We start from the raw sequence: 50490 nt of genomic DNA, 5'->3' as shown, positions 1-50490 counted from the left end.
GCTAACAGTTCCTACTGCCAAGCCTGTAGCGGACTTTCACCGCCAAGTTATCGCCCATGCCGGGCGCACCCAAAAAAGCCGATGTCTGTTCTTTGACAGTCATCGGCTTTATGGGGAGCTGGATACCACTTTTGTTCCATTACCCATTCTAATTTCCATGTTAAGCGTGAACCATTCGCAACCATTTCGTTGTTTCGTCTTCCCCTGCCAGTTCATGATCCTGTGGTATTTCTTCCTGCTCGTTCCAGCAAGCCAGGCATTGTTCTTCCGTTTCACATAAACAAGCATCATCGCAATGGTAGCACAAGCGGAGAAAGTTAATAGTCGTTTGATCTGTAAACATGATTATCGTCCCCTTCCAGAACCTTTTGGAATTGTCTTTGATTACATCTTTATAGTAGCATATATAAACGATAAAGTTTGTGATTTATTTCACAAAATTGTGTCTAAAAAGACTTTATCGATCCTAATAACCTCAATCGATAAAGTCCTTGCAGAAATCATCTCCACATTATGCAGCCAATCGGTGCACTTCTTTAAATACCCTGCCAGGTTCTTCCACCATCACTGCTCTTCATAAGACGTGATCGTTTCTTGTCTGTTGTTTCAATTAGCATCCAACCGACCTTCGGAGATGTAAATTGCAGTTTTACCACATTTGGATATTTCGCTAGGTTATTGGTCAACAGCTTGCTCTTAGGGAAGGGTGTCCAAGTTTTCCCCATATCCTTGGAATGATAGACAATGCCATTCACCATTCTAAATCCGTCATGGATCCGGTAAAAAACAGGCTGTATCGTCCCCTTTTCAGGATTACCTGTCATAGGAAAGGATACCAGATTCCATGACTTCCCTGTATCCGTCGTAAAGTACCCCATAAAGCTCGCCTGATCATCTCTTATGCAGCTAACAGGGATATAGACTTCTTTACCGTTACTGCCATTTCCGAGGAACTTAGGGGCTCCGGCGAATACCGATCCACATTGGTCTAACCGTTTACTTTTAAATACTTGTCCAGAAGACTTCCACTTCTGACCACCGTCACGAGTAATATATAATTTGGAATATTGCATTTCTCGAATCGTCGCAAAACCGACGAGCGGGTCCGTAAAGGTTAAACCAATGATTGAACCTGTTCGTGGGATTACGCTGCCTGGAATTCGAGAAGGCGGATATTCGGTATTCTGCATGATCTCGTCCCAAATTTCTCCATTGTTGCTGGTATGAAATAGCGTTTTCTCTTCTGCGCCAGGTGATAAATCTCCCTTCGCCATAATCCAGCCTTGTTGGGATGATACAAAAGACATCGCTGAGATAATACCTGTTTTGGGCAACGAAGACAGCTTCCAGGTATCTCCACCATTCGTCGTATTGAGCAATATCGTCTCGGCAGATCTCTGTTTGTTGCGAATGATCCAGCCATGATTTTTATCCGTAAACACGATATCTTTTCCATACTCGAGCTTATCAACAAACTGAACGTTGGAAGAAGGCGAAATATCAACCCACGTCTCCCCGTAGTCCTCGGTTATATATAGACGCAGTGCGGTATCCGTTATCCCCCATGCAATTCCTGTCGATTCGCTTAAGAGATGGAAATCCGTCAACCGTGTATGTATCTGATACTTACTTTTTTCTTCAGGTGCTTTCATGGCTGTTTCGGGCGTTACAATTGTTATTGTCTGACCTTCTTCTACATCTTCAACCGTTTCGGGAGGGGCTTCTGCTGGAGCCGTCTGCTGTTGTTTTATCGGTTCTGAAGTACAGGCAGCTAATATCAGTGTCAGCATCATTAGCATACCGAGCCAGAATATAAAACGACTTGATCTCAAGAATTCTTCCTCCTCATCATCATTTCAACATCAGCTGTACAATTACTATTTCGACATTATACCACATTCCATCTAACTGATTTGTAAAGAACCGACTTGTAGAATTTACAATAATGTATCTTTTTTGCTGGTTTTATTTATTTATGCATAAGGAGGATACCATCATGGAAACCTTTGAGATGTGAATGATTAGCTAGTTATTAAAAATGTTGGAGGTGAAATTACGTGGCTAAACCCGATAATCGCAAAGACAATGTAGAGCATTTGCAACAAGCTGTTCATAACACCATTGAAAACTACCGCGAAGCCGAGGATTATCTCGAAGAGTTCGGAGATGAGATTCCTGCAAGTGAGAAGGAAGAAATTCAAGATCGCAACGCTCGTCGCGAACACAGTATTTCCGGCTTCCGGGAAGAAATCAAAGACGAGGCAGCTCATCAGCAAGGAGAGTAATTCACGGATGACAAAATAACAGGGAGGAGCTTATGAAGCTCCTCCCTGTTATTTTGTCATATGAGAGCAGTGCCCCCATTATGGACTCTGTCTGACTATGACGCCTACATAATCCTTTAATTCCTGGGGCGCATCCGTAATAAAGTGCCTGATTGCCTTTACCCTTGATTCCAATTCCATCGTATCGTTCGAGCCTAGCTGCACAACCGATGAAGATGCCGTCGCTGTAACATCCAGGCATTCCACATGAATCGTTTTATATTCATTTATAATGTCTAATTCTACTTCTGATGGCAGTTGCCATCCAGGTATGAATCTTGAAAATATCGAGTAGTCCTCATAATTACCTTCGTCTTCAAAAAAAACCGGAACTTGACGTTGAACCGCCAATGCTCGCGTATAGGCATCGATATGTCCCGATTCACCACAAATGCATGCCGAACTATTTGAGATATTGATGATATATACATTATCAACGAGTACATGGCGTTTCATGATGCGGTACCCGGAGATAATGGAACGAGCGGAGTAGTCAGAAGAGATTCAGCAGGAGTGTCATAGATGGAGCTACTATTAATGACCCGGGTATCTCCGATCAACAGCACGGATGAGCTTGAGATTGCGGTGATACGGATTGATCCCACCCGGAGCTCTTTATTAATGACCGTCATTTTCATTAGTAATCCTCTTTTCTTGTTGCAATTGATATAGGTGCTGTTCAACTGCCTTTTCGATTTCTCTTTTCATTTGATTGGCGATCGTTTGCTCAACTTCTACGGGATTCATTGCTGAACTGTTATTGTGGTATTGCTGTAAGTAAACGTTGATGCGATCTCCTAGTTGTTTTCGGATATCTTCGATCATCACAGCAGCATACGGATCTCCAAGTACATGATTGGACTGGGGGATCATTCGCTCGATCTGCGCCGGTACTGCATGTTCCAGGTGGCGAGAGACCTGCTGATGTATATTCGAGTACAACTCTCTTTCTGCGGTTTCAGTCTGGAGTTGTTCTACCGACTGGCCATTGACGGTGATATTCTCCAACGGCTTGCCATCCGAAGGTGTCAGTCCGATGTTTAAGGTCCCTTCCAATTTTTCAATTTTCAATAAATCAAAATTATATTCGACGTGATCCGTCGTCTTTTGATTGCCTTGCTGTAATTGATTTATTTCATTACGCATTTCTTTTAGCATTTGTTCCATTCTGGTAAGCTGCTCTGATTGGGATTGAAGGCAACAAAACAATTGCTGGATATGATGCTGATACATAGAATCCCCCCTCGCTCCCTAATGATTGTATGCGTATGATATGAACCTCATTCTGGTTGATATAGACCTTCAATGGGCGCGGGTAGCGGCACCAGAGGTGCCGTATTATTCGGGGGTTCAAATTCTGGAGCAGGGCCCGTAAAACCACCTGTGTTATATATATTGGATAAAGCGCGGATCTCGCCTGCGGTCCCAATCTGAAGTACCGATGAGTTGGTCACCGCGTTAATCCTAAGCTGCTGTATATTAATGCATTGATGTACCGTAAGATTCAATGTGACTCACAACCTTAATTAAGCATTAGGCGAATCAATAAGATCCGGATCCAAAGTATTCGTACTGCTGGCTTGGTTGTTTGTTATATTCGTACCAATACTGTCTCCGGTGGTGAACGAGTTGGCGCCAGAATAAGCTTTTGAAGTGCTGTTTAAATCGATTACTCCTGTATTTCCAACCAATACCGTAGAACTGGGGCCCACGTTTACGATTTTCATATTTCCAATAATTGAAACCACAATTCCACCTCTTCATTTAAAATCTCCGCTTGGTTATATCCTATGTAGTCGAATGCCCAGATGTCACTTTAATATTCCTTCGCCCATACAATGGATGCATAGAAGGTAGGAGGGATTATCGTGAGCTCAAGATCCAAAAAGCCAGACTGGTTGACACAGGATTCTTTCTTTAACAACAATTCCTTTCCATTTAAAGACCTGAATCACCTTAATGAGGACTATCAACTGGATCCAACGATCATTGAGGATTATGTCAAAGATACGATACGACGAGCGTCAGCCGGAAATGAAATTCTGCCTGACCCGAACACACTTCGCTATGAAACGTTAGATACTCATAACTTTCTTGTTGTGAAGTGTTATGTACCCAAACGCATCCATCCGGAAAATTTATGGATTCAGCTGAACCGAACGCGGATCAAAATCAATGGCTTGCCAAAAGAACAACATCAAACCATATTATTACCCGTACCGATTTTGCCAGCGCAAGCCATTGCAACCTATAGACAGCCTACACTTCAAATTAAAATGCCAAAAATGTCGCCTGGCAAGCTTCATGATATTAATATTCGTTTCTTGTGATATCAGACCAATATTAACAAGGACATCAACCAGAAGCGCCATTCATATCAACCTGCATGCAACGGATCGAATGTTGTATGCAGGAAATATTGACTCAAATCTGAGTTACTATCTACATGTTAAAGGTTGCGATATTAAAAAAAGAGGCTCCCCCCTCATTTAGACCTTTTTAGTAGTTTCTATGTGAGTGGTTGGGTTGCGTAGACTGGAATGGGAGTAGATATGGATAAAGGTTTTTCTGTTGTGAATTTTTCATATGTTGAAATAATCATGTTGTTTACAAATAGATATTCCTTTATGCTAGCGATAAATTGAATTCTCTAAACGAAAACAACGCTACCTAACGGAACAATCTAAACATAACAACGAATAGGCAAGTCAAACAGGTGACGAATCGTCCCCTCCTGACTTGCCTATTCGTTGGATTTGCCAGTCTTATTATTAACCTTTGACGGCTCCTTCTGTCAGACCTTTCTGAATATACTTTGAAATGAACAGATAGACAATCAGTACAGGTATAACGGTCAACGCTACTGCCGTAGCCATCAAACCAAAGTCAGTTCCATACTGAGAGCTGATCTCATTCAGTAATGCCACGATCGGTCGTACGTTCTCTTTGTTAACGAAAATCAACGCGGAGAACAAGTCGTTGTATGACCACATAAACACAAAGATACTTGCCGAGGCGAACACCGGCTGCGAGATGGGCACAAAGATCTTCACAAACATCTGCCAGCGGTTACAACCATCCATAAACGCTGCTTCTTCCAGTTCTTTCGGAATGGTGGACATATAACCTGCAATAACCAAGGTCGCAAATGTTAGGTTCCCTGCAGTCTGAGGAAAGATCAGACCCCAATACGTATTAACCATGCTGGTTTTAATGAGAATTTCATAAACCGGAACTACTGTAGCAAAAGCCGGAATCAGCAAGGTTGCATACAGGATGGAATAGATCGTTCTTCTGCCTCTAAAATTGAATCTGGAGAGCACGTAAGCTGCAAGTCCTCCAAGCAATAATACCAAGAACACAGTACCAAAGGACATCACCAAACTATTGATATAACTTCGTCCAATGTTGATGCGGTCAAATGCATTTACATAATTCGAAAATACCGGTTCCCATGCAATGCCAAATGAATTGTTCATGACATCACGAGAAACCTTAAACGAATTGTTCACAATCCAAAACATAGGATAGATGGTTGTTAAGGACCACGCTGTCAAAATCACGTACATCAACGTGGTGCCTAAACTAAACCGACTTTTCCTAACGCGCTGAGTTTTGTGTTCAACGACGATGGTTGGCTCCATAACAGTACACCCCTATAATGCTTAGTATGTAATCTCGTCTTTTTTCAATAAACGATTGGCAAACATTGCAAGCAGTACACCAAAGACTACCATATATATTGCAACCGTTGATCCATATCCAAAGTTCTGATCCACCATAGCTTTTTTGTACATATACGTACCCAATACTTCCGTACCATTCTGGCCGTTCGTGAGCAGCCACACGAAATCAAATACCTTCATTGTACCTGTAATCGCCAGGGTAATAACAACTTTGACATCGCTCATAATCAGCGGAATAGTAAGCATCGTTGTTTTCTTGAACCCTGTGATTCCTTCCAATTTGGCTGCTTCATAATAATCTTGAGGGATCTTGGACATAGCCGTTATGAACAAGACGAAATAGAAGCCCACATAGTGCCAAACCGTTGGAATCGATACCGCTTTAAGAGCATTTTTCGCATCGAGCCACAGAACTTTCTCTATATTGAAGCTTGCGAGCAAATTGTTCAACAGACCGAAGTTGTAGTTGTAGAACAGCACAAACAACAAGGATATAGCTGTTCCTGAAATAACAACCGGGAAGAAAAATACCGTTCGATAAAAACCTTTTAACTTTGAAATGTTATCCACCATGACGGCGAGCACAAGCGCGATTCCTACCTGGAACACGATAACATATAACATAATTTCTAGTGTATGCAGCGTTGCAGCTCCCAACAGCTTATCCGTAAAGAGTCTCTCATAGTTAGCCCATCCCACAAACTTTTTGTCAAAAAATCCTGTGGTGCGATAAAAACTCAAATACAAGCTTTTAAAGAATGGATAATATAAAAAGACTGTCATGATGGCGGCTGTGGGTAATAAAAACAGCAATATATACTTGCGATCACCCTTCATATTAATCACCCTTGATGTTTATTTTATCGTCCATGTCTAAATGACTACGCCGCCCGAAAGGAAGCTGAAGGGCGGCGTACGTCACTTTTAATCTACGGTTACTGATGAAAACTATTTTTTATTATCGTCCTCAGTTTTCTTCGCTTCTTCGACTGCTTGTGTAGGAGTTTTCTTACCTTCCACTACAGGCTGAACACTTGCACGAAGATTACCAAATGTTTCCTGCGAAACTTTGCTGTCAACCGGTGCAACGATGGCATCTGCTTTAGCTGCCATAGCGAAACCGTCAAGAGCTACTTGCGCCAATCCTGTCACTTCTACGTCAGCTGCAGGTGTACCACCATTAGCAGAAGCGATCTTTTGGATCGAAGCCGGGGAAGTCAGATGTTTCAATAATGCGACAGCAGCATCTTTCTTGCCTGTATCGTCATAAGTAGCTTTGGAAAGATAGAATCCGGAACCGAATCCACCAATGATTTCGTTACCTGTACCTGCGCCGCCAGGAACCGTAGGGAACGGAACAACCGTGGAGTTGTCACGAGTATCTTCGTTCCAACCACCTACTGCCCAAGATCCTTCGAGCGTCATCGCAGCCAGTCCTTCGCTGTAGTAGTTACCGGACATGCTGAGATCAATTGTTGCTGCATCTTTAGGGAATGCACCTAGATCATAAAGCTCTTTCATAGCGCTGTAAGCTTTTTCCCAGTTTGGATCAATGCCATCAAGAAGACCTTTGCTCTGGCCTGCCTGACCTGCGGCAGACAAGATTGCATGCTCGATCAGGTAGTGGGATTGGTCAAATGGTACGGACAAAGGAATGATACCCTTAGCAGAGAGCGTTTTCACAGCTGTGGTCAGCTTATCCCAGTCTGTTGGAAGCTCAAGACCATTCTCTTCGAAGATCTTTTTGTTAACGAACAAACCTTCATAGAAGCCAGTTAATGGAGCAGCATAGATATTGCCATCTTTTTGCTTGGCAAGCTCAAGCGCATCTGGAATAAATCCATTTTTCCAATCAGCATCACCATCAAGAATTTCGTTCAATGGTACAACTTTACCAGCATTTACGAAGCCTTCAGCATCAGCACCGATGAAGTAGAACAGCAAGTCGGGCTCATTGCCGCTGTTCATGTCCGTGTTGACTTTGGTTCTGAAACCATCATCGTTTGCAGACAGGGTATCGTTATCAATTTTTACATTCGGATGAGCTGCAGTGAACTCATCAAGAACGGATTGGAACGCTTCACGAGCCGCGTCAGTTCCGCCGAATGTCGAGAACACACGGAGTGTAGTCGGAGGGAAATCTTTTTCCTCTTCTGGTTGAGCCGTTTCGGTTGGCTTTGTTTCTCCTCCTGGAGCAGGCTCAGATGTGCCGCTTTTACCACCACCGCATGCCGCAAGCAGCATGGAAAGCAGCAACATGACACTCATGAGTAACATGGAAGTTCTTTTCATTTGTAATCCCCCTAAGTATTTTTTAGAACCTATGTAAATCTTGCTGTCTACCAAAATTTTATTCCAACCCCTACTGGTTTCAAAGGGGGACATTCATATTTGAGGGGGGTAAATTCCTCCAAGCTACTTACTATATGCCCATTTCAACCAGTAAATACCAAAATGATTGCCGGGAGAACTGAATAAAGGGTAAAGTGCGAAATGGCTAAGCAAGACGGATCAATTTTTCTATTGTGAATTTTTCATATGATGAATTAAGCTAATATGTAATCTCTCCTTTCCTTAAACAAGCAAGGCCCATCCATGGCAATATGGATGGGCCTTGCTCTTCAACTTATATCACTCTCTTATTATCAGTGCTAGACTAAAATCCGGCTCGGTCCATGCTTCTTCAAGAATTAAAAAATTGCGACGGGTTGTTACGAACCGGATCTATAAATTCATCATAACGGCCGCCAGTATAGGATTCGATCACTTTGCGCCAAAAGGCTTGGGCGGGTATATTGTTGCTTACTTGGGTAACCTTCCAACGTCCCTGGTATAAATCGAATAAACAGGTAGCTGCCCAAGTTCCCAAGCCCGTTCGCCGATATTTCCGCATTACGAAAAATTCCGTCATATAATAATCGGCTTCCCCTGTTTTCTCCATCTTTTCGATCAATGCAAAGCCTGCTGGCCGATGATCAAATGTAATTAAATGAGGGTATTTTCGTTCCCGTTTTTTCCAGAATTCATCCAGATCGGGATATGGTAAAAACAAGCCCTGATCAGTTACCGATATATCGAGGTACTCGGTAAAATCATAGAGATACAACTGCATGAGATTTACGATTACAGCTTGCTTTCTCTTGGGAACAAGTTCAATTCCCATACGTTTTGATGCGTCTAAGATCATGCTGCCGCCTCCCTCGGTGACATCCATTAGCGAATCGAGTGTTGTGCATGCAAGTTACAGTTTCTCAGCATGCAGGCACGATGGTCATTTCATATGTTACACTAGAATATAATTATGCCGATCATGACAATCATTGAGGTGAAACATGAATATACAAAAAGATATAGACCGTACAAGACTCGATGAAAAATCACCATCCATGCCATGGTTCGTACAACAATTTATTGACTATAAGCTTCCGGATCTCTCTCCCTCAACACTCCTTGAATATGTAAGAGATTATGAGACATTCTTTAATTGGCTCCGCTCGGAGGGTTTATCGCAAGCTGCCTCAAACCGTGAAGTGTCATTGTTGGAGCTGGAAACACTGCGCATGGAGAGTATCACCAGCTATAGATTGTATCTTACGACGCGGCGCGAAGGGACTAACTCCAGAATTACGGTATCCCGCAAACTGTCTTCGCTGCGCTCCTTATTTCATTATTTAAGCCAAATTGCGGAAGATGAAGACTTTTATCCGCTTCTGAAGCGCAATATTATGGCCAAAGTAGAAATCAAGCGAATTCATAAACCCAAGGATACGGCAGCCAAATTAAAAGGAAAAATACTGGAAGAGGATGAACTCCAGGACTTTATTGCTTACATCCACGAAGGATACGCGCTTGATGTGGAGAAGAATAAACAGGCGCTCTATGCACATGAGCAAAATAAAGTCCGAGATGCCTGCATCGCCAGTCTTATACTAAACTCGGGTCTCCGCGTATCCGAGGTAGTCAATTTGAATCTTGCAGATATCGACCTTAACAACAAAATGCTGCATGTATACCGTAAGGGAAACAATGACGAAACCTTCAAGACCCCCGTCTACTTTCGAGCGCAAGCCAAAGACGATCTGGAATATTACATGCAGATTCGGCAGGCTCGCTATAAGGTACCAAAAAAAGAAAAGGCTCTCTTCGTCGCGCTGCGAAACGGTCAAAGCGAAGGGCAGCGAATGACCAAACGGGCGATTCAGGCAATGATCATCAAGTATGCCAAACGTTTCGGCAAACCTTCCCTGACCGTACATAAGCTGCGCCACTCATTCGCAACCGATTACTACCTGCAGAACGATATATACAAAACCAAGGAACAATTGGGTCACGCTTCGACCGAAACGACGGAAGTCTATGCCCATTTGACGGACAAAACCATGTCCCAAGCCATTGAACGTCGTGCCGATGAATGAGTCTGAAAATGCTATCTATAATGACAGCAGCAGCGAAGTGATTCGTTCCGTGTCATTCCAGGTAAACAAGGGAACCGCTGTCCGCAGCTGTATGGGATGCAGGGCAGACGGTTCCTTTAACATGTCTGGACGTACCACAAGCCCTCTGATTTCCTCGACTTGATCCACTAGCTCGATATCCTCGGGTCCACGCAGCAGTACGAGCTTCGGATATGGCTGCATCTTATAGCCTTCGACGAGCACCAGATCATAGTCACTGTATAACTGGATCAAAGACGCCAGCTCCATCTCCGCTTCCCGCAGAATCGCTGTCCGTCCAGGTGAAGCGATGGCGATCCCCTCCGCGCCCGCTTCACGAAATTTGTACGTATCTGTTCCTTCATGATCCATCTCAAACCCGTGCCTATCATGTTTGATAACCGCAATCCGAAGCCCTTGCTGTTTCAACAAGGGGATCAGTGCGGTAATCAACGTGGTCTTGCCGCTATTCTTATACCCGCAGAACTGAATGATCTTCATGTCCAGGCCCCAGGCAGCACAAGCACCTGCACGTTCTGACCTTTGACAGCTCCTCGAAGCTCCGGCGGGGTCACAATCAAGCAATCGCTGTCTTTAATTGTAATCATTACACTTGATTCATCAAGAGATGCAGGTGTAGCTACAAGTTTACCATTTTGAATGTCGAGGCTCCCTCTGACATAACGAGTGAAGTTATTCACCTTAGAATAATCAGCACCTAGCTCTGCCGTCCATTCTGTTAAATATAGCTGTTCCATCCCGAGCATCTTTCGAATGGCAGGTCTGACGAACAGCAAAAATCCTACAAAACAGGCCCCGGGATTGCCCGATAACGCGAAGAGCAGCTTCCCCTCTTTGACCGCAGCCGTTGTGACACTGCCCGGGCGCATCGTTACTTTATTAAACAGCATGTCCAGTTCGCCGGATGTCACCAATTCTCCCATAATATCGTAATCGCCAACAGAGACGCCGCCTGTTGTGACGACTATATCATAGAGCTGCAGTGCTTCCTCCACCTTCTCCCGGGCAAGCTGTACGTCATCCGGTATTGCCTCCATAATCATTGGTATTCCGCCAGCTTCCCGGATTTGGGATGCCAGCATGTAGGTATTGCTGTTCCGGATCTTGCCGGGTTCAAGCGGCTCGGTAATGTCCAATAATTCGGTTCCCGTTGAGAAGATACCTACCACAGGCTGGCGATATACTTTTACTGTATGTATACCGAACGTTGCCAGAACTGAGATTTCTCCCGGTCCAATTACAGTTCCGCGGCGAAGAATCAAATCGCCTTCCTGCAGCTCGAAGCCGAGCGGCGTAATATTTTTTCCTTTCTCGATCGGTTTCTTCAAGCCGACATAGGACCTGCCATTCTCAGTACGAAGTTCCGTTGCTTCGAGCATAACGACGGCGTCTGCACCTTCAGGTACTTGGGCACCTGTCATGATGCGAGAAGCCTTTCCCTGCTCAATCGGGATGGACGATACATACCCGCAAGGAATATGGTCGACAACTTCCAGCCAGATCGGCTTTCCCGGATCGCATGCTGCGGTGTCTATTGACCGCACAGCATAACCATCCATACCCGAACGTGCAAAAGCCGGGAACGGATGGGGGGCAATGACATCTGAAGCCAGTACCCGACCATCACTATCCTGCAGCGGAATAGACTCCTCATGAACACGTTCTACGTACGATATAGACAACGTTTGTGCATCTGAAACTTGTAATGCTCGTCTGTTAAATGTATCACGGCGGCTCTGAGCCGAAATCGGATCTCTATCTTTCACAGCAAGTCCTCTCCTTATGACAAAATGCTTTTGACATTCTTACTGTACTACATTCTGGTTGAACGTTAAACTGGGCTTTCGCTTCCTTCACTTTCCTTGGGGACTATAATAAACAGCAGGGTAACCGCCCTCCGCGGATCAATTCATTCGGCAAAAAAAGCGTACGGCTCCAAAACCGTACGCTTTGCTCTCTGTTCTTCGTCTACCTTCGTCCTCTGCGGGTTATTTTCCCGGAACCCCTTCGAGTTTTCGGCTTGGTGTATGATTTCTTTGGAGAATCAAACAATCCGCCGCCACTCTCTCCACGCTTGATGGTGCCGCGGTCCCCACTGGGAGCCGGATTGCGTTGAAATAGGCCTCCGCCCTTGCCAACTGAATCCTGGCCACGCCTCGTAATCTTGCCGCTTCGATCCACCGTCAGCGGCGGGGCAACCTTTTTATCACGGCTTGTGGGCTTTTTGTAGGTACCCTGAGCCGGTTTGTATACATCTTTACTCGTATAACCCCTGTAGCTGCCCCCACCCATTGAATCAAATAAGTTTCCAATCAAGACGGCTGTTAAATAGCCCTGCAGAAAACTGGAGTCATAGTTGCGCTGAACATACTCCTTGGAGTCAATTTCAATCAGTGTATCCGCAGGCTTCTGCGGGTCTTGCTGCAAATGATAATAATCATCTCCATATACCAAGAACATCCGCTCGACATTCTCCGGAGACGATTGGTCAGGCGTTTGAGCCGCCATTAATTCGCCTGCAACTTCGGGAACACCTTTACCCTCCGCCCGATAAACATAGGAGGTCGCATTGCCGTCCCGGTTAACGGATTCAAGCGGATACGTATCTTTAATATTCGGAGCGCCGCATCCACTCAATAACGATACGAATAGACTCAGTACCAGTATGATTTTGATTGATAAAAAAGAGCGTTCCTTCATGCCACCACTCCTAAGTCGCCCGGATAACTCGAACGTCCCCCGGTATCACTTTCTCGCCTTCATATAACATAAACCGTCCATTCTGCCATTCGATCCGCAGCAGCTTGTAATCATCTGTTTGATACTGCCATACATGCTGCTCGCCACCTTGGGTAAAGGCCGTGCGGCCGGTTATTGAGACATGCCCGCCATATTCCTCCTCCAAATGAAATACATGATCGTCCAGCTCAAGGATGGATGGTACCTCATCCAGAGAATCCAGCCTGCCGTCGATTGGAGTATATAATGCGTATTGAATGTTTTCTCGCTCTTCGATATGAAGATACGCAATGGTGCTTCCATCCTGAAGCGTCAAGACTACCGCATTGCGACCGCGATTATGTACACGGCCCGTCACTTCATAAGTAACCAAAGACACTTCGCATATATCGCCGGGAGCCAGCTGGAGCATGCTTTTCTCTACTTTAGGTGGCTCGGGTTTGCTAAACAAATTGCTGATTCTTTTCCACATACTCATCTTTCCTGTCCCCTATCTTCATTATGCGTTCTATAGGCAAGCGGTAATAATTAACGCTCCGACTACGTGCAGCGAGCCTGCGAACAGTCCGTAGCCTGTCTTGCCTTCGCGGGTTCCTTTATCCAGATTCAGCTTCCCGAAATTTCGCAGCATCAGCTCCGTCAGTGCCTCAAGAGCGAGCAATATGATGAATGAAACGACAGACACCACAATCGCTTCAAGCAGATGATACGAAGTACTGATCGACACGGATAAAATATAACCTTGAGCGAACAGCTTAAGAATCAGTCTCGTGGTGACTGCCATATTTCCCGCTTTAACTTCCTCGAGATCGTTATATTTGGTAAAGAGGGAATCCACAAACATCAGAACAAACAACAGCAATCCCCCGACAGCTGTCCATAGTAAAACACGTAAGATCATATCAAAATCCATCTTCTTAAGCCTCCACATTCAACATTCAAACTTTACTCATATCCTGTTGTTCCAATAGAAGCCAGACCCGAAATTGTTCCTGGACGTTTCCATGATGTTCCTTATCAAACAAAAGCGAAGGAGATGCACAGCTTGATACAAACCTGCTGCTTTCTCCCTCGCCTATCAAACCGATGTGCCTGTCAGATCTTGAAAAACATTACTTGTTTTCGTATTGCTTCATCAAAGCTGCTAGCTCATCTTCAACCACTTTGTCTTTCCCGAGATTTTCGAACTCTTCATCAAGGGATTTTTCCCCCGTCGACATCTCATTGCTTGCCTCAGCGCGTGCTTCCATAGCCAGCATCTTCTCTTCCATCCGCTTTAATCCGGCGGAAGCGGTATCGGATCCAAAGCCGCTCATCGCTTTGTTGATTTCGGTCTGTGCTTTAGCTGCATTATAGCGAGCAACCAGAGTCTCGCGTTTATTCTTCATCGCTGTGAGCTGCTTGCGCATTTCTTCCAGCTTGCTGCGAAGATTATCAGCTGCCAGTTTATTCTGGTCATAGCTGGCTTTGTATTCATCACGTTTTGCTTCAGCAGCCTTCTTCTCTTCCAATGCACGGCGGGCAAGATCAACATTTTGCGCTTGAGCAGCTGTGTGTGCTTGCTGCATACGTTTCTCCACCAGTGCTTCCTGCTCTTCGTAGAGAGCCTTAAAGCGCTTCTCGATGGCAATTTGGGAAGCTACAGCCTTCTCAGCATCCTCGAGATCCTCGGTCATATCCCGAATGTATTGATCCGTCATTTTAATTGGGTCTTCGGCCTTGTCGATAATGGCGTTAATGTTGGACATGGTTAAATCGCGCAGTCTTTTAAATATGGACATCGTTCTCTTCCTCTCGCTTTCACTATTAATTGCGGTTTATAAAATATATTTACGTTACATGATCCAATACGGTTTCATTTTTTTTAATAACCTCGTTCATACGGCTTAGGTACCTTCTGTTCCCCATCAAGAGCTTTGGAAGCATGTACAGCCCAATACGGATCACGCAGCATGCCCCTGCCAATCGCAACCATATCTGCCTTGCCTGACAAAATCACCTCTTGAGCTTCATGGTAATCGTCCAGCAGTCCGACAGCAATAACAGGTACCTTAAGCAGCTGTTTGAACTCTGCGGCCAGATCCACCTGATATCCGGGCTTTGCTTCAGGCCCGCCGTTTGAGCCAACCTGCCCTTCTCCACCAGAGGAGATATGAAAAATATCTACACCGGCATCCCGATATCGTTTGCAAACCTCCGCACAGTATTGAACGTCATAACCACCGTCCACATATTCTTTGGCAGATACACGCATGATGATTGGCATGCCTTCCGGCAGCACTTCCTTCACGGCTTGAACAACCCGCTCGCCAAACAGGGGCAGGTCTTGGCCATATTCATCGCTGCGTTGGTTTGTTAAAGGCGAATGGAACTGATGAATTAAGTAGCCATGAGCGCCATGAATCTCCACTGTGTCAAATCCGGCTTCTACCGCGCGGCGCGCACCTTCCCTGAAGGCATGAATGAGCTCTTCCACTTCGGGACCTGAAAGCGCCCTCGGCATTTTGTAATGAGAGCTGAACGGAATCGGTGAAGGGGATACCGAGGGCTCTGCATCCTGAGCTTTTCTCCCGGCATGTCCAAGCTGGATGCCAATCTTCGTTCCATATGCATGTACACTTTCCACAATACGGCGATATGCCGGGATTTGATTGTCGTCCCATATCCCCGTATCCTTATTCGTTATGCGCCCGTCAGGGTGAACGCCTGTCATCTCTACAATAATTAAGCCGGTACCTCCTACGGCACGGCTGACATAATGGACAAAATGCCAATCATTCGGAACCCCGTCCTCAGCTTTCACGGAATATTGACACATCGGTGGCATAACAATCCGGTTCTTGAGAGTCAAATTCTTGAAATTGTAAGGTGTAAACAAGTCAGCCAAGCGATTATCTCCTTCCATATCCAAATGATCCAGATGTAATAAAATCCGTTACGGGTTATTATACACCTTTCCAAGGAAAAACTAAAAATCATTGCCCTCCCAGATTGAGGATAATTAATGGTTCAGTGGGGTATACCATACTAAAATGCGAAAGGGGCTGATCGTGATGTTCAATCGATTCCGCACAGGAAGCTGCTTTCTGTGGATCATGTTGTTCTTTCTCATAATGCCGGGCATGCCAGCAAACGCATCCGATCTACATAACTTAGCAGGTCAACCACATGATGCCTCTGCCTCCGTTATCTCGGAAGCAGATCAACTCAGGGATCTGTCCAAACATAACCATGACCGGTCAAGCCGGAAGCCGCCAAGCTTAAGCCAATTACTGAAAAAATACCCCGATACCTTTCGTTCTAGCGGACCCAGGATCAAACAGGTGGCTCTCACCTTTGATGATGTTCCCGACCCGCGGTTTACCGGCAAGGTATTGGATATCCTCAAGCAGCATCAAGTAAAAGCAACCTTTTTTGCCGTTGGAGAACGGGCCAAGAAACACCCCGATCTGATGAAGCGAATCCATAAGGAAGGCCATGCCATTGGTAATCACTCTTATAACCATGCACAACTGAATAAGCTGAGTTTCGAGAAATTTAAAGGTCAAATCGAACGTACCGACACCATTTTGAAATCTTTGACAGGGGTCAATCCTCGCTTAATCCGTCCACCCTATGGGGATATTAATGAAGAACAACTTCAATGGGCGCGAAAAAACGGCTACAAAGTTGTCAACTGGAATGTCGACTCCCTCGATTGGAAAGGGCTCAAAAAGGAAGAGGTCAAACATAACATTTTGTCAGCGGCCGGACCTGGCTCCATTGTGCTCCAGCATGCTGGAGGCGGCGTAGGCTCCGATTTAACGGGGACGATTGAAGCACTGCCAGATATCATTTCCGAGCTGCAGAGGAAAGGGTTCAGCCTGGTAACACTGCCGGATATGCTGGGTGTTTCTGAGTCTCGTTAGTGTGAAATAGAAAAGACGGCCAGCAAGGAGCAAACTCCACGCTAGCCGTCTATATGAATTATGGTTGATACGGATTAATCGATGATATACAATTTGATATCCTGAATACCAAATTGCTTCACAGATGCTTGGGAGCCAGGGATATAAATATCAATTCTATTCCCTTTAATGGCGCTCCCAATATCGCGAGCCTCTGCCACAAATGCTTTCTTCGGCAATCCTCGGTGCTCATGACCGGTTACCAGCACCTTTGTGCCCAGCGGGATGACCTTGGGATCTACGGCAATGGTGCCAAGCTCCAGTGAGTTACCCAAGTAATCGACAGCTCCCCATTTACCGTTCTCGCTGGCAGCGGATGAATAGGCAGTAGCTTTAACCGAAACCGTTTTGCTGTAATTGAATGTCTTGCCCCAAGCTTCTACCACCTTGTTTTGTGGGATCACATTCAGGCTAGGTGTAAAAGCAGTGGTTCCTGAGGTGATAGGTGCGGCTGATGCCGTTGAATTTATCGATACCAAACCGGGAATGGTAATTTTGAGACCCGGATAGATATTTGTCGCTTTAATTGAGGGATTAGCCTTCATCAGCTTGTCCAAGTTAACGCCATACTGTTTGGATAAGCGATAAAAGGTGTCACCATTCTTGGCGGTATGCAGGGAGCTTGCATGAGCTGTCATGCCTCCACCAGCGAAAGTCAGACCAAGTGCCACCGCTGTTATGGTCAACCATTTTGCTGTTTTTCCCGCGCGCTTAAGGGTTTGATGATGTTCACGATTTCTTGTCCAGGATTTCATTTGTTGTAACATCTAAGATGCCTCCTTATATGTACATGGATGATTCGGATGAATGTCGTATGTCAACGAACATGAATATATCACAATTTTGTAACCTTTACTGCAAGCAATTGTTACCAACAGCCAATGCAAAAAGCGTCTAAACCTGATAACACTAAGGTTTAGACGCTTTTTTATCTGCTTCAATGCATGTATAAAAGTTACGATTACAAAACTTTACTCAGAAATTCCCGGGTACGCGGATGAGTCGTGTTGCCAAATAATTGCTCCGGCGTCCCCTCCTCTACGATGTTGCCCCCGTCCATAAACAGAATTCGATCACCAACTTCACGAGCAAATCCCATCTCGTGAGTCACGATAACCATCGTCATCCCGCCTTCAGCGAGTTTCTTCATTACTTCCAGCACCTCGCCTACCATCTCGGGATCAAGCGCGGAAGTCGGTTCATCAAACAGCATAACATGAGGACGCATTGCAAGCGCCCGAGCGATAGCTATTCTTTGCTTCTGTCCGCCGGACAGATGAGACGGATAAGCATCCTTCTTCTCCAACAGTCCAACCGATTTCAACAATTCATCGGCATCAGCTTCTGCTTCCTTAGCCTGCATTCCTTTTACCTGAATAGGAGCCAGAGTTATATTATCAATCACCTTTTTGTGGGGAAACAGGTTAAACTGCTGAAACACCATGCCCATCTTCTCCCGAGTGGCATTGATATTATGGTTTTTGGCAGTGATGAGCTCACCTTCGAAAGATATTTCCCCGCTGGTTGGCACTTCAAGCAAATTAAGACAACGTAGGAAAGTACTTTTCCCGGAGCCGCTCGGTCCAATCACGACCACAACTTCTCCTTTGGCGATTTCAATGTTAATACCCTTCAAGATTTCCAGCTTGCCAAATGATTTATGAAGATCTTTAACGGTTATCACTTGCACTCAACTTCCTTTCCCAGACACCCAGAAGCTTCGAAAGAACGAATGTCAAAATAAAGTAAATCAATGCGGCGACAAGCAGCGGATTCAACGGGGCGAAGGTAGAGCCGCGCAGAATTTGGGCTTGATACATGATATCGTAGACCCCGATGAACGACACGATGGACGATTCTTTAATGATAACAACAAATTCATTACCGATGGCTGGAAGAACGCCTTTAAACGCCTGCGGCAAAATAATATGACGCATCGCCTTGCTCTTCGTCATCCCGAGTGAGCGTGCTGCTTCCAATTGTCCCCGGTCTACACCTTGAATTCCTGCACGGAATATCTCGGCCAAATAAGCCGCACTATTAATGGACAGCGTCAGAATACCCGATTGGATTGGAGAGAATTTGATATCAAAAGCCGCTAAACTGTAATGAATAATGAACAATTGGACCAACATCGGCGTACCGCGGATGATCTCAATATAAGCGGTCGCCAAAAATTTAAGAATTTTCACACCCGACATCCGCAGCAGAGCAATGATCAAACCGAGAAGGAATCCAAAAAGTACACCCAGCGCAGAGATCAGCAGTGTAAACTGGATACCCTTGGCATAATAATCACGATACTTCCAGAAAAATTGAAATGTATTCAAATTTTCGCTTTTCCGCCCTGCTGCCAAGTCACTTGCCTCATCGACAAATTTCTGAATTTGATCATTTTCCTTCAAGCGCGTAAGCGTAGCATTAATATGGTTTAACAGCTCTTCGTTCCCTTTTCGAACTCCAATGGCATAGGCATCGACCTCTGCCTCAGGCTTCGCCTCCGTAATCACCATGGTTGCCTCATCCATATTGGTCTTGGCAATCGGATATTCGGCCAGCACAGCATCTACGCGCTCGGAATCCAGTTGCATCAGCAGATCCGGTATTTTATCAAGCGATATCACACTGGCTCCTGGAATTGTTTTAGCGATCGTCTCCTGGATGGAGCTCTTCTGAACCCCGATCCGCGCTCCCTCCAGGCTTTCGAATGTATTAAATTTGAGCGCATCTTCCTTACGGACAACAACGGACTGTTCCGCAGCATAATAAGAATCGGAAAAATCAATGCTTTTCCGGCGCTCTTCTGTCGGATTCATACCGGATATAACGAAATCCACCCGGCCGCTTGTCAACTCCGGTAATAACGCATCAAAAGAAGTATCCTTGATTACGAGTTCCGCACCCATATCCTTGGCGATTTCTTTCGCAATCTCGATATCAAAACCGACAATGGTATCCACACCATCCATCGTTTTGTGGAATTCATAAGGTGCATAATCAGCACTTGTGCCGAGTATGACCGTCTTCTTCTCACCTTCTGCATGGACGAGACTGCTAAATGCTAACACAATCACCATAAACAAGGTCATCCACGCCGTTATTTTATGTTTCATACGTCTTGTTTCTCCCCTTACTGTTACGATTCAATAATAATTGGAATGATGCAACTGAGTCATTATAAAACAGGATGCATGAATATGCAATGAAAAAGTATGGATTTTCATATCACATAATTGAAGTTTGATTTTATTACAGAAGTCGAGATTTTTTATTACAACGGTCAATAAGATATAAGCTTGAAACAAATAGTGACTATCCAAAACTCACTTTTAATACAATCAAATTTAAAATATAAAGAGATTGGCATTACATCCAATGCAATAATTATGGTAAATATATACTCCTCCCTCTTCAAATGCGATATCTACATATAAATGTAGGTATAGGTCTTAAGAAATATACATAAGCACTCAAATGAAAGTCATTGATGCGTTTTTCATCATATACTCAGTGTAAATGCATAATCTTCTCAGTCACGTCCCATCTTATAATTAGTCGTCATATGAAATGGCTGTTCATTGCGGCCAGCTATTACAGGCCAAGAAGACGATGATTCATGCAAGCCAGCAGCTGGTTATTAATTAGCTATAGCTTTACTCATATAGGAGGTGTAACCATGCTGTTAGAAGCACTGTATCATGTTCCCCGCGATAAATGGGCTTATGCATACGATACTAATACCATTCATTTAAGAATCCGAACCAAGAAGAATGACATTGATTCTGTTGTTGCCATGACAGGCGACAAATATGACTGGGACCGGACGTACTTCGAGATCACCATGGAAAAAGCCGCCTCTGACGACATGTTTGATTATTGGGAGTGCGGTGTCAAACCTAAATACAAAAGATTATCTTACGGGTTCCGTATTCATGCTGGAGACGAGACGGTATATATGGTAGACAGCGGGATCGGTTGGGATTATCCTTATCCGCCAGCAGGATATTTTGAATTTCCGTATATACATGAAGTCGATGTCTTCAAAGTGCCAGAATGGGCAAAAGAAGCCGTATTCTATCAAATTATGACCGAACGGTTTGCGAATGGGAACCCGGACATCAATCCTGTAGGAACCGAGGCTTGGGGTGGCAAGCCCGAAGTGGATAATTTCTTCGGAGGTGACCTGCAGGGTGTGCTGGATCATCTGGACGATCTTGTTGACCTGGGCATAAACGCCATTTATTTCACTCCTCTGTTCCTCTCCCCTTCCAATCATAAATATGACACCGTTGATTACAAACAAGTAGATCCGCATTTTGGAGATAATGAACTGTTAAAAAAGGTGGTGGATACCTGTCACGCCAAGGGCATAAGAGTGATTCTTGATGCGGTATTCAACCACTGCAGCGAGCAATTCCCACCTTTCCAAGATGTGCTGAAACATGGCGAGAAATCCAAATATGCGAACTGGTTTCATGTGAATCAATTTCCTTGCGAGGTCAAGGACGGCATCCCAAGCTATGACACCTTCGGGTTCTTCGGAAATATGCCCAAATTTAATACAGCCAATCCCGAGGTTAAAGCCTATTTGCTTGGTGTAGCCGAGTATTGGATTAAGGAAATCAAGCTGGATGGCTGGCGACTGGATGTAGCCAATGAGATTGATCATCATTTCTGGCGGGATTTCAGGCAGGTCGTGAAGAAAGCCAACCCGGATGCCTATATCGTAGGTGAAGTATGGTCTGACTCCTTAATTTGGCTGCAAGGTGATCAATTTGATTCCGTCATGAATTACCCTTTTGCTGATAAGGTGCTGGAGTTCTTTAACGGGAATATGGATGGGCTGACTTTCGCCAACCACATCGGGTCCATTCTCATGCGGTATCCACAGCAGACGAACGAAGTGGTCTTCAATCTGCTATGCAGCCATGATACACCAAGGCTTCTGACCCGCGTAGGAGGAGATACACGGCGCTTGAAACTCACCGTAGCCTTCCTCTTTACCTTCATGGGAACGCCATGCATCTTTTACGGTGACGAAATCGGCTTAGCCGGAGAGGGAGACCCCGATTGTCGCCAATGTATGGAGTGGGACCCTGATAAACGGAACCAGGACCTGTATTCTTTCTATAAAAGAATGATCGCGCTTCGTAAAAAGCATAAGGCTTTACGCCAGGGGCGCTTCCGCTTCCTGCAGGCGAATTTCCATGATCCATGCATTGTGTATGAGCGCGCGGATGAAACGATGCATTTTATTATGTGGATGAACAACAGCAATTCACCTCGAACCCTCTCACATCCAATTGTGACCACCGACTGGCATGACTGTGAAACAGGTGAGCCTGTAAAGCCGGTTAACGGTACGATGCATATCGATCTGGAGCCTTACGAATTCCGGATGTTGTGCCGCCAATTGAAGCATTAATATGCACCTTCAGCCTTTTTTATTATGGGTCACAGATGCAGATGAAAAATATGAGGCGGCGATATCTACTAATTTAAACGTATGATCAAGTAACAGCTACAGGGGTGCTAACGAAAGCAAGTTATTCTTGCTATCGTTAGCACCCCTGTTACTTGTTATATGTTGTTAAACACAAGCCTTGTACTTTAATGTACTTCGCTTTCTTGGTTCGTAATTTGCCGGTAAATCTCCTGATACGCTTTCGCTGAAACATTCCAGCTGTAATCTCCGCCAAGTGCGTTCTTGCTCACTTTACGCCAATGCTCTGGCATGCGATAAATGGATGTCGCACGTCGGATTGTATTCATCATATCATGAGCATTGAAGTCCTTGAACGAAAACCCGTTTCCTTCTCCGGTAAACTCATTATATGCTTGAACCGTATCATTCAACCCCCCGGTTTCGCGGACAATCGGCACACTGCCATATCGCATGGCAATTAATTGACTGATGCCGCAAGGTTCGAATTTGGAAGGCATCAGAAACAGGTCGCTGCCGGCGTAAATGCGACGCGACAAAGGCTCATTGAACCAGATCTGAGCCGACATTTTACGCGGGTTCCGATTGGCCGCTTCCCGGAACCAATGCTCATATGACGGATCCCCTGTCCCCAGGACGACGAATTGGATCTCATCATAGTAGAGCAGCTCATCCAGAATTCGAATGACCAAATCAAGGCCTTTTGAATCAACCAATCGTGTGACCATCGACATTAACGGGATCTGTGGTGCAACGGGAAGATTCAGTTCTTCTTGAAGGGCTATTTTATTTTGCGTTTTTTTGGTGAGTCCGCTCCGGTATTTCATCGCAATATGCGGGTCAGTCGCCGGATTATAGCTTTTGGTATCGATCCCGTTCACAATCCCGCTCAGTCTTGACCCTTGGGCTGACAGCAGTCCATCAAGTCCGTAACCGTAATAACCGGTCTGTATCTCCGTAGCATAGGTTGGACTCACTGTCGTTATATGATCGGCATAAACGATCCCTGCTTTCATGAAGTTCACGTTACCGTAGTACTCTACGCCGTCCGTCGTGAAGTGCCGGCTGTGGATGCCTAGCAAGTCCACCAGCACCTCATACGGATATACGCCCTGATACAACAGATTATGGATCGTGAAAACCGTGCGAATCCCGGAATAGAACGGGTCATAACGATAGACGTCTTCAAGAAGAAGCGGAATCATGGCGGTATGCCAATCGTGGCAATGAAGCACATCGGGCTTGAATCCGATCACCGGCAGGATTTCTAATACCGCACGATTGAAAAAGGAGAAGCGCTCGCCATCATCCATGTAACCGTAGATACCGTCACGGCCGAAATAGTATTCGTTATCCACAAAATAAATGGTTACTCCGTCCTCTTGCAGCGACTCAATTCCGCAGTACTGCTCACGCCAGCCTACCCTTACCCTTGTTTCTCCAACGTGTTCCATACGTTCCTTGTATTCGTCAGGGATGCCGCGATATTTCGGAAGCACAACTCGAATATCCTCTCCCATGCCATACAGTGATTTGGGCAGCGCTGCAATAACGTCAGCCAATCCGCCTGTTTTGATGTATGGTACGCATTCTGAAGCTGCAAATAGTAATCTCAATCCTGCTTCCCCCTTTTGCTACGTTTGGTTTTTTCGTTTGGACGATGCCTTCGCCTCTGCTTCCTTCAACTCCTGGCTCTGGTGATCTACCGATTTTCTGGAACGGGGCGGTTTTTTCTTTAAAACCACTATGCTAAGTGGAGGCAGCTTAATCTCCAGGCTGTGGGTTTGCCCATGCCAAGCGATCTTTTCAGCTTTCATCTCTGGCGTATTTAGAATTCCCGAGCCGCCGTAATCAACATGATCGGAATTCAATATTTCTACATACTGTCCGGCTCTTGGCAAACCGATCCGATAACGATCATATGCCTGAGGCTTAAAGTTAATCACGATAATCAGCGTATCGCCTGGCTTCTTGCCTATTCTCATAAAAGAAATGACACTCTGCTCATTATCATCGGCGCTGAGCCATTGGAAGCCTTCGAATCGGTGATCTTGTTCCCATAGTGCTTTCTCTTCCACATACATATGGTTTAAAGCTGCCGTGTAGGCCAGCTGTTGGCGGTGACTATCATAGTCAAGGAGCAGCCAATCCAGTTGCTCCTGATCTTTCCACTCAATAAACTGACCGAACTCTCCTCCCATGAAGAACAGGTTTTTACCCGGCTGCGTAATTTGATATCCAAGCAATATACGTAATCCGGCAAACTTCTGTTCGTAATTCCCCGGCATTTTATTAAGCAGTGACTTTTTACCGTGGACAACTTCATCGTGGGACAGCGGCAGTGCAAAATTTTCTGAATAGGCATAACAAATGGGAAAAGTCAGTAAATTATGATGGGTGGGCCGCTCATGGAATTCCTTTTCCACATAGGACAGCGTGTCATTCATCCAGCCCATATTCCACTTATAGTTAAATCCCAGTCCCCCTTCCTGAACAGAGGTGGTGACCCCTGGCCATGCACTGCTCTCCTCAGCCATCATCAGCGCATTCGGGTAATAATGAAATACCGCTTTATTTAATTCCTGCAGAAAGGATATCGCCTCAAGATTTTCCAAACCGCCATATTTATTGGGACTGTATTGATCATGGCGTTTCTCAAAATCAAGCCGGATCATACTCGTCACCGCATCCACACGAAGACCGTCGATATGATACACATCCATCCAAAATAATGCATTGGAGATTAAGAATGAAATCACTTCGGGTTTGGCATAATCGAAAGATAAAGTTCCCCATCCTGGTCTCTCCGCTTTTTGCGGATCAGCGTACTCGTATAGGGGGGTTCCATCAAACTGACGGAGCCCGTGGGCATCCTTGGCAAAATGTGCGGGCACCCAGTCAAGTAGTACGCCGATGCCCGCCTGATGGAGCTGATCAACAAGATACATAAAATCGTGGGGGCTGCCGTATCTGCTCGTAAGCGCATAAAAGCCTGTTCCTTGATATCCCCATGAGAGATCATAAGGATGCTCAGCCAAAGGCATAAACTCTACATGCGTATAACTCATCTCCTGCAAATAAGGAATAAGCAGTTCCGTGAGCTCGCGGTATGTAAAGAAAGAACCATCCTCTTTTTGCCGCCAGGTTCCGACATGCATTTCATATATGTTCATCGGCTTGGTGTAAGGTGACTTGTTCTTTCTCCTCCATGCTGCATCTTGCCATTGATACCCGGACAGATCAGTAACCACCGATGCGGTGGCAGGCCGAACTTCCGCCTGGAATGCATAGGGATCTGCTTTTAGAAAAGTTTCTCCGTAAGGTCCGGTGATCTGATATTTATAAAGAGTTCCAGTTTTTAACCCAGGGAAAAAACGACTCCAAATTCCTGAATCGGGTATCCTATATAACGTATCCCGGGTGCCATCCCAATCGTTCCAATCTCCGGCAAGACCAACTTGCCTTGCATTCGGAGCCCACACGGTAAATCGCACGCCGTCTTCCCCATTTTCCTTCGCGAGGTGTGCACCCAAGCTTTGATAACTGTGAAACCAGGTTCCTTCATGAAATAAATACACTTGTTCCGGCGTCGTATATCCTTCGTTAACTGCGTGGTTCAATTATCGTCACCTGCTTTTTCATAAAAATCCAATATTATTAATGTTATTACCCCATTCTAACCATCATGAAAATAAAAAATGTATTTGTAAAATATTTTTGTAATTTTCATAACACTTTTTCAATATAATCGTTTCAAACCCCGGGAATGTCGTTTATGTAATGAACAACGTGAAAATACATTGGGAGGGAAACGTGATGAAGAAAAAAGACTGTATTGCTATGCTTTTGGCCGGTGGTGAGGGGAAAAGATTGGCCCCGCTGACGTCCAAGCTGGCAAAACCCGCCGTTCCATTTGGCGGCCATTATCGTATAATCGATTTTCCTCTCAGCAACTGTGTGAATTCCGGAATTGATACCGTCGGAGTTCTTACACAGTATGAGGCAGAATCATTACACGAACATATCGGCCAAGGTGAACCCTGGGGGCTTACACATAGAACAGGATCTGAAGGCATTTCGCTGCTTCCATCCTACAATACGGATCAAGACGGATACTTAGGGACGGCCGATGCCATTTATAAAAATATTCAATATATTGACGACCAAAATCCGGAGCATGTGCTCATTCTATCTGGAGACCACATTTATCACATGGACTATCGCCAAATGCTTGAGGCCCATATGGAGCAAGGTGCCGCTGCAACCATCTCGGTGATGGAAGTGCCTTGGGAAGATGCAAGCCGCTTTGGTGTCATGAGCGTGGATGACAATCTGATTATTACAGAGTTTGCAGAGAAACCGCAGCAGCCTCAAAGTAACCTGGCCTCCATGGGCATATATTTGTTCCGTTGGGACTATTTGAAACAACACTTGATCGAGGATGCTGCTGACCCGAACTCCAGCCACGACTTCGGAAAAGATGTAATCCCGAAGATGCTGTCTGGGGATGAGTCTTTGCTTGCGTTCCGGTTCCAGGGCTACTGGCGAGACGTGGGTACCGTAGAAAGCTTATGGGAAGCCCATATGGACGTTCTAAGCCAAAATGAACTTGTTCTGGAGAGAACGGACTGGCCAATGTATACCCGTGCCTGGAAGACGAAACCTGCGGCTGCACGTGCTCGTCATACAGAGCATGCGGACAGCTTGATCCACGACCAATGCGCCTTTGAAGGAAAAGCCAAAAACTCCGTCATCTTCTGCGGTGCAGAGATAGGCAAATATTCCATCGTAAAAGATAGCGTGGTTATGCCAAATGCCAAAGTCGGCAAAGGATCCCATATTGAACATGCAATCATCGGCGAAGGTGCCATTATTAAAGATGGAGCTGTAGTAAAAGGCACTCCAGGTAACGTCGTGGTGGTAGGACCTTACGAGACGGTGCTTCCAAAACCGACTGTTCGTACCCAGCCTGCCCGACTGCTGCAGGATGTGTATGAAAAAGGACGTCTACGCGCCAATGTTTCTTCTTCGTAAGTCCGAGAATTATTCCATAGCCTGGATATACAAAAAGCGATCCGCAAGCGGATCGCTTTTTTCTCATGTATGCCCTGCTGTGTTGTCTCAAAGCGCATCCATCGTTGGTATGTTTATGGAGAAAACGTCTTCTCATATAAATTCACTTTACGACCACTCATATCCTGCTCCGCTACGAACTGAAAACCCTGGCGCTGGTAGTAATCATTCAATGTGGGCAAATGAGATACACAGTCCAATCGGAAGCCTTTGGCGCCTTTGGATAACAGATAGGATTCTGTAAACGACAGCATCTTCTCTCCAAGCCCAAGGCCTCGATAGGAGAAACGAACGGTTAATCTGTGCAAATATCCATACCCGGGGTCGTCGCGCTCTCCCCAGTAAGCTGGATCTCCATATTGAAGTGTGAACATACCTGCGGCCTTCTCTTCATGCCAAAGGATATACACTTCGCGCTCTGTCAGGTATTGATTCATCAAATCCAAAGTAAAGAGGGATGGATGCCACTGTTTGTGGCCCTGTTGCTCCATGACTACAGCCGCCTCTGTAAGAAGATTTAACATCTCCTCCGCCTGTTCTGCCCCTGCTCTTCTCAGTTCAAAATTCCCCTGTGGTAACGAAAACGAAGCTGCCGCATCTCCCACTTCCTTATTCCCCTCTCTTGCCTAAAAATATTCCCCTTTAAGTTTGCATTGTCTCGAAAGAAAAAGCTTTGCCGTTAACCGGCAAAGCTTAGGCTATCGGCCCTACACCATCATCTTCGCCGCTCTCCAAGCCACCAGCCATGGGAATCTTGCCCTCTGGCAGCGGCAGCTTGACGATGACGGCAGTTCCATGCCCCAGCTCGCTGTGCATCTCCATCGTACCTCCATGAAGCTCTACCAGCTGCTGTGTAATCGCAAGACCCAGACCCGTGCCACCGTTTAGCGGATTGACCTGAAAGAACCGGTCTTTTACCCGTCGCAAATGCTCATCCGATATGCCAATGCCGTGATCCTGGACGGTTATAGCGACAAATTTACCTTCCAGCTCAAAGGATAAATTGATCACACCATTCTCATGCGAGAATTTCACCGCATTATCCACAATGTTCAGGAACACCTGCTTCAATCGGTTGACATCGCCATAAATAATCGGTTTTTCATCGGATTCCAATATAATTTTGACGCCTTTTTTCTCAGCCTTGGTCCATAGATTAAGCATGATTTCCTGTAAAAGCTCCCGGACATTCACAATGCCTTTCACAAGCTTCATCTCGTTTTGCTGCAGCTTCGAGAAATCCAGTAGTTCTTCCACGAGTCCGATGAGCCGATCGGTTTCTTTTGAGATGATCTGCATGCCGATCTTGGTTTCTTCCGGATCATATCCGCCAGAATCCAAGGTTTCGCTCCATCCCTTGATGCTTGTGAGCGGCGTTCGCAGCTCATGCGATATGGATGAGATGAAATCGTCCTTTACTTGGTTGCTTCGCACAATTTCCTGAGCCATATAGTTCAGAGTGGATGATAGCTCACCCAGCTCATATTTATAGTCACCCTTGATTCGGACATTAAATTTACCCTTGGCCATCTGGGCCGATACGGTTGTAATATTGTTCAGCGGCTTCACGATCGAGTTCGCCAGCCCAATGCTGAACGCCAGTACAATGGCCAATACTGCCGCACCGATACTGACGGCAAACAGCGTCATTTTCATGAGTTTTTCGTTAATAAACTCCAAGGAGGTCACATAACGAAGAATGTAGGTATTTTCAAAGCCGTTAGAAATCGTCTGTGAGACTGCCATTACAATCTGCCCTGTGCCCTGCTGCTTGCCAATCCATCGGCTTGAATTTCCTGCGAGTGCTTGAGTCACATCACTGGTCTTGATCGTCTGCTCGATTTCAAAGCCAGTTGATGTAGATAGTACTTGACCAGCCGGATTCAATATTTGAAGTTCGGTGTTGTACAGCTCAAAATGGCGAATCATCTCGCTCAACTGGTTGGCATTATCCGAAGCGGACAATCGAAAAGGCTCGTAGAAAGGATTGGCTGTACGGAAATGATTCGTTATATGATTGTACACTGTATCGTAATAATACGTTCGTAATGCGATTAAAAATATAACCTCGATTAGCAGCAAAGCGATGAACACTACCAAAAAATAGTGCAGTACGATTTGCCGCCGAATGCCTTTTTTGATGATCATTGTCCCTGACCCTTCCACTTATAGCCGTGTCCCCATACCGTCTGGAGGTATTCCGGCTCGGAAGGATTGCCTTCGATTTTTTGGCGCAGTCTCCGAATATTCACATCCACGATTTTGGGATCGCCCATATACTCTTTGCCCCATACATGATCAAGCAGCACATCACGGCTAAGCGGCGTATTCTCCTTCTCCAGGAAAAACTGAACCAGAGAAAATTCAGTCGGTGTCAGCTCAACAGGCTGCCCATTCTTCTTGAATTGTTTGGAGATGAGGTCCAGCGTAAACGGCCCCGATTGAAATGAAACCTTGGCAGCTCCCGCACGCTGGACATTCACTCTGCGCAAAAGGGACTGCAGTCTGGCAATTAACTCCGTAGGACTAAAAGGCTTGCTTACATGATCATCCGCACCCACGGAAAGAGCGTATACTTTATCCTGTTCCTGAACTTTGGCTGTTAGAAAAATAATGCCAATCCGCTCGTTTGTCTCTCGAATTCTGCGGCACACTTCAAAGCCATCAATGCCAGGAACCATGACATCCAGCAAGGCAATATCGATATCCGGCGTCGTTTGCAGCAATCGAAGCGCCTCGTTTCCGTTTTCGGTCTCCAGAACTTCAAAACCATTGCGTTTCAAATTGATTACGATAAAACTGCGAATGGATTCTTCATCTTCTAATATAAGCACTTTACTCAAGATCTAGTTCCCCTTTCTTTCGATAGGAGCCACATTATTGTTGATTGGCTTTTTATCTTTTTTACTTAATTTCAGATCACCATGACTGCGGTAAGCGATGACGCGGCTTTTCTCCTTCACCAATACTTCCCAATCGGACTCAGCTTTTACCCACTGGGCTGATGAGAAGAACTTAATCTCCGCGATGGATTCTCCCGTATCAGTCATAACAAAATTCAGATAGGAATTCTTATTGGATTCCGGAGTAATGGTAATCTTATTATACATCTCCGGCGGGAAATCCAAATAGAAGCGATTCTTCAGATCGTAGTATCGCTGAAGTACAAACTGAAGCCCTTCTCTTTCGTTGTTCTCGCGTATTTCTCCATCCCACTGATAGTAGGTGGTGAAGAATGGGATCTCATCAATAATAAGTCGATCTTCCCACCCGCTTGGTCTCGTAAGAACACCAATTTCTAATATCCCGTCATCATTGACGTCTTCACTCTCAACAGGCAGTTCCTTATAAGTAAGCAATTCATCCTGCAGCACGTCAACAAATTTGTTGTCCTCCATGATGATCAGCTTGGAGTAAGAGGAATTTGAGACAACCGAGGCGTCCAAGATGATACCTTCTTTGTCTTTAGCCACTTTACCTGCGACAACATTGTAATAACTATCAATATTCGGTCCCAAGTCCAGCTTGCTTACCTCTACGAAGGCATTCTCAAATTTATCGTACTGATAGGTGCTGATATACGACAGCTCTTTCTGCTGAAGATAGACAACCGTAATATCCTTGATCTTGTCTCCATTCATATCCCCGATATTAAAGTGGGTATAAGGCAGCGCCGGAACTTTTTCCAGCGTATCTCCTGAGAATGAATATACGGCCAGCAAGTTCTGAAGATTCTCTTCTCCGCGCGAAAAACCTGCTACAATATCAACGCTGCCATCATTCGTAAAGTCAACAAAATCAAACGACTCCAGTAATGTGCCTTCTCCATCGAAGTCGAGCTTCTTCACCCAGGTATCGCCTTGCTGCTGCATGATCATGCCATGGATCTTCACGTCTTCATCTGGCGTCTGATAGAATACAACCGCCTCCATAACTCCGTCATTATCCAGGTCATGAATTCGGATGGAGCTGCTATCCACGTCACTTCTTGGACGGATAATGGACCCATTCTCCTTCTGGAGCGCAGACTGAATTGCGCCATTGAGCGTCGCCTTATCCGTCGGCAGATCTGGTTTCTTCATTAAAGACACCGGATCTATAAAGGAACATCCGCTTATAATAAATAGTAACAAGCCCGATAACAGGGCTTGTAATATTCTATATTTCAATAAGAATCCACTCATTTCTATTCACTCACCTGCAGCGGGTGATCCATATTTACAGTCTTGACTTCTCACCATGAGTTAAACGTCTACCGGTCACATCTACTGCCAGCTGTCCACCGGAAAGTCCCATAATGCGGGTACAATATTTCTCGGCAAGCTCTAATGGAATGACGGTAAATACCGTTAAACGCTCTTCTTCACACAAGGTTTTTAGCGTCTTCAGCACATTTTCAGCCGAGGCGGGGTCAAGTCCTGTCACCGGCTCATCAGCCAATATCACCTTCGCTCCATGAACGAGCGCACGGGCAATCGCGATCCGCTGCTTCTCACCGCCGCTTAACTCGCTCGCTTTGCGTTTGGCCTTGTCCAACAAGCCAAGATGTTCAATCGTATCCATAGCCCCCATATAATCATCCGATCGGACCATCCCGGTTACCATCCGCCACCAGGGCGTTTGACTGGATTGCCCAACCAGTACATTCTTTAAAGCCGTACGATTTACATTCAAAGCCGGGTTCTGTTCAAGATAAGCCCACTCGCGGCGTATTCTCCGTTTACCCGCAGGATTCATCATATCTTCGCCGTCAATCGTTAACTTGCCGCCGTCCCACTTTTGCTGCATCGACAGGCAGCTCATTAACAAGCTTTTTCCGCTTCCGCTTGCACCGATCAGACCGATCATTTCCCCATGCTCCATCTGAAACGTGATATCCTTTAATACCGGAATTCGGTCTGGACCCATCGTTTTTTTTAGCCGATCCACTTTAATCATGTTATCGTCTCTCCCGTCAAGTGCATATTCCTACTCTCTAGTTTAGAAGAAAGCGAAAGCAATTGCCATGAGAACAGATGTTTGTATCAGGCCTGAGATCTTGTTTTAATTTTGAACCATAAACCCGTGCTGGCAAACAGAATATATAAACCTCCTAGCAGGATGAAAAAGCCTCCGTTCCATCCCGTTTCCATGATGGCTCCCCCCACATTTGGTCCTGCGATACTGCCCACATTGAAATGAAAGGAAGCGACAACATTGGCGGCCGGTAGAAGGAGCCTCGGAAGGATATCTGCCGCGTAGGCCAATCCCAGCGAGAAAAAGGAACCTACCAAACCACCTGCAATCGTCAGCAGTACCAGGACTGCCCAGAAATTTGTTCCTGCCGCTGGAACAAGCAAGAAACAGCTTCCACCCACAATGCCGGCGATGCTCAGTACCCGTTTACGTCCGAATTTATCGCTCCATATCCCCAGGGGAAGCTGCAGAACAAGTCCCCCGATTCCGACAAAGGGCAGCAGCGCTGATATTTCGCCTAGTGTGAATCCGCTTCGCAATCCATAAACAGGGAAATTGCTGTTGATGCCCGCTTCCATATATCCATAGAGAAACGCAGGGAGCAGAGCAAACCAAGCCAGCCTAAAGCTTTTGAGATAGCGGCCAGACGGCTGGGTAGACCCACTCTCACTTTTTTCCGGCTTCAAGTTCGGAAGCTTGAACCATACGACCAGCAATATCACCAAGAACAGCACAGCCAGTACAGCAAACGGAACAGCCTCACCATAATGAAGCAAAGGGATGCCTAATGGTCCTATACTGAATCCCAGTCCGTAAGACATGCCGTATAACGAGATGCTTCGTCCCCGGTTTTGCGACGTAGACATCATAAGCACCCATAACTGGGCTGCATAATGAAGGGCGCTGTCCCCAATTCCTACGAGTACACGCAGTACGAACCAGATTGCCACGCTCGGTATTAAAGGAAAAGCAACCAGTGACAGCATCACCAGCACCAATCCGGATACGATCAGTTTTTTGAAGCCGATCCAGCCAAGCAACCTCTCTGCGACAAGCGTCATGGCAAATGAGCCTACATATAAAGCAGCTGCATTCAATCCATTCATGGATGAGGAAATGCCCATCCGTTCCAAAAATATAGCCAGCACCGGGAGCAGCAATCCCTGGCTTAAACCAGCCGCAACCACAACGGCAATAAGTATGAAATAATGTGTTCTCCCTTGACGGGGATTTGCATCTTCTGTCACTGAAATATGGTCCTCCTCTTATATGAATAAACGATGAATTTATTTAGCCAGATGAACATTATAGTGGACAAGCCCAATCGATACAAGCCATAATAATAACAATGCCATCAATTAGGAGGGTATACCTGTAATGAAATATAAAGTTAGCATCGATGTATCCACCGTGTACGAGCTGCTGGGCAGCTTCATGATATATGCAACGAGAAAATGGACCGATAACCTGGATATCGGAAAACAGCTGATCATGGAGATGGACGAACGCTTGCCCGAGCAGGTGCGGGTCCAGCTTAGCAAAGCCCGTTCCTGGCCGCTGGCGGATTACGACGTCCTCTATGCCTTGATTATGTTAAGACAAGAGCATAAAGCGATCCCCGATTTTCTGAATTGGATCGAATCATCGCCAGCTGAAGAACTTCTGACCCTGCTACAGCCTCATATACCGTCCTTGACGCTGGATGAAATATTACGAATTAGAGAAAGCTATACTCCTCTTCTCAAACTTTGGTATGAGCACTATTTTTCCAAAGTGGAGCAAGACCTGTCTTCGCTGCTGGAAGAAGATGCCGAGGAGAAACGTATGCTTCTCCCAAAAATGGACGACGAGAATTTAATTGAATATGCATCAAGTGGCGTCATACTGGATGATGTGTCACAGGAGAATGTGGTGTTGTTTCCGGGTACGCATTTTCGCCCGATCAATACCTATTGCTTCTATGATAATGTACTTCTTCTCCAGTATCCGATCGATATACCAGAAGAAAATGAAGATGAGCCGCCTGTTGTTCTCCTGCGTATGACGGAAGCGCTCGCCGACCCCGAACGATTGCGACTGTTGCGTTATATTGCAGATGAGCCAAAGGCTGTATCAGAAATGGCCGCTGAGTTGAATCAGCCTTATGAGGAATTAATGCACCATTTGATGATATTAAGAGCAGCTGGTTTGCTCCGCTCCCATCTGAAGTCTGAGAATAATGAGAGATTCAGCATGCGGCCGGACGGAGCTGCTGAGCTTCAGATGTTCCTGGAGAACTACATTAGAATTTCATAGTAAGAAGGAGCGAATCATGAGTAAAATTTCACAGCAGATTATCTTTGACATGGACGATACTTTAATCCATTGCAATAAATATTTTGACCTCATCCTCGGTGATTATTTTGAATGGATGACCGAATGGTTTCAACAATATGGCGTTACTACAGAAGAAGTTCGAACCAAACAGATGGAAATCGATGTAGCGGGCGTAAACAAGTTCGGATTCGCAAGCGCCAATTTTCCGCAATCCTTGATAGACACATACCATTACTTCGCTCGTACTCATGGCAGAGACAGCTCTCGCAAAGAAGAAGAGCTTCTCCTCCAGCTTGGTCTTAGCGTATATGACCAAGAGATTGAGGCCTATCCCGGCATGGTAGAGACGCTGGAGCAGCTCCGGGAAGAAGGACATTGCCTTCATCTGTACACAGGAGGCGAAACGAGAATTCAGAAGCGCAAAATCGAGCAGATGAAGCTGACGGATTATTTTGAAGACCGGATTTACATCCGCCAACATAAGAACATCTCAGCCCTAGAGGGTATTCTTAAGGATGGAACCTTCTCCCGCTCCGATACGTGGATGATCGGGAACTCCCTTCGTACCGATGTTGTTCCAGCTCTGACAGCTGGAATTAACAGCATTTATATCAAGCAGCAGCGCGAATGGCAATACAATCTGGTAGAACTGAAACAAGAGCCGCATAATGTACTGTATACCGTTTCTGCCTTAACTGAAGTGCCAGAAATCATTGATGATCATGTCAATTAATCACAAACAAACCGAGCCAATTTAGGAGTCTTTTCCTTCATTTCGGCTCGGTTTGTTTCTTATAGGGCAATGTTATGATTTCAAGGCAGCACTGCTCTCCTCCGTTTGAACGGCAAGCTTTCCATTGCCCTCGGGTAGCAGGATAATCCTGCCTTTATAGGTACTGCCATCATCTTGCTTAAAAGATAGTAACTGCGTCTTCCCCTGAGTCAGCAAGGATTTCAGCATCGCGTGTGAAATATTCTTGCCAGCAAACTCCTTCCAGATCACAAACTGGCAGCCGGATTTAAAATTCGCACAGCCATACCCTTTACGACCTTCTATGATATGGCCTTCACAGCCAGGTCTAGGACAGCGTCCTAGCGAAGAACGTGCGGTAACAGGCGTTGTTGTTTCCACTGAGGCGGTAGCTCCAGCTTGGGTACTTCTCTTTCCTGTTTGGCCCTCCTTGTTGCTACCGGGAGGGGTCGCTTTTTCGGTACTACGCTTTCCTTTGCCCTTCGGCTTATCCTCTTCTCCACCGAATAACGACGAAGGTGCTTGTCTCTGCGATGAAACCTTGTTAATAATCGAAATGGTAAATTTCTGCACATTTTGCATGAATACGTCCGCTGAAGCCTCTCCCTTGGATATTTGGTGCAAACGACGTTCCCATTGACCCGTCATCTCTGGCGAAGCGAGCAGCTCAACTCCGGCATGCCGAATCAATTCTACCGCCGTTCTTCCTTTTTGGGTTACCGTAATTTTCTTGCCTTGCATCGTAATATAGCCGACCTTTTTCAAGCGTTCGATAGTAGCCGCCCGTGTTGCCGGCGTTCCCAGCCCGCTGTCTTTCATGGCATCCCGGAGGGCTTCATCCTCAATCGACTTTCCAGCACTCTCCATCGCCTTCAGCAAGGTGCCTTCTGTGTAGCTTTTTGGCGGCTGGGTTGCCTTTTCTTTTACTTCCGAGTTTTTACAGTGTACAGGCTTATCGGGAGAGAGGTCAAATGAACGGTCATTCCATTCCTGACTCTCCTCTTCTTCATCCTCTTTGCCTTTTTTGGAAGACTTGGCCTTCTTCTGTTCTTTGTCCTGCGTGATCAGCACCTTCCAGCCCAGAGACAACAGCTCCTTGATCCCGGTTTTGAACGTCTCTCCCTCTACCTCGGTGAGCACCGTATGCTGCTTATACATCGCCGGAGGGTAAAAATGCGACAGAAACCGAAGAATCACCAGATCGTAAATATGCTGCTCCTCCTTACTGAGCGTGCCCGGCCGCTTTAGTGTCGGCAGTATCGCATGGTGATCCTCAACCCGCTGGGGATTGCATACCGCTTTATTGTTAACATGCACCCGGCTGGGATCTGCTCCTTCAGCCATTGCGGCATATGAAGTCGATTTCAGCATATGAAGTGCCTTATGCATACCCTCGATATTCTGTTCATTCACATAGTTGGAGTTGGTCCGCGGATAAGATATCACCTTGTGGCGCTCATACAATGCTTGGGCAAGGTCCAGCGTTTTCTTGGCAGAATACCCATACTTTGCGTTCGCCTCACGTTGTAAAAGTGTCAAATCATATAATTTAAAGGGATATTCCTTCGTTTCTTTCACTTCGTATTTGGCGATAACGCCATCCTTACCATTGACCTTTGAAGCAATAATCTCCGCCTGTTCCTGCGAGGTTAACCGATCCCCCTGCCAAGTCCCCATATATTCCAGCTGCTCTTGTTTGAACGCTGCTTTAACGTCATAGAATGTCTGCGATTCAAATGCCTCGATCTCCTTCTGACGGTCATAGATCAGAGCCAGAACCGGTGTTTGTACACGTCCAACGGATAATAACGTTTGATGACGAGTCGTAAAAGCACGTGAAGCATTCATACCGATCAACCAATCAGCTTCGCTACGTGCTCGTGCAGCATGCGTCAAATTCTCGAAATCCGCGCCATCCTTTAGCTCCGCGAAGCCTCGTGCAATACTTTCTGCTGTTAAGTCGGAAATCCATAATCTTTTTACAGGCTGTTTCAGTTTTAATTGCTGTTGGATGAGCGCGAAGATATACTGCCCTTCCCTTCCTGCATCACAAGCATTCACGATATGGCTGCAGCGCTTGGCAACCTCACCAATGACCTTTAACTGATCTTTGGTTTTCGGATTCGGGATGATTTTGAATTGCTCCGGAATGATGGGCAGATCCCTTAAATTCCAGCGCTTATACTTCGGATCATATGCATCTGGCTCTGCCAGCCCAACCAGATGTCCGATAGCCCATGTTATGATGTATTGCTCACCTTCGAGATATGTACGGTTATTCTTGGCCCGCGGCTCGATGACCGCAGCGATGTTCCGTCCCATATCCGGCTTTTCGGCAATGACCAATGTTTTCAAGTGACATTCTCCTCCCCGATTGAGCTGCTCCTTATGCAAGTGGCTAACTCCAAAAAGGACTTCGCTCTCGCGAAGTCCTTTAAACTACTATTATGATAGCATATTTGGAAGAAGGATTAAACCAGTACGGAAGCACCCATCAAATATTTGTCTACCTCTCGCGCCACCTCGCGACCTTCATTGATGGCCCATACCACGAGGCTTTGACCCCGGCGCATATCTCCAGCGGCAAATATTTTATCCACATTGGTCGTATATTTGCCATACGGTGCTTTTACATTCGAACGACGATCCGTCTCTAGTCCAAGCTGCTCGATCAGTGTTCGCTCCGGTCCGTCAAAGCCGATTGCAATGAAGGCCATTTGAGCCGGATAGGCTTTCTCCGTGCCGAGAATCGGCCGATACACTTTCCGCCCCGATTCATCTACAATCCGCTCGATCTGAACGGTCTGAAGCTCCTTGAGATTGCCTTCCTCATCCCCAACGAATTTCGTTGTCATGATCGAGAATTCACGTGGATCACGGCCAAACAACGCTTTGGCTTCCTCATGTGCGTAATCGAGTGTATACACGTTCGGGAATTGAGGCCACGGGTTGGCAATTGGATCACGCTGCAGCGGAGCCTGTTTATGTGTACCGAATTGAGTCACACTACGACAGCCGTGACGCAAGGCTGTGGCAACGCAGTCGGAGCCGGTATCACCGCCGCCAATGACGATGACATCCTTATCTTTTGATGATACGTATTGACCATCTTCCAAGTTTGAATCCAGCAGGCTCTTGATCGATCCATTCAAATAATCCATCGCATAATGAATTCCTTTAAGATCACTGCCCTCAATAGTGAACTCGCGCGGTTTGGTTGCTCCACCGCACAGTACAACAGCATCATAATCCTCCATCAGCTGCCAGGCAGGAATGTCTTTGCCGATCTCCGTGTTCACAACGAATTCTACGCCTTCAGCTGCCAGCAAATCTACACGACGCTGAACAATACCCTTGTCCAGCTTCATCGATGGAATCCCGTAAGTCAACAGCCCGCCGATGCGATCCGCACGTTCGAAGACGGTAACGGAATGGCCTGCTTTATTTAATTGAGCCGCAGCCGCCAATCCTGCCGGACCTGAACCTACAACAGCGACGCGACATCCCGTGCGCTTCTCTGGCGGTTCGGGAACAACCCAGCCTTCTTCAAACCCTTTGTCGATTATCGCTTGCTCGATCGATTTGATCGCGACCGGTTCACCGATCAAGCCAACGGTACAAGAACCCTCGCATGGCGCAGGACATACACGTCCGGTAAACTCGGGAAAATTATTCGTTTTATGAAGACGTTCCAGCGCTTCTCTCCATAATCCCCGGTATACCAGATGATTCCATTCGGGAATCAAATTATGGATCGGACAGCCTGATGTTCCGCCGAGCATATCGATGCCAGTGTGGCAGTATGGCGTACCGCAATCCATGCAGCGTGCTCCCTGCGTCTGAAGCTCCTCTTCTGCTAAATTCTTATGAAACTCTTCCCAGTCTTTAACTCGTTCAAGCGGGCTTCGGTCCCCCGGAAGCCGGCGCTGATATTCCATAAATCCTGTTGGTGTAGACATAATGTTGTACCCCCGTCCGTTTCGTCCATGCCGTTCATCATTAGAAATATAGTAGCATCTCGCTTTTCATCTGATAAATGGAGTATATGCATGATCATTTGTACTATCATGCTGCATACATCAATGCGATCATGGATAAAACGGAGGTTACCGGAAGATACAACCCTATAGGGGAGCAGCTTTAATTACTTTCGTTCATAAATAACAAAGCGGTAAGTGTATGGATTTTTTTCATCCGTGATGCCGGGTATTTCCTCAATGATTTTCCATTCATCCCAATTGACAGAAGGGAAAAACGTATCCCCTTCGAAGGATTCATCGATAAAGGTGCAATATAGTCGATCCGCTTTCGGCAGCATCAATTCATAGATTTGCGATCCACCAATGACCATCAGCTCTTCATTCTCCGCATAAACGAGAGAATCCTCGATATCGTGAATTACAACACCTTGGTCCTCTGTCAGCATAAAGCTCTCGTCTCGTGTGAGTACGATGTTCTTACGATGAGGAAGCGGTTTACTGCCAAATGAATCCCATGTCTTGCGTCCCATTAGAATCGGTTTATTCAGGGTCTTCTCTCTAAAAAAAGCCATATCGCGCGGCAAACGCCAAGGCATTGTTCCGTTTAGACCAATTACTTGATCCTTTCCCATAGCCCATATCATGGATATCATGTGTATGTCTCCCCTTTCCTTGATTTATTATTTGTTAGGTAATCCACGTGCGGAAAAACCTTTTTAAACAGCAACCGTTGCTTTAATGGTCGGATGATACTGATAGCCCTCAAATTCAAAGTCTTCATAGGTGTAATCAAAAATACTATCCGGCTTCCGCTTGATAACCAGCTTCGGCAGTTCATACGGCTCGCGTTCAAGCTGTGTTCGAACCTGCTCCATATGGTTGGAATAGATATGAACATCGCCCCCGGACCAGATGAATTCGCCCGGTTCAAGATCGCATTGCTGAGCAACCATATGGGTAAGAAGAGCGTAACTGGCAACGTTAAACGGCAATCCGAGGAAGGAATCCACCGAACGCATCGTAAGCATGCAGGAGAGTTTGCCTCCCGCCACGTAGAATTGGAATACAAAATGACATGGCGGCAGCTTCATATTATCAATCTCCGCCACGTTCCAGGCGCTGACGATATGCCGGCGGGAGTCAGGGTTGTTCTTGATCGAATCGATGACCTGGGCGATCTGATCGATGTGGCGCCCATCCGGCGTTTCCCATGCCCGCCACTGAGAGCCATAAACAGGGCCCAAATCTCCATTCTCGTCTGCCCACTCATCCCATATTCTAACGCCGTTTTCTTTTAAGTACCGTATATTCGTTTCTCCGCTCAAGAACCACAAAAGCTCATGTATCACCGATTTCAGATGAATTCGCTTCGTTGTCATGAGTGGGAATCCTTTGGACAAATCAAAACGCAGTTGTCTTCCAAATACGGATAACGTCCCTGTCCCCGTACGATCGCCTTTCTCTACACCATGATCCAGTATATCCTGCAGCAGCTCCAAATATTGTTTCATCTATAGTCACCTCACTAGAATCTCATATTAACAGTCTACCATGTTCATGGAATGATTGGGATGCTTAAAATCCCCCTGGTGAAAGATGCCGGATATCACGTAGATTATCCTCGCAAAAAAACAGGGGACCGAGAGCGCCACTTGCACTCTCAGTCCCCTGACCAAATAATAATGCCCTGAATATGCGTCGTATGGATTAACGGGCAATGATGTGGATCGGATGACCCATAACCAGTTCCGCAGCTTCCATAACGATCTCACCCAGTGTTGGGTGCGCATGGATCGTCAATGCTACATCTTCAAGTGTTGCACCCATCTCAATCGCAAGACCAAGCTCAGCGATCAGGTTGGACGCTTCCAGACCTACGATTTGCGCTCCGAGAATAAGTCCTGTTCCTTCTTCAGCCACGATTTTCACGAAGCCTTCCGGATGGTTCAAGGATACGGAACGTCCGTTACCTGCGTAAGGGAATTTGCCGGCTTTTACTTTATGGCCTTTTTCCTTCGCTTGAGCTTCGGTATAACCTACGCTGGAGCATTCTGGATCTGTAAACACAACGGCCGGGATACATTTGTAATCCACGACAGATGGCATTCCGGAAATAGCCTCAGCAGCCACTTTACCTTCATAGGAAGCTTTGTGTGCAAGAGCCAGACCAGACACGATATCCCCGATTGCAAAGATATGAGGAATGCTGGTGCGTCCTTGATGGTCGACTTTCACGAATCCGCGCTCATCCATATCGAGACCGATCAGATCCAGACCGAGTTCTCCGTCAGTATTCGGACGACGGCCAACTGTAACCAGCAGGTAATCAGCTGTTACTTCTTTGGTTTCGCCGTTTACGGAGTATTTCACGGTAACTTCTTTATCGTTCTGCTCAGCACTTTCAGCTTTTGCACCTGTGATAATTTCGATACCTGTTTTCTTCATGTTTTTCGTAACGAGGCTTGTCATGTCCTTGTCAAAGCCAGCCAGAACGCTGTCCAGACCTTCGATGATTGTAACGTTGGAACCGAATTTGGAGTACATTTGGCCAAGCTCGGCACCGATGTAGCCGCCACCGATGACGATCATGCTCTTCGGTACTTCAGGCAGATTCAATGCTTCTGTAGAAGACAAGATGCGTCCGCCAAATGGGAATGGCTTCAATTCAATTGGACGGGAGCCTGTCGCAATGATGCAGTTCTTGAAACGGTAACGCGGAGACTCATGATCATTGAATACACGAGCTTCGTTTTCGTTGATGAACATGCACTCGCCGTTGAAAACTTCAACTTTGTTGCCTTTCAACAAACCAGCTACACCGCCGGTCATTTTTTTGACAACACCGTTTTTGAATTCCTGAGTCTTTGCAAAATCAACCGTTACGTTCTCCACGGAAATACCGAAAGCATCGGCATGCTTAGCGGATTCGAACTGATGAGCTGCAGCGATCAAAGCCTTGGAAGGAATACAACCACGGTTCAAGCAAACACCGCCGAGTTCCGATTTATCAACGATCAGAACACTTTGACCCAGTTGGGCGGCACGAATTGCCGCCACATAACCACCAGGACCAGCACCAATGACTAGAGTATCAATATCTAAAGAAGCATCTCCAACTACCATTAGTTACACCTCCATAACAAGCAGCTCAGGGTTAGCGAGCAGCTGTTTAATATAGTTCATAAAGTTTTGAGCTGTCGCTCCGTCGATGATCCGATGGTCAAAGCTCAAGGACAATGCCATAACAGGAGCTGCCACAATCTCACCGTTCTTAACAACCGCTTTTTCGCTGATGCGGCCGGTACCGAGAATAGCAACCTCTGGGAAGTTAATAATTGGTGTAAAGAACATACCGCCTGCAGATCCGATGTTCGAGATGGAAATCGTGCTGCCCTTCATTTCGTTAGCAGACAGTTTGCCTTCACGGCCGCGAGCAGCCAGGTCACGGATGCTGTCAGCGATCATCCAGATGCTCTTACGATCCGCATCTTTGATAACCGGTACGATCAGACCGTTGTCTGTATCCGTAGCAATACCGATGTTGTAGTACTTTTTGTACACGATTTCGTTCGCTTCTTCGTCGATCATTGCATTGAGTGCAGGGAATTGACGGCTTGCCGCAACAAGTGCTTTAACGATGAATGGCAGATACGTAACTTTCGTGCCCTTCTTCTCAGCGATCGGTTTCATGCGGGTACGGAACGCTACCAGCTCAGTTACGTCAACTTCGTCCATGATCGTAACGTGAGGAGCTGTGTAAGCCGACTTAACCATAGCATTCGAGATCGCTTTGCGGATACCTTTGAATGGTACGCGCTCTTCTTCTGCACGAGTGTCCACTGCGGATGCTGCTGCAGGTGCTGCTTTTGCTTCGGATGCAGCTTCTTGCGCCGGAGCTGCTGCTTGGCCGCCACCGTTCTTGAAGGCTTCAACATCTTCGCGAGTCACTTTACCGTTGTTGCCGGAGCCTTTAACTTGAGCGATGTCCACGCCTTGTTCGCGAGCAAATTTTCTCACACTTGGCGTAGCCAAAACTTCACGGTTAGGTGCTGCAGGTGCTGCTGACTCACCGTTTCCGCCTTCTTTAGCGTCAGCTGGTGCATTTTGAGCCGGGGAAGAAGTCGTATCAGCACTTCCCTTAGCGGCGTCAGCTTCTTGAGCAGACTGCTCTTCAGCAGGAACTTCCTGCTCAGGGATGTCACCTTCTGCATCAATGACAGCAACCACTTCACCGACACGGCATACTTGACCGTCCTTGGCAAAAACTTCTTGAACCGTACCGTTCACGGGACAAGGAACTTCCACGACTGCCTTGTCATTCTGTACTTCCATGATGATGTCGTCGTCTGTTACTTTGTCGCCTGGCTTAATATGCATTTTGATGATTTCACCTTCATGCAAACCTTCACCCAGCTCTGGAAAACGATATTCAAATTTTGCCAACTGTAAAACCTCCCTAGATATTGCTGCTATTAGAAATTCAATACTTTATTTACGGCATCAATGATACGTGCTGGCGTAGGCAACCAAGTATCCTCAATTTGAGCGAACGGATACACAGTGTCCGGCGGAGTCACGCGAAGCACTGGAGCTTCCAAATGGAGAATCGCTTTTTCATTGATTTGAGCGATAACCTCTGCGGCTACACCCGCAGATTTTTGCGCTTCTTGAACCACGATCGCACGATTGGTTTTCTTAACTGAAGCCAGCACGGTGTCGATATCGATTGGAGAAATGGTGCGCAAGTCGATAATTTCCGCTTTGATTCCGTTCTTCTCAAGCTCGTCAGCCGCTTTCGTTGCGGTATGAACCATCAGTCCGTAAGCAATAATCGTAACGTCGGTTCCTTCGCGAACAACGTTAGCTTTGCCAAGTTCAACGGTGTAGTCACCTTCAGGAACTTCGGCGCGGAACGCATGATACAAGTTCAAGTGCTCCATGAAGAATACAGGATCATTATCGCGGATCGCTGCGATCATAAGACCTTTTGCATCATAAGGATTGGAAGGCACTACAACTTTAATACCCGGTGTTTGAGCGATCAAACCTTCAAGTGCATCTGTGTGCAGCTCAGCTGCTTTAACCCCTCCGCCGAATGGAGTACGGAATACAATTGGAGAGTTATAGCGTCCGCCGGAACGGTAACGCATACGAGCGGCTTGAACGACGATTTGGTCAAGCGCCTCAAAGATAAATCCAACGAATTGAATTTCAGCGATCGGACGGAATCCTTGAATACCAAGACCGACAGCCATACCGCCAATAGCGGATTCAGCCAGTGGTGTATCAAATACGCGTTCTTCCCCGAATTCTTTCTGAAGGCCTTCCGTTACACGGAAAACACCGCCGACATTACCTACGTCTTCACCGAAGATGACAACGTTAGGGTCACGGCTCAATTCAACGCGCATGGCGTCGCGAATCGCTTCTTTCATGTTCATTTGTGCCATTGCTTCATTTCCTCCTTAAGAAATACAGTAAACTTCCAGTGTTATGCCTTATGCGGCTATATGTTCATATTAATAAGCGTCCTTGGAGCCATGAGAAGACCGGATGATTATCGAAGGTACAACCTAACGATAATCATCGGTCCGTCATGCTTATTGGAAATCCGCTTTTTGCTCTTCCAAATGCTTAGGCGTTTGTTCGAACATGCTGTCGATCAAACCAGGCACCGTCATTTTTTCCGTTTGCTCGGCTTTTTTGATCTGTTCGTTGACTTTCGCTTTAGCCTCTTCCTTCACGCGAGCTGTATCCTCTTCTGTCCACAACCCTTTGGATTCGAGGTACTTCGCAAGACGCGCAATTGGATCCTTCTCGTTCCACTCGCCCTCTTCTTCCTTCGTACGATATTTTGTAGCGTCGTCAGAAAGGGAGTGTGGACGGAAACGGTAAGTTACTGCTTCAATCAGTGTTGCACCTTCGCCATTGCGGCCGCGTTCAGCTGCGTCACGAACTGCTTTGATTACTGCAAGCACGTCCATACCGTCAACCTTAACTCCCTTGATTCCAGCTGCAACAGCTTTATGAGCGATAGACAATGCTGCTGTCTGCTTGGAGAACGGAGTCGTGATCGCATAACCATTGTTTTGTACAAAGAAAATCACTGGTAATTTATATACGCCGGCATAGTTCAAGCCTTCGTAGAAGTCACCTTCGGAGGAACCGCCATCACCGGTATACGTAATAACAACTTGTTTTTGTTTTTTCAGTTTGTACCCCATAGCAATACCCATGGCATGCAGAATTTGCGCACCAATGATAATCTGAGGCATCAATACGTTAACACCCTCTGGAATTTGTCCGCCATGCTGATGTCCGCGGGAATAGAGGAATGCTTGATAAAGCGGAAGACCATGCCATACGATTTGTGGCATATCGCGGTAGCCCGGGCAAACAAAGTCATCTTTCTCAAGTGCAAACTCACTGCCTACCATTGTAGCTTCTTGTCCAGATACAGGCGCATAGAAGCCGAGACGTCCTTGACGGCCCAGATTTACGGCACGATCATCCCAAGTACGGGTAAATACCATGCGGTACATAATTTCTTTCAGTTGATCGTCTGACAATTCCGGCAAAAGATCTTTGTTTACGATTTTGCCATCCGGGGAAAGTACAGATAGAGTACCTACTTCCTCGGTATATACTTCATAAGGAACCTTGGTCATTTTTTTCACCTCAATAAATATTTGAATATCAAGTTCCGCTGTTATAGAATTATTATACACCTGTTTCACTCCATTCGTCAAAGGAATACGGGATAAAATTTCACATTTCTCGACGTTTGTATGTATAACAGATCACAAACAATACTATAACAGAATGACAAACATCATAGAACAACAGACATCTTAGATAGGTCAGGGTAATTTTAACTTATTGTTTACCGCATTTCAAAAACTAACCCGAAAAAGGTGACGATTTATGACGAATGAACGTTTATTGAAGCGAACCATCGTAAAAGAAGTGATTGAAAGCAAGTTTTTGCAGGAGAATCGAACACTCCGCATCTATCTCCCACCCGGCTATAATGAAATTCTCAGCTACCCTGTCGTTTATTGTCAGGACGGCGAAGAATTTTTCAACTTCGGGCGGATCGCGACGTGGGCCAACCAGCTCATACTCGAAGAAGGTGTAGATCCTTTCATTATTGTAGGCGTAGAAGTTAATACAAAGATTCGCACCGAGGAGTATGCGCCTTTTGGAAACCGTTTCGATGCTTATCTGTCCTGTTTCGCCGAAGAGATTATTCCCTTCATTGAACAGAAATATCCTGTTCGCAGAGAGCCAGCCGAGCGCGTTCTCGCTGGTGATTCCCTTGGCGGAAGCGTCTCTGTTCATCTAGCCCTGCGTTACCCGCAACTCTTCTCAAGAATCATTAGCTTGTCCGGTGCTTTCTATGAGAAGTCCCAGAATATGATCCGGGAAGAACAGGATTTGTCCTGGCTCGACATCTATATGATTGTAGGTCTCCAAGAAGACAACTATGCAACCGATACAGGTGTCTATAACTTCGTTGAATTGAATCGTTCAACAAAAGCTTTGCTGGAAGAACGGGGTGCCACCATCACTTATTATGAAAAAGACGGACGTCACCTTTGGGGATTCTGGCAAAAAGAGCTCCCTGCTGCCCTTATGTACTTCCTGGGTTAATCCATTACTCACAGCAACAACAGATCTGCTACTGGCTTAACCTGTTACTATAATTTTCACCATCTGTCCTATCAGGCCTGGTGGCGTGACATGTGAGCAGTTGGCAAAGCGCATACTCATATGGAGATAAGAGGAGTGAACAGCTCCCCCCTTTGTCTCCACTTCAAAAAAAAGATGAACAACCGCGCATTTTTTTAATGGAATGTGCATTGTTCATCTTTTCTGTTTCAGCAGCCCGTTCATCTTGGTATCGCTTTCAATTGTCTTCGTCAAAAAAGCGGCTGACTCACCGCTTGTTCGACTCGATTATAGCTTTTCTCGAATGATTTTGTCCAGTAGAATGTCACACCCTGCATTGATAAGCTGGTACACCTCTTCAAAGTTTCCGGTGAAATAAGGATCAGGCACCTCTCGCAGCTTCTCATCCGGCAGCAGATCCATAAACTTTAGAATCTTGGCTTCGTCGTACCCTGCCAATTTGCGCATATTCTCAACATTGGAATTATCCATGCCGATAACATAGTCGAAATCCTCGAAGTCTTTGCCTATCACTTGTCGAGCTACCATGCCTTCATAGCTAATTTGCCAATGATCCAACAGTTTCCGGGTACCTTCGTGAGGTATACTTCCAACATGCCAATCTCCGGTACCGGCGGAATCCACACGTATCTGATCCTGCAGCCCCCGCTGCATAATTTTATGTCTTAACACTGCCTCCGCCATGGGCGAGCGGCAGATATTCCCCAGACATACAAACAAAACGGATACCATGAACTTATCTCCTTTAACGTTTAATAACAACCCCATTTAGATCATGCGTAATATCTGAATGACTCTCAACCTTCCACTATCTCGAGCTGATCTCATTTCCCTGGGAAGGAGAAGGTCTTCCACCATGCAATGACCTTCTAGGTAATTTCCATTTATAGAGAACGGACAGCATTCTGAACACGATCACTACAACAAACAGAGCCAGCAGCTGCCATGTCTTGGTAGCAAAGCCGAGCCCAATGGCGACCCCCGCTACCATCGCCCAGACCGCATAAATTTCGTCGCGCAGCACGAGCGGTTTTCGTCCGGCTAATAGATCCCGCACCATTCCACCGCCGCTGCCTGTCAGCACGGCAGCTACAATTACCGCACTCAAGGGATGATTCATTTGTGTAGCATATATTGCACCTTGAATAGCAAAAGCCGACAAGCCGATCGCATCAAATAATGCTTCTGTCTTCTTCCAGTGCTGTATGAAGCGGAGAGGCAGTACAAATGCGACAAATACTGAAATCATCGCCAGCATGATTAAATCTCCCTGACTCCACAGCGTGGTCACTGGCACACCGATCAATACGTTTCTTATAATCCCGCCGCCGAAAGCAGTAACCAATCCAAGAACCACGACACCCAGAATATCATATTCTTCTTCCATTGCTACGAAAGCTCCCGACATCGCGAACGCTATAGTGCCAATGATACTGAATACATCAAACATATGCATGTCCAAAGCATAGTTCCCCCGCTCCCCCATCGATTTACATCTTACATTGTAGACGTGGCTGTTTAAATTGTGCAAGCATGAAAACTGCTTTATACTAGAATTCAATGACAATTCGCTCGAAAAAGGAGGAATTTATGATGAATCACACTCGCGTCCTGATATATACAGGCGGGGAGTTGTCACCCACATTTTTAGACGAGATTCAAGAAGGAGACTTCATTATAGGCGCTGATCGCGGGTCGCTGTTCTTGATTGACCATGGCATCAGGCCGGACCTGTCCGTTGGGGATTTCGACTCGATTCCATCCAATCAGTTGGAACATATCCGAGCCATGAGCGGGAAAGTCATCGCTTGCGACCCGATCGACAAAAATCTGACCGACACCGAACTCGCCTTTGAACTAGCACTTGAACAATCGCCTGCCTCCATCATGATTCTGGGAGCGACCGGTACGCGTCTGGACCACACGCTGGCCAATATTCATATGCTGATTCGCGGACTTCAGCATCATATACCATGTTCCATTCTTGATAAGAACAACTATATTATGCTCACAGGCTCAAACTGTATAGTTGAGGACAGAGGATTTACATACGTCTCTCTTCTGCCGCTTACAACGGAAGTCACCGGAATCTACCTCGAAGGGTTTCAGTATCCGCTCCAAAATGCCACACTGCGTTTGGGACAGTCACTAGGAATCAGCAATAAACTTTCCGGGGAGAAAGGTACCGTCCGGATCGAGGGAGGTTTACTGCTCATCATTCAGAGTAAAGATCGCTAATCATGACTATTTTGTCATCTTTAGATCCGCAATTTAACCTTTCATTCACATCTTAAAAAACCCTTGTTTTTCAAGGGTTTTTTCTTATTTCTATCACTGCTTATATGTTTAATTCTTAATTTTTTGTTACTTTTAATGATATTTTAATAATTCGCTTTCATTCCATGCGGCCCAAGGAATTGCGCTGATTATCCAAATTTTAGACGGTTTCAAATCTGATATACTCGGTTCATCGCCAAAACAAAAATGCATGGAGGTAATTACAACATGAATCGACAACAATGGATCAAGAAAGCCGTAGTAATCAGCTTAAGCGCAACTTTGGGTGTTGGCGCAGTTCTTACTGTAGCACCAGCGACTCCTGTAGAAGCTGCAGCTGTAAGCAAAGGAACTCAAGTCGTTAATTATGGTAAAAAATATATGGGAACACCTTATAAATTTGGAGCTTCCACCTCTACAACTAGAGTCTTTGACTGCTCATCATTCATGAAGCATATCTTTAAAAAATACGGTGTGAATCTGCCCCGTACGTCTGCAGCTCAATCCAAAGTAGGTAAAGCCGTATCGAAATCGAACTTGAAAGCCGGCGATTTGATCTTCTTCTCTAGCGGAAGCCGTGCCAATGGCAGAAATGTAACTCACGTAGCCGTTTATATGGGCAACAATAAAATTCTGCACACTTACGGGAAGCCTGGCGTGACCATCTCCAGTCTGACTGGTAACTGGAGCAAGACTTATCTGAAAGCACGTCGAGTACTGTAGTCGTTTATTCGTATATACCATATAGATTTGAATATTAAAAGACCGTCTGCCTCTCTGAAGTGCACCCCTTAGAATAGACATTGGATTAAACCCCTGGTTTATCCGATGAAATTCTAGGGGTGCATTTTT

At 45.9% G+C, this 50490-nt stretch carries 50 protein-coding genes; 12 read left to right on the top strand and 38 right to left on the bottom strand.

The genetic code is table 11. The annotated features are described in order from the left end of the window. Positions 1 to 280, top strand: a 280-nt coding sequence (locus AM231_RS29435) for a hypothetical protein (protein WP_207383540.1), incomplete at its 5' end; no start/stop codon positions are given. A gap of 256 nt (positions 281 to 536) precedes the next feature. Here the strand turns inward: AM231_RS29435 and AM231_RS07310 are convergent. Continuing rightward, positions 537 to 1832 (bottom strand): YCF48-related protein, encoded by a 1296-nt coding sequence (locus AM231_RS07310; RefSeq protein ID WP_054402006.1) that lies wholly within the window; start codon positions 1830 to 1832, stop codon positions 537 to 539. 225 nt (positions 1833 to 2057) lie between these two features. Here AM231_RS07310 and tlp point away from each other — a divergent pair, with 225 nt between their 5' ends. Then, positions 2058 to 2285: a small acid-soluble spore protein Tlp gene (gene tlp, locus AM231_RS07305; protein ID WP_053493763.1), complete on the top strand. Its 228-nt coding sequence runs from the start codon at positions 2058 to 2060 to the stop codon at positions 2283 to 2285. Positions 2286 to 2363: 78 nt separating this feature from the next. Here tlp and AM231_RS07300 read toward each other — a convergent pair whose 3' ends face one another. Genes AM231_RS07300 through AM231_RS07285 form a run of 5 tightly spaced genes read right to left on the bottom strand, consistent with a single transcriptional unit; the run spans position 2364 to position 4072 of the window. Next, entirely contained in the window at positions 2364 to 2780 is a 417-nt protein-coding gene (locus AM231_RS07300; protein ID WP_054402004.1) for a spore germination protein GerPE, read from the bottom strand. After that, on the bottom strand, positions 2777 to 2962 hold the full coding sequence (locus AM231_RS07295; RefSeq protein WP_054402001.1) for a spore gernimation protein GerPD: 186 nt from the start codon (positions 2960 to 2962) through the stop codon (positions 2777 to 2779). Before AM231_RS07295 ends, AM231_RS07300 begins: the two co-directional genes overlap by 4 nt. After that, positions 2943 to 3557: a spore germination protein GerPC gene (gerPC, locus tag AM231_RS07290; protein WP_054401999.1), complete on the bottom strand. Its 615-nt coding sequence runs from the start codon at positions 3555 to 3557 to the stop codon at positions 2943 to 2945. Before gerPC ends, AM231_RS07295 begins: the two co-directional genes overlap by 20 nt. A 47-nt stretch (positions 3558 to 3604) precedes the next feature. Continuing rightward, complete coding sequence (locus AM231_RS28015) at positions 3605 to 3832, bottom strand: spore germination protein GerPB (protein ID WP_082341557.1); 228 nt, start codon at positions 3830 to 3832, stop codon at positions 3605 to 3607. An 18-nt stretch (positions 3833 to 3850) separates the two neighbouring features. Then, positions 3851 to 4072, bottom strand: a complete 222-nt coding sequence (locus AM231_RS07285; RefSeq protein ID WP_054401997.1) for a spore germination protein — start codon at positions 4070 to 4072, stop codon at positions 3851 to 3853. A 120-nt stretch (positions 4073 to 4192) separates the two neighbouring features. Between AM231_RS07285 and AM231_RS07280 the strand changes: the two genes are divergently transcribed. Further along, entirely contained in the window at positions 4193 to 4654 is a 462-nt protein-coding gene (locus tag AM231_RS07280; protein WP_054401995.1) for an Hsp20/alpha crystallin family protein, read from the top strand. A gap of 441 nt (positions 4655 to 5095) precedes the next feature. Here AM231_RS07280 and AM231_RS07275 read toward each other — a convergent pair whose 3' ends face one another. From AM231_RS07275 to AM231_RS07260, 4 genes are all read right to left on the bottom strand, one after another. Then, entirely contained in the window at positions 5096 to 5968 is an 873-nt protein-coding gene (locus AM231_RS07275; RefSeq protein WP_054401993.1) for a carbohydrate ABC transporter permease, read from the bottom strand. A gap of 21 nt (positions 5969 to 5989) precedes the next feature. Continuing rightward, on the bottom strand, positions 5990 to 6847 hold the full coding sequence (locus tag AM231_RS07270) for a carbohydrate ABC transporter permease (protein WP_054401992.1): 858 nt from the start codon (positions 6845 to 6847) through the stop codon (positions 5990 to 5992). 111 nt (positions 6848 to 6958) lie between these two features. Then, the gene (locus tag AM231_RS07265) at positions 6959 to 8302 is read right to left on the bottom strand and encodes an ABC transporter substrate-binding protein (protein ID WP_054401991.1); all 1344 of its coding nucleotides are present in this window, start codon (positions 8300 to 8302) and stop codon (positions 6959 to 6961) included. A gap of 391 nt (positions 8303 to 8693) precedes the next feature. Continuing rightward, positions 8694 to 9197, bottom strand: a complete 504-nt coding sequence (locus tag AM231_RS07260; RefSeq protein WP_054401990.1) for a GNAT family N-acetyltransferase — start codon at positions 9195 to 9197, stop codon at positions 8694 to 8696. A 145-nt stretch (positions 9198 to 9342) separates the two neighbouring features. Here AM231_RS07260 and xerS point away from each other — a divergent pair, with 145 nt between their 5' ends. Continuing rightward, on the top strand, positions 9343 to 10425 hold the full coding sequence (xerS, locus tag AM231_RS07255) for a tyrosine recombinase XerS (protein WP_054401989.1): 1083 nt from the start codon (positions 9343 to 9345) through the stop codon (positions 10423 to 10425). A 15-nt stretch (positions 10426 to 10440) separates the two neighbouring features. Here the strand turns inward: xerS and mobB are convergent, their stop codons facing one another. From mobB to AM231_RS07220, 7 genes are all read right to left on the bottom strand, one after another. Then, positions 10441 to 10944, bottom strand: a complete 504-nt coding sequence (gene mobB, locus AM231_RS07250; protein ID WP_054401988.1) for a molybdopterin-guanine dinucleotide biosynthesis protein B — start codon at positions 10942 to 10944, stop codon at positions 10441 to 10443. Next, on the bottom strand, positions 10941 to 12230 hold the full coding sequence (locus AM231_RS07245; protein WP_054401987.1) for a molybdopterin molybdotransferase MoeA: 1290 nt from the start codon (positions 12228 to 12230) through the stop codon (positions 10941 to 10943). The genes mobB and AM231_RS07245 overlap by 4 nt, the downstream gene beginning before the upstream one ends. Positions 12231 to 12432: 202 nt before the next feature. Further along, positions 12433 to 13164 carry a DUF4247 domain-containing protein gene (locus AM231_RS07240; protein WP_054401985.1) on the bottom strand — a complete coding sequence of 244 codons (732 nt, stop codon included), beginning with the start codon at positions 13162 to 13164 and terminating at the stop codon, positions 12433 to 12435. A 10-nt stretch (positions 13165 to 13174) separates the two neighbouring features. Continuing rightward, a complete protein-coding gene (locus tag AM231_RS07235; protein WP_054401983.1) occupies positions 13175 to 13681 on the bottom strand; it encodes a DUF4178 domain-containing protein in 507 nt (168 codons plus the stop codon). Positions 13682 to 13711: 30 nt separating this feature from the next. Continuing rightward, positions 13712 to 14116: a DUF350 domain-containing protein gene (locus AM231_RS07230; protein ID WP_054401981.1), complete on the bottom strand. Its 405-nt coding sequence runs from the start codon at positions 14114 to 14116 to the stop codon at positions 13712 to 13714. A 199-nt stretch (positions 14117 to 14315) separates the two neighbouring features. Continuing rightward, complete coding sequence (locus AM231_RS07225) at positions 14316 to 14984, bottom strand: PspA/IM30 family protein (protein ID WP_054401976.1); 669 nt, start codon at positions 14982 to 14984, stop codon at positions 14316 to 14318. 83 nt (positions 14985 to 15067) lie between these two features. Further along, a complete protein-coding gene (locus AM231_RS07220) occupies positions 15068 to 16090 on the bottom strand; it encodes an NADH:flavin oxidoreductase/NADH oxidase (protein ID WP_054401974.1) in 1023 nt (340 codons plus the stop codon). Positions 16091 to 16256: 166 nt separating this feature from the next. On the opposite strand from AM231_RS07220, the gene AM231_RS07215 reads away from it, so the two are divergent. Beyond that, the gene (locus AM231_RS07215; protein WP_054401972.1) at positions 16257 to 17111 is read left to right on the top strand and encodes a polysaccharide deacetylase family protein; all 855 of its coding nucleotides are present in this window, start codon (positions 16257 to 16259) and stop codon (positions 17109 to 17111) included. 74 nt (positions 17112 to 17185) lie between these two features. Here the strand turns inward: AM231_RS07215 and AM231_RS07210 are convergent, their stop codons facing one another. The 3 genes from AM231_RS07210 to AM231_RS07200 form a co-directional block, all read right to left on the bottom strand. Next, on the bottom strand, positions 17186 to 17917 hold the full coding sequence (locus AM231_RS07210; protein WP_054401970.1) for a 3D domain-containing protein: 732 nt from the start codon (positions 17915 to 17917) through the stop codon (positions 17186 to 17188). A 194-nt stretch (positions 17918 to 18111) separates the two neighbouring features. Beyond that, complete coding sequence (locus AM231_RS07205) at positions 18112 to 18834, bottom strand: amino acid ABC transporter ATP-binding protein (protein ID WP_054401969.1); 723 nt, start codon at positions 18832 to 18834, stop codon at positions 18112 to 18114. After that, the gene (locus AM231_RS07200) at positions 18821 to 20263 is read right to left on the bottom strand and encodes an ABC transporter substrate-binding protein/permease (protein ID WP_054401968.1); all 1443 of its coding nucleotides are present in this window, start codon (positions 20261 to 20263) and stop codon (positions 18821 to 18823) included. The genes AM231_RS07205 and AM231_RS07200 overlap by 14 nt, the downstream gene beginning before the upstream one ends. 563 nt (positions 20264 to 20826) lie before the next feature. Between AM231_RS07200 and AM231_RS07195 the strand changes: the two genes are divergently transcribed. Then, positions 20827 to 22575 carry an alpha-glycosidase gene (locus AM231_RS07195; RefSeq protein WP_054401967.1) on the top strand — a complete coding sequence of 583 codons (1749 nt, stop codon included), beginning with the start codon at positions 20827 to 20829 and terminating at the stop codon, positions 22573 to 22575. Positions 22576 to 22760: 185 nt separating this feature from the next. On the opposite strand, the gene glgA is transcribed toward AM231_RS07195, so the two are convergent. Both glgA and glgB read right to left on the bottom strand, forming a co-directional pair. Beyond that, entirely contained in the window at positions 22761 to 24209 is a 1449-nt protein-coding gene (gene glgA / locus AM231_RS07190) for a glycogen synthase GlgA (protein WP_053493780.1), read from the bottom strand. 18 nt (positions 24210 to 24227) lie between these two features. Continuing rightward, positions 24228 to 26213 (bottom strand): 1,4-alpha-glucan branching protein GlgB, encoded by a 1986-nt coding sequence (glgB, locus tag AM231_RS07185; RefSeq protein ID WP_082341555.1) that lies wholly within the window; start codon positions 26211 to 26213, stop codon positions 24228 to 24230. A gap of 196 nt (positions 26214 to 26409) precedes the next feature. Between glgB and AM231_RS07180 the strand changes: the two genes are divergently transcribed. After that, positions 26410 to 27627 carry a glucose-1-phosphate adenylyltransferase gene (locus tag AM231_RS07180; RefSeq protein WP_054401965.1) on the top strand — a complete coding sequence of 406 codons (1218 nt, stop codon included), beginning with the start codon at positions 26410 to 26412 and terminating at the stop codon, positions 27625 to 27627. Between the two features lie 113 nt (positions 27628 to 27740). Here the strand turns inward: AM231_RS07180 and AM231_RS07175 are convergent, their stop codons facing one another. The 6 genes from AM231_RS07175 to AM231_RS07150 form a co-directional block, all read right to left on the bottom strand. Further along, complete coding sequence (locus tag AM231_RS07175; RefSeq protein WP_054401964.1) at positions 27741 to 28271, bottom strand: GNAT family N-acetyltransferase; 531 nt, start codon at positions 28269 to 28271, stop codon at positions 27741 to 27743. A gap of 88 nt (positions 28272 to 28359) precedes the next feature. Further along, positions 28360 to 29814: a sensor histidine kinase gene (locus AM231_RS07170; protein WP_054401962.1), complete on the bottom strand. Its 1455-nt coding sequence runs from the start codon at positions 29812 to 29814 to the stop codon at positions 28360 to 28362. Beyond that, positions 29811 to 30509, bottom strand: a complete 699-nt coding sequence (locus AM231_RS07165; protein WP_009589197.1) for a response regulator transcription factor — start codon at positions 30507 to 30509, stop codon at positions 29811 to 29813. The genes AM231_RS07170 and AM231_RS07165 overlap by 4 nt, the downstream gene beginning before the upstream one ends. A 3-nt stretch (positions 30510 to 30512) precedes the next feature. Further along, complete coding sequence (locus AM231_RS07160) at positions 30513 to 31748, bottom strand: hypothetical protein (RefSeq protein WP_242615080.1); 1236 nt, start codon at positions 31746 to 31748, stop codon at positions 30513 to 30515. 136 nt (positions 31749 to 31884) lie between these two features. Next, the gene (locus tag AM231_RS07155) at positions 31885 to 32604 is read right to left on the bottom strand and encodes a phosphonate ABC transporter ATP-binding protein (RefSeq protein ID WP_054401959.1); all 720 of its coding nucleotides are present in this window, start codon (positions 32602 to 32604) and stop codon (positions 31885 to 31887) included. A gap of 86 nt (positions 32605 to 32690) precedes the next feature. Then, positions 32691 to 33869 carry an MFS transporter gene (locus tag AM231_RS07150; RefSeq protein WP_054401958.1) on the bottom strand — a complete coding sequence of 393 codons (1179 nt, stop codon included), beginning with the start codon at positions 33867 to 33869 and terminating at the stop codon, positions 32691 to 32693. A gap of 130 nt (positions 33870 to 33999) precedes the next feature. Between AM231_RS07150 and AM231_RS07145 the strand changes: the two genes are divergently transcribed. Both AM231_RS07145 and AM231_RS07140 read left to right on the top strand, forming a co-directional pair. Further along, on the top strand, positions 34000 to 34917 hold the full coding sequence (locus tag AM231_RS07145) for an ArsR/SmtB family transcription factor (RefSeq protein ID WP_054401957.1): 918 nt from the start codon (positions 34000 to 34002) through the stop codon (positions 34915 to 34917). A gap of 16 nt (positions 34918 to 34933) precedes the next feature. Beyond that, positions 34934 to 35671 (top strand): HAD family hydrolase, encoded by a 738-nt coding sequence (locus tag AM231_RS07140; protein WP_054401955.1) that lies wholly within the window; start codon positions 34934 to 34936, stop codon positions 35669 to 35671. A 72-nt stretch (positions 35672 to 35743) separates the two neighbouring features. Here AM231_RS07140 and AM231_RS07135 read toward each other — a convergent pair whose 3' ends face one another. From AM231_RS07135 to pdhA, 8 genes are all read right to left on the bottom strand, one after another. After that, the gene (locus tag AM231_RS07135) at positions 35744 to 38044 is read right to left on the bottom strand and encodes a type IA DNA topoisomerase (protein WP_054401954.1); all 2301 of its coding nucleotides are present in this window, start codon (positions 38042 to 38044) and stop codon (positions 35744 to 35746) included. Between the two features lie 116 nt (positions 38045 to 38160). After that, a complete protein-coding gene (locus AM231_RS07130) occupies positions 38161 to 39648 on the bottom strand; it encodes a glutamate synthase subunit beta (RefSeq protein WP_054401953.1) in 1488 nt (495 codons plus the stop codon). Positions 39649 to 39833: 185 nt separating this feature from the next. Continuing rightward, positions 39834 to 40322, bottom strand: coding sequence for a dihydrofolate reductase (locus AM231_RS07125; protein ID WP_054401952.1), 489 nt, complete (start codon positions 40320 to 40322; stop codon positions 39834 to 39836). A 63-nt stretch (positions 40323 to 40385) separates the two neighbouring features. Continuing rightward, complete coding sequence (thyA, locus tag AM231_RS07120) at positions 40386 to 41180, bottom strand: thymidylate synthase (RefSeq protein ID WP_054401950.1); 795 nt, start codon at positions 41178 to 41180, stop codon at positions 40386 to 40388. 196 nt (positions 41181 to 41376) lie between these two features. Continuing rightward, complete coding sequence (gene lpdA, locus AM231_RS07115; protein ID WP_054401948.1) at positions 41377 to 42792, bottom strand: dihydrolipoyl dehydrogenase; 1416 nt, start codon at positions 42790 to 42792, stop codon at positions 41377 to 41379. 3 nt (positions 42793 to 42795) lie between these two features. Then, positions 42796 to 44112, bottom strand: coding sequence for a dihydrolipoamide acetyltransferase family protein (locus tag AM231_RS07110; protein ID WP_054401946.1), 1317 nt, complete (start codon positions 44110 to 44112; stop codon positions 42796 to 42798). Between the two features lie 29 nt (positions 44113 to 44141). Beyond that, positions 44142 to 45119 carry an alpha-ketoacid dehydrogenase subunit beta gene (locus AM231_RS07105; RefSeq protein WP_054401944.1) on the bottom strand — a complete coding sequence of 326 codons (978 nt, stop codon included), beginning with the start codon at positions 45117 to 45119 and terminating at the stop codon, positions 44142 to 44144. A gap of 150 nt (positions 45120 to 45269) precedes the next feature. Next, the gene (gene pdhA / locus AM231_RS07100; RefSeq protein WP_053494274.1) at positions 45270 to 46337 is read right to left on the bottom strand and encodes a pyruvate dehydrogenase (acetyl-transferring) E1 component subunit alpha; all 1068 of its coding nucleotides are present in this window, start codon (positions 46335 to 46337) and stop codon (positions 45270 to 45272) included. Positions 46338 to 46593: 256 nt separating this feature from the next. On the opposite strand from pdhA, the gene AM231_RS07095 reads away from it, so the two are divergent. Further along, positions 46594 to 47322 (top strand): alpha/beta hydrolase, encoded by a 729-nt coding sequence (locus tag AM231_RS07095; RefSeq protein ID WP_053493796.1) that lies wholly within the window; start codon positions 46594 to 46596, stop codon positions 47320 to 47322. Between the two features lie 306 nt (positions 47323 to 47628). Here AM231_RS07095 and AM231_RS07090 read toward each other — a convergent pair whose 3' ends face one another. Both AM231_RS07090 and AM231_RS07085 read right to left on the bottom strand, forming a co-directional pair. After that, the gene (locus AM231_RS07090; RefSeq protein WP_054401942.1) at positions 47629 to 48093 is read right to left on the bottom strand and encodes a low molecular weight protein-tyrosine-phosphatase; all 465 of its coding nucleotides are present in this window, start codon (positions 48091 to 48093) and stop codon (positions 47629 to 47631) included. A 76-nt stretch (positions 48094 to 48169) separates the two neighbouring features. Further along, a complete protein-coding gene (locus AM231_RS07085; RefSeq protein ID WP_054403553.1) occupies positions 48170 to 48817 on the bottom strand; it encodes a trimeric intracellular cation channel family protein in 648 nt (215 codons plus the stop codon). Between the two features lie 137 nt (positions 48818 to 48954). Here AM231_RS07085 and AM231_RS07080 point away from each other — a divergent pair, with 137 nt between their 5' ends. Further along, complete coding sequence (locus tag AM231_RS07080) at positions 48955 to 49599, top strand: thiamine diphosphokinase (protein ID WP_054401939.1); 645 nt, start codon at positions 48955 to 48957, stop codon at positions 49597 to 49599. A 267-nt stretch (positions 49600 to 49866) separates the two neighbouring features. Beyond that, entirely contained in the window at positions 49867 to 50361 is a 495-nt protein-coding gene (locus AM231_RS07075) for a C40 family peptidase (protein ID WP_053493799.1), read from the top strand. The last annotated feature ends 129 nt before the right edge of the window (positions 50362 to 50490 follow it).

It is taken from the genome of Paenibacillus solani (genome assembly GCF_001277345.1).
GTDB classification, from domain to species: domain Bacteria; phylum Bacillota; class Bacilli; order Paenibacillales; family Paenibacillaceae; genus Paenibacillus_AQ; species Paenibacillus_AQ solani.
This window is presented reverse-complemented; position numbering and strand designations above follow the sequence as displayed.

What these genes read in the sequence shown, in the direction of transcription:
- gerPC (WP_054401999.1), bottom strand. Translation starts at nt 3,557, where the DNA reads ATGTATCAGCATCATATCCAGCAATTGTTTTGTTGCCTTCAATCCCAA.
- AM231_RS07265 (WP_054401991.1), bottom strand. Translation starts at nt 8,302, where the DNA reads ATGAAAAGAACTTCCATGTTACTCATGAGTGTCATGTTGCTGCTTTCC.
- AM231_RS07085 (WP_054403553.1), bottom strand. Translation starts at nt 48,817, where the DNA reads ATGCATATGTTTGATGTATTCAGTATCATTGGCACTATAGCGTTCGCG.
- AM231_RS07210 (WP_054401970.1), bottom strand. Translation starts at nt 17,917, where the DNA reads ATGTTACAACAAATGAAATCCTGGACAAGAAATCGTGAACATCATCAA.
- AM231_RS07125 (WP_054401952.1), bottom strand. Translation starts at nt 40,322, where the DNA reads ATGATATCCATGATATGGGCTATGGGAAAGGATCAAGTAATTGGTCTA.
- AM231_RS07195 (WP_054401967.1), top strand. Translation starts at nt 20,827, where the DNA reads ATGCTGTTAGAAGCACTGTATCATGTTCCCCGCGATAAATGGGCTTAT.
- AM231_RS07200 (WP_054401968.1), bottom strand. Translation starts at nt 20,263, where the DNA reads ATGAAACATAAAATAACGGCGTGGATGACCTTGTTTATGGTGATTGTG.
- AM231_RS07270 (WP_054401992.1), bottom strand. Translation starts at nt 6,847, where the DNA reads ATGAAGGGTGATCGCAAGTATATATTGCTGTTTTTATTACCCACAGCC.
- AM231_RS07140 (WP_054401955.1), top strand. Translation starts at nt 34,934, where the DNA reads ATGAGTAAAATTTCACAGCAGATTATCTTTGACATGGACGATACTTTA.
- AM231_RS07275 (WP_054401993.1), bottom strand. Translation starts at nt 5,968, where the DNA reads ATGGAGCCAACCATCGTCGTTGAACACAAAACTCAGCGCGTTAGGAAA.
- AM231_RS07215 (WP_054401972.1), top strand. Translation starts at nt 16,257, where the DNA reads ATGTTCAATCGATTCCGCACAGGAAGCTGCTTTCTGTGGATCATGTTG.
- AM231_RS07260 (WP_054401990.1), bottom strand. Translation starts at nt 9,197, where the DNA reads ATGATCTTAGACGCATCAAAACGTATGGGAATTGAACTTGTTCCCAAG.
- AM231_RS07180 (WP_054401965.1), top strand. Translation starts at nt 26,410, where the DNA reads ATGAAGAAAAAAGACTGTATTGCTATGCTTTTGGCCGGTGGTGAGGGG.
- AM231_RS07080 (WP_054401939.1), top strand. Translation starts at nt 48,955, where the DNA reads ATGAATCACACTCGCGTCCTGATATATACAGGCGGGGAGTTGTCACCC.
- thyA (WP_054401950.1), bottom strand. Translation starts at nt 41,180, where the DNA reads ATGAAACAATATTTGGAGCTGCTGCAGGATATACTGGATCATGGTGTA.
- pdhA (WP_053494274.1), bottom strand. Translation starts at nt 46,337, where the DNA reads ATGACCAAGGTTCCTTATGAAGTATATACCGAGGAAGTAGGTACTCTA.
- xerS (WP_054401989.1), top strand. Translation starts at nt 9,343, where the DNA reads ATGAATATACAAAAAGATATAGACCGTACAAGACTCGATGAAAAATCA.
- AM231_RS07230 (WP_054401981.1), bottom strand. Translation starts at nt 14,116, where the DNA reads ATGGATTTTGATATGATCTTACGTGTTTTACTATGGACAGCTGTCGGG.
- lpdA (WP_054401948.1), bottom strand. Translation starts at nt 42,792, where the DNA reads ATGGTAGTTGGAGATGCTTCTTTAGATATTGATACTCTAGTCATTGGT.
- AM231_RS07155 (WP_054401959.1), bottom strand. Translation starts at nt 32,604, where the DNA reads ATGATTAAAGTGGATCGGCTAAAAAAAACGATGGGTCCAGACCGAATT.
- AM231_RS07160 (WP_242615080.1), bottom strand. Translation starts at nt 31,748, where the DNA reads ATGAAGAAACCAGATCTGCCGACGGATAAGGCGACGCTCAATGGCGCA.
- AM231_RS07095 (WP_053493796.1), top strand. Translation starts at nt 46,594, where the DNA reads ATGACGAATGAACGTTTATTGAAGCGAACCATCGTAAAAGAAGTGATT.
- AM231_RS07225 (WP_054401976.1), bottom strand. Translation starts at nt 14,984, where the DNA reads ATGTCCATATTTAAAAGACTGCGCGATTTAACCATGTCCAACATTAAC.
- AM231_RS07240 (WP_054401985.1), bottom strand. Translation starts at nt 13,164, where the DNA reads ATGAAGGAACGCTCTTTTTTATCAATCAAAATCATACTGGTACTGAGT.
- AM231_RS07300 (WP_054402004.1), bottom strand. Translation starts at nt 2,780, where the DNA reads ATGAAACGCCATGTACTCGTTGATAATGTATATATCATCAATATCTCA.
- AM231_RS07145 (WP_054401957.1), top strand. Translation starts at nt 34,000, where the DNA reads ATGAAATATAAAGTTAGCATCGATGTATCCACCGTGTACGAGCTGCTG.
- AM231_RS07075 (WP_053493799.1), top strand. Translation starts at nt 49,867, where the DNA reads ATGAATCGACAACAATGGATCAAGAAAGCCGTAGTAATCAGCTTAAGC.
- AM231_RS07090 (WP_054401942.1), bottom strand. Translation starts at nt 48,093, where the DNA reads ATGGTATCCGTTTTGTTTGTATGTCTGGGGAATATCTGCCGCTCGCCC.
- AM231_RS07105 (WP_054401944.1), bottom strand. Translation starts at nt 45,119, where the DNA reads ATGGCACAAATGAACATGAAAGAAGCGATTCGCGACGCCATGCGCGTT.
- AM231_RS07170 (WP_054401962.1), bottom strand. Translation starts at nt 29,814, where the DNA reads ATGATCATCAAAAAAGGCATTCGGCGGCAAATCGTACTGCACTATTTT.
- AM231_RS07295 (WP_054402001.1), bottom strand. Translation starts at nt 2,962, where the DNA reads ATGAAAATGACGGTCATTAATAAAGAGCTCCGGGTGGGATCAATCCGT.
- AM231_RS07235 (WP_054401983.1), bottom strand. Translation starts at nt 13,681, where the DNA reads ATGAGTATGTGGAAAAGAATCAGCAATTTGTTTAGCAAACCCGAGCCA.
- mobB (WP_054401988.1), bottom strand. Translation starts at nt 10,944, where the DNA reads ATGAAGATCATTCAGTTCTGCGGGTATAAGAATAGCGGCAAGACCACG.
- AM231_RS07130 (WP_054401953.1), bottom strand. Translation starts at nt 39,648, where the DNA reads ATGTCTACACCAACAGGATTTATGGAATATCAGCGCCGGCTTCCGGGG.